This window comes from Idiomarina abyssalis (assembly GCF_900116625.1).
Classification (GTDB): domain Bacteria; phylum Pseudomonadota; class Gammaproteobacteria; order Enterobacterales; family Alteromonadaceae; genus Idiomarina; species Idiomarina abyssalis.
In genome coordinates this window covers 1-56,410 of sequence record NZ_FPBE01000006.1, presented here as the reverse complement: position 1 = coordinate 56,410, position 56,410 = coordinate 1, and the positions used below count along the sequence as shown (strand labels likewise).

The 56,410-nt window shown below is 47.0% G+C and carries 63 protein-coding genes (1 of these 63 cut by a window edge); 15 read left to right on the top strand and 48 right to left on the bottom strand.

What is annotated here, in order from left to right; translation table 11 throughout:
- Both BM359_RS10710 and acs read right to left on the bottom strand, forming a co-directional pair.
- A protein-coding gene (locus BM359_RS10710; protein ID WP_054489278.1) for a response regulator transcription factor crosses the window boundary here: on the bottom strand, positions 1–343 show its 5' portion. Its footprint begins 290 nt before the window's first position; the window shows 343 of its 633 coding nt (coding positions 1–343); the start codon lies at positions 341–343; its stop codon lies beyond the left edge, outside the window.
- Positions 344–364: 21 nt separating this feature from the next.
- Entirely contained in the window at positions 365–2,305 is a 1,941-nt protein-coding gene (gene acs, locus BM359_RS10705; RefSeq protein ID WP_054489280.1) for an acetate--CoA ligase, read from the bottom strand.
- Between the two features lie 182 nt (positions 2,306–2,487).
- Between acs and BM359_RS10700 the strand changes: the two genes are divergently transcribed.
- Positions 2,488–3,660: a DcaP family trimeric outer membrane transporter gene (locus tag BM359_RS10700; protein WP_054489282.1), complete on the top strand. Its 1,173-nt coding sequence runs from the start codon at positions 2,488–2,490 to the stop codon at positions 3,658–3,660.
- A gap of 46 nt (positions 3,661–3,706) precedes the next feature.
- Here the strand turns inward: BM359_RS10700 and BM359_RS10695 are convergent, their stop codons facing one another.
- The 3 genes from BM359_RS10695 to xseA all read right to left on the bottom strand — a co-directional run bounded on the left by BM359_RS10695 (position 3,707) and on the right by xseA (position 6,813).
- Positions 3,707–4,054, bottom strand: coding sequence for a DUF4870 family protein (locus BM359_RS10695; protein WP_054489284.1), 348 nt, complete (start codon positions 4,052–4,054; stop codon positions 3,707–3,709).
- 65 nt (positions 4,055–4,119) lie between these two features.
- Positions 4,120–5,427: an alkaline phosphatase gene (locus BM359_RS10690; protein ID WP_054489286.1), complete on the bottom strand. Its 1,308-nt coding sequence runs from the start codon at positions 5,425–5,427 to the stop codon at positions 4,120–4,122.
- 75 nt (positions 5,428–5,502) lie between these two features.
- Positions 5,503–6,813 (bottom strand): exodeoxyribonuclease VII large subunit, encoded by a 1,311-nt coding sequence (gene xseA / locus BM359_RS10685; RefSeq protein ID WP_054489288.1) that lies wholly within the window; start codon positions 6,811–6,813, stop codon positions 5,503–5,505.
- Positions 6,814–6,967: 154 nt separating this feature from the next.
- Between xseA and BM359_RS10680 the strand changes: the two genes are divergently transcribed.
- Positions 6,968–7,876 (top strand): alpha/beta fold hydrolase, encoded by a 909-nt coding sequence (locus BM359_RS10680; protein WP_054489289.1) that lies wholly within the window; start codon positions 6,968–6,970, stop codon positions 7,874–7,876.
- Positions 7,873–9,141 carry an O-acetylhomoserine aminocarboxypropyltransferase/cysteine synthase family protein gene (locus tag BM359_RS10675; protein WP_054489291.1) on the top strand — a complete coding sequence of 423 codons (1,269 nt, stop codon included), beginning with the start codon at positions 7,873–7,875 and terminating at the stop codon, positions 9,139–9,141. Before BM359_RS10680 ends, BM359_RS10675 begins: the two co-directional genes overlap by 4 nt.
- Positions 9,142–9,188: 47 nt before the next feature.
- Here BM359_RS10675 and BM359_RS10670 read toward each other — a convergent pair whose 3' ends face one another.
- The 13 genes from BM359_RS10670 to gspC form a co-directional block, all read right to left on the bottom strand.
- Positions 9,189–10,007, bottom strand: a complete 819-nt coding sequence (locus BM359_RS10670) for a mechanosensitive ion channel domain-containing protein (RefSeq protein WP_054489294.1) — start codon at positions 10,005–10,007, stop codon at positions 9,189–9,191.
- A gap of 77 nt (positions 10,008–10,084) precedes the next feature.
- On the bottom strand, positions 10,085–10,831 hold the full coding sequence (locus BM359_RS10665) for a type II secretion system protein N (RefSeq protein WP_054489296.1): 747 nt from the start codon (positions 10,829–10,831) through the stop codon (positions 10,085–10,087).
- On the bottom strand, positions 10,828–11,346 hold the full coding sequence (gene gspM / locus BM359_RS10660; protein ID WP_054489298.1) for a type II secretion system protein GspM: 519 nt from the start codon (positions 11,344–11,346) through the stop codon (positions 10,828–10,830). The genes BM359_RS10665 and gspM overlap by 4 nt, the downstream gene beginning before the upstream one ends.
- Complete coding sequence (gene gspL / locus BM359_RS10655) at positions 11,343–12,563, bottom strand: type II secretion system protein GspL (protein ID WP_054489300.1); 1,221 nt, start codon at positions 12,561–12,563, stop codon at positions 11,343–11,345. The genes gspM and gspL overlap by 4 nt, the downstream gene beginning before the upstream one ends.
- Positions 12,564–12,566: 3 nt before the next feature.
- Positions 12,567–13,553: a type II secretion system minor pseudopilin GspK gene (gspK, locus tag BM359_RS10650; protein ID WP_054489302.1), complete on the bottom strand. Its 987-nt coding sequence runs from the start codon at positions 13,551–13,553 to the stop codon at positions 12,567–12,569.
- Positions 13,543–14,226 (bottom strand): type II secretion system minor pseudopilin GspJ, encoded by a 684-nt coding sequence (gene gspJ, locus BM359_RS10645; protein WP_054489304.1) that lies wholly within the window; start codon positions 14,224–14,226, stop codon positions 13,543–13,545. The genes gspK and gspJ overlap by 11 nt, the downstream gene beginning before the upstream one ends.
- Positions 14,216–14,608 (bottom strand): type II secretion system minor pseudopilin GspI, encoded by a 393-nt coding sequence (gspI, locus tag BM359_RS10640; RefSeq protein WP_054489306.1) that lies wholly within the window; start codon positions 14,606–14,608, stop codon positions 14,216–14,218. Before gspI ends, gspJ begins: the two co-directional genes overlap by 11 nt.
- A 2-nt stretch (positions 14,609–14,610) precedes the next feature.
- The gene (gspH, locus tag BM359_RS10635) at positions 14,611–15,177 is read right to left on the bottom strand and encodes a type II secretion system minor pseudopilin GspH (protein ID WP_224798248.1); all 567 of its coding nucleotides are present in this window, start codon (positions 15,175–15,177) and stop codon (positions 14,611–14,613) included.
- Complete coding sequence (gene gspG, locus BM359_RS10630; RefSeq protein WP_054489310.1) at positions 15,152–15,589, bottom strand: type II secretion system major pseudopilin GspG; 438 nt, start codon at positions 15,587–15,589, stop codon at positions 15,152–15,154. Before gspG ends, gspH begins: the two co-directional genes overlap by 26 nt.
- Positions 15,590–15,591: 2 nt before the next feature.
- Complete coding sequence (gspF, locus tag BM359_RS10625; RefSeq protein WP_054489312.1) at positions 15,592–16,818, bottom strand: type II secretion system inner membrane protein GspF; 1,227 nt, start codon at positions 16,816–16,818, stop codon at positions 15,592–15,594.
- A gap of 3 nt (positions 16,819–16,821) precedes the next feature.
- The gene (gene gspE / locus BM359_RS10620) at positions 16,822–18,306 is read right to left on the bottom strand and encodes a type II secretion system ATPase GspE (RefSeq protein ID WP_054489314.1); all 1,485 of its coding nucleotides are present in this window, start codon (positions 18,304–18,306) and stop codon (positions 16,822–16,824) included.
- A complete protein-coding gene (gspD, locus tag BM359_RS10615) occupies positions 18,299–20,389 on the bottom strand; it encodes a type II secretion system secretin GspD (RefSeq protein WP_054489315.1) in 2,091 nt (696 codons plus the stop codon). Before gspD ends, gspE begins: the two co-directional genes overlap by 8 nt.
- 1 nt (position 20,390) lies before the next feature.
- Positions 20,391–21,281: a type II secretion system protein GspC gene (gene gspC, locus BM359_RS10610; RefSeq protein ID WP_054489317.1), complete on the bottom strand. Its 891-nt coding sequence runs from the start codon at positions 21,279–21,281 to the stop codon at positions 20,391–20,393.
- Between the two features lie 150 nt (positions 21,282–21,431).
- Here gspC and hslR point away from each other — a divergent pair, with 150 nt between their 5' ends.
- Together hslR and hslO are read left to right on the top strand one after the other, a co-directional pair.
- Positions 21,432–21,833 carry a ribosome-associated heat shock protein Hsp15 gene (hslR, locus tag BM359_RS10605; protein WP_054489319.1) on the top strand — a complete coding sequence of 134 codons (402 nt, stop codon included), beginning with the start codon at positions 21,432–21,434 and terminating at the stop codon, positions 21,831–21,833.
- A gap of 29 nt (positions 21,834–21,862) precedes the next feature.
- Positions 21,863–22,687, top strand: a complete 825-nt coding sequence (hslO, locus tag BM359_RS10600) for an Hsp33 family molecular chaperone HslO (RefSeq protein WP_054489321.1) — start codon at positions 21,863–21,865, stop codon at positions 22,685–22,687.
- A gap of 45 nt (positions 22,688–22,732) precedes the next feature.
- Here the strand turns inward: hslO and der are convergent, their stop codons facing one another.
- From der to ndk, 9 genes are all read right to left on the bottom strand, one after another.
- Entirely contained in the window at positions 22,733–24,172 is a 1,440-nt protein-coding gene (gene der, locus BM359_RS10595) for a ribosome biogenesis GTPase Der (protein WP_054489323.1), read from the bottom strand.
- A 6-nt stretch (positions 24,173–24,178) separates the two neighbouring features.
- The gene (gene bamB / locus BM359_RS10590; protein ID WP_054489325.1) at positions 24,179–25,417 is read right to left on the bottom strand and encodes an outer membrane protein assembly factor BamB; all 1,239 of its coding nucleotides are present in this window, start codon (positions 25,415–25,417) and stop codon (positions 24,179–24,181) included.
- Positions 25,417–26,025, bottom strand: a complete 609-nt coding sequence (locus BM359_RS10585) for a YfgM family protein (protein ID WP_054489327.1) — start codon at positions 26,023–26,025, stop codon at positions 25,417–25,419. Before BM359_RS10585 ends, bamB begins: the two co-directional genes overlap by 1 nt.
- Positions 26,026–26,029: 4 nt before the next feature.
- Entirely contained in the window at positions 26,030–27,307 is a 1,278-nt protein-coding gene (gene hisS / locus BM359_RS10580; RefSeq protein ID WP_074930867.1) for a histidine--tRNA ligase, read from the bottom strand.
- Positions 27,308–27,379: 72 nt separating this feature from the next.
- Positions 27,380–28,498 (bottom strand): flavodoxin-dependent (E)-4-hydroxy-3-methylbut-2-enyl-diphosphate synthase, encoded by a 1,119-nt coding sequence (ispG, locus tag BM359_RS10575; protein ID WP_054489331.1) that lies wholly within the window; start codon positions 28,496–28,498, stop codon positions 27,380–27,382.
- Between the two features lie 19 nt (positions 28,499–28,517).
- A complete protein-coding gene (locus BM359_RS10570; RefSeq protein WP_054489333.1) occupies positions 28,518–29,627 on the bottom strand; it encodes a RodZ domain-containing protein in 1,110 nt (369 codons plus the stop codon).
- 20 nt (positions 29,628–29,647) lie between these two features.
- Positions 29,648–30,103: a tetratricopeptide repeat protein gene (locus BM359_RS10565; protein ID WP_054489336.1), complete on the bottom strand. Its 456-nt coding sequence runs from the start codon at positions 30,101–30,103 to the stop codon at positions 29,648–29,650.
- 33 nt (positions 30,104–30,136) lie between these two features.
- Entirely contained in the window at positions 30,137–31,273 is a 1,137-nt protein-coding gene (gene rlmN, locus BM359_RS10560) for a dual-specificity RNA methyltransferase RlmN (protein WP_054489338.1), read from the bottom strand.
- A gap of 119 nt (positions 31,274–31,392) precedes the next feature.
- Positions 31,393–31,824: a nucleoside-diphosphate kinase gene (ndk, locus tag BM359_RS10555; RefSeq protein WP_011235266.1), complete on the bottom strand. Its 432-nt coding sequence runs from the start codon at positions 31,822–31,824 to the stop codon at positions 31,393–31,395.
- A gap of 165 nt (positions 31,825–31,989) precedes the next feature.
- Here ndk and msrA point away from each other — a divergent pair, with 165 nt between their 5' ends.
- Positions 31,990–32,535 (top strand): peptide-methionine (S)-S-oxide reductase MsrA, encoded by a 546-nt coding sequence (msrA, locus tag BM359_RS10550; RefSeq protein WP_054489340.1) that lies wholly within the window; start codon positions 31,990–31,992, stop codon positions 32,533–32,535.
- Here the strand turns inward: msrA and BM359_RS10545 are convergent.
- The 3 genes from BM359_RS10545 to trmJ all read right to left on the bottom strand — a co-directional run bounded on the left by BM359_RS10545 (position 32,532) and on the right by trmJ (position 34,989).
- Positions 32,532–33,689 (bottom strand): IscS subfamily cysteine desulfurase, encoded by a 1,158-nt coding sequence (locus BM359_RS10545; RefSeq protein WP_054489342.1) that lies wholly within the window; start codon positions 33,687–33,689, stop codon positions 32,532–32,534. The genes msrA and BM359_RS10545 overlap by 4 nt on opposite strands.
- Before the next feature lie 30 nt (positions 33,690–33,719).
- Complete coding sequence (iscR, locus tag BM359_RS10540; protein ID WP_054489344.1) at positions 33,720–34,199, bottom strand: Fe-S cluster assembly transcriptional regulator IscR; 480 nt, start codon at positions 34,197–34,199, stop codon at positions 33,720–33,722.
- Positions 34,200–34,266: 67 nt separating this feature from the next.
- The gene (gene trmJ, locus BM359_RS10535; RefSeq protein ID WP_054489346.1) at positions 34,267–34,989 is read right to left on the bottom strand and encodes a tRNA (cytosine(32)/uridine(32)-2'-O)-methyltransferase TrmJ; all 723 of its coding nucleotides are present in this window, start codon (positions 34,987–34,989) and stop codon (positions 34,267–34,269) included.
- A 108-nt stretch (positions 34,990–35,097) separates the two neighbouring features.
- Between trmJ and suhB the strand changes: the two genes are divergently transcribed.
- Entirely contained in the window at positions 35,098–35,874 is a 777-nt protein-coding gene (suhB, locus tag BM359_RS10530) for an inositol-1-monophosphatase (protein WP_054489349.1), read from the top strand.
- 60 nt (positions 35,875–35,934) lie between these two features.
- On the opposite strand, the gene BM359_RS10525 is transcribed toward suhB, so the two are convergent.
- From BM359_RS10525 to BM359_RS10505, 5 genes are all read right to left on the bottom strand, one after another.
- Positions 35,935–36,105, bottom strand: a complete 171-nt coding sequence (locus BM359_RS10525; protein ID WP_074930865.1) for a DUF3545 family protein — start codon at positions 36,103–36,105, stop codon at positions 35,935–35,937.
- Positions 36,106–36,290: 185 nt separating this feature from the next.
- Positions 36,291–36,998, bottom strand: coding sequence for a nuclease-related domain-containing protein (locus BM359_RS10520; protein ID WP_054489351.1), 708 nt, complete (start codon positions 36,996–36,998; stop codon positions 36,291–36,293).
- 76 nt (positions 36,999–37,074) lie between these two features.
- Positions 37,075–37,374, bottom strand: a complete 300-nt coding sequence (locus tag BM359_RS10515; protein WP_054489353.1) for a Rho termination factor N-terminal domain-containing protein — start codon at positions 37,372–37,374, stop codon at positions 37,075–37,077.
- Positions 37,375–37,389: 15 nt separating this feature from the next.
- Positions 37,390–37,587, bottom strand: coding sequence for a hypothetical protein (locus BM359_RS10510; protein ID WP_054489355.1), 198 nt, complete (start codon positions 37,585–37,587; stop codon positions 37,390–37,392).
- Positions 37,588–37,679: 92 nt separating this feature from the next.
- A complete protein-coding gene (locus tag BM359_RS10505) occupies positions 37,680–39,020 on the bottom strand; it encodes a diguanylate cyclase (protein ID WP_159430343.1) in 1,341 nt (446 codons plus the stop codon).
- A 240-nt stretch (positions 39,021–39,260) separates the two neighbouring features.
- Here BM359_RS10505 and BM359_RS10500 point away from each other — a divergent pair, with 240 nt between their 5' ends.
- Positions 39,261–39,512: a TIGR03643 family protein gene (locus tag BM359_RS10500; protein ID WP_054489357.1), complete on the top strand. Its 252-nt coding sequence runs from the start codon at positions 39,261–39,263 to the stop codon at positions 39,510–39,512.
- Between the two features lie 11 nt (positions 39,513–39,523).
- On the opposite strand, the gene BM359_RS10495 is transcribed toward BM359_RS10500, so the two are convergent.
- Positions 39,524–40,048 (bottom strand): cytochrome b, encoded by a 525-nt coding sequence (locus tag BM359_RS10495; protein ID WP_054489359.1) that lies wholly within the window; start codon positions 40,046–40,048, stop codon positions 39,524–39,526.
- Positions 40,041–41,021, bottom strand: a complete 981-nt coding sequence (locus BM359_RS10490) for a catalase family peroxidase (protein ID WP_054489361.1) — start codon at positions 41,019–41,021, stop codon at positions 40,041–40,043. Before BM359_RS10490 ends, BM359_RS10495 begins: the two co-directional genes overlap by 8 nt.
- A gap of 74 nt (positions 41,022–41,095) precedes the next feature.
- Here BM359_RS10490 and BM359_RS10485 point away from each other — a divergent pair, with 74 nt between their 5' ends.
- On the top strand, positions 41,096–41,584 hold the full coding sequence (locus BM359_RS10485; protein ID WP_054489363.1) for a MarR family winged helix-turn-helix transcriptional regulator: 489 nt from the start codon (positions 41,096–41,098) through the stop codon (positions 41,582–41,584).
- 3 nt (positions 41,585–41,587) lie between these two features.
- On the opposite strand, the gene BM359_RS10480 is transcribed toward BM359_RS10485, so the two are convergent.
- The 6 genes from BM359_RS10480 to BM359_RS10455 form a co-directional block, all read right to left on the bottom strand.
- Positions 41,588–41,986 carry a thiol-disulfide oxidoreductase DCC family protein gene (locus tag BM359_RS10480; RefSeq protein WP_054489365.1) on the bottom strand — a complete coding sequence of 133 codons (399 nt, stop codon included), beginning with the start codon at positions 41,984–41,986 and terminating at the stop codon, positions 41,588–41,590.
- 57 nt (positions 41,987–42,043) lie between these two features.
- A complete protein-coding gene (locus tag BM359_RS10475) occupies positions 42,044–43,306 on the bottom strand; it encodes a type II toxin-antitoxin system HipA family toxin (RefSeq protein ID WP_054489402.1) in 1,263 nt (420 codons plus the stop codon).
- 8 nt (positions 43,307–43,314) lie between these two features.
- Entirely contained in the window at positions 43,315–43,602 is a 288-nt protein-coding gene (locus BM359_RS10470; RefSeq protein WP_054489367.1) for a helix-turn-helix domain-containing protein, read from the bottom strand.
- Positions 43,603–43,732: 130 nt separating this feature from the next.
- Positions 43,733–44,968: a sensor histidine kinase gene (locus BM359_RS10465; RefSeq protein WP_054489369.1), complete on the bottom strand. Its 1,236-nt coding sequence runs from the start codon at positions 44,966–44,968 to the stop codon at positions 43,733–43,735.
- On the bottom strand, positions 44,965–45,669 hold the full coding sequence (locus BM359_RS10460) for a response regulator transcription factor (protein ID WP_174507664.1): 705 nt from the start codon (positions 45,667–45,669) through the stop codon (positions 44,965–44,967). Before BM359_RS10460 ends, BM359_RS10465 begins: the two co-directional genes overlap by 4 nt.
- Positions 45,670–45,681: 12 nt before the next feature.
- Complete coding sequence (locus BM359_RS10455; protein WP_054489370.1) at positions 45,682–48,066, bottom strand: TonB-dependent receptor; 2,385 nt, start codon at positions 48,064–48,066, stop codon at positions 45,682–45,684.
- A 148-nt stretch (positions 48,067–48,214) separates the two neighbouring features.
- On the opposite strand from BM359_RS10455, the gene BM359_RS10450 reads away from it, so the two are divergent.
- The 4 genes from BM359_RS10450 (at position 48,215) to BM359_RS10435 (ending at position 50,412) form a co-directional block, all read left to right on the top strand.
- Positions 48,215–48,934: a DNA ligase gene (locus BM359_RS10450; protein ID WP_082332151.1), complete on the top strand. Its 720-nt coding sequence runs from the start codon at positions 48,215–48,217 to the stop codon at positions 48,932–48,934.
- 103 nt (positions 48,935–49,037) lie between these two features.
- The gene (locus tag BM359_RS10445; protein WP_054489372.1) at positions 49,038–49,334 is read left to right on the top strand and encodes a HigA family addiction module antitoxin; all 297 of its coding nucleotides are present in this window, start codon (positions 49,038–49,040) and stop codon (positions 49,332–49,334) included.
- 35 nt (positions 49,335–49,369) lie between these two features.
- The gene (locus tag BM359_RS10440; RefSeq protein WP_074930863.1) at positions 49,370–49,720 is read left to right on the top strand and encodes a VOC family protein; all 351 of its coding nucleotides are present in this window, start codon (positions 49,370–49,372) and stop codon (positions 49,718–49,720) included.
- 167 nt (positions 49,721–49,887) lie between these two features.
- Positions 49,888–50,412, top strand: a complete 525-nt coding sequence (locus BM359_RS10435) for a CC0125/CC1285 family lipoprotein (protein WP_054489376.1) — start codon at positions 49,888–49,890, stop codon at positions 50,410–50,412.
- A gap of 12 nt (positions 50,413–50,424) precedes the next feature.
- On the opposite strand, the gene BM359_RS10430 is transcribed toward BM359_RS10435, so the two are convergent.
- The 5 genes from BM359_RS10430 to BM359_RS10410 all read right to left on the bottom strand — a co-directional run bounded on the left by BM359_RS10430 (position 50,425) and on the right by BM359_RS10410 (position 54,382).
- On the bottom strand, positions 50,425–51,750 hold the full coding sequence (locus BM359_RS10430) for a type II toxin-antitoxin system HipA family toxin (RefSeq protein WP_054489379.1): 1,326 nt from the start codon (positions 51,748–51,750) through the stop codon (positions 50,425–50,427).
- Positions 51,747–52,067 carry a helix-turn-helix domain-containing protein gene (locus BM359_RS10425; RefSeq protein ID WP_054489382.1) on the bottom strand — a complete coding sequence of 107 codons (321 nt, stop codon included), beginning with the start codon at positions 52,065–52,067 and terminating at the stop codon, positions 51,747–51,749. Before BM359_RS10425 ends, BM359_RS10430 begins: the two co-directional genes overlap by 4 nt.
- 306 nt (positions 52,068–52,373) lie before the next feature.
- The gene (locus BM359_RS10420; protein WP_054489384.1) at positions 52,374–52,751 is read right to left on the bottom strand and encodes a hypothetical protein; all 378 of its coding nucleotides are present in this window, start codon (positions 52,749–52,751) and stop codon (positions 52,374–52,376) included.
- 107 nt (positions 52,752–52,858) lie between these two features.
- A complete protein-coding gene (locus tag BM359_RS10415; RefSeq protein WP_054489386.1) occupies positions 52,859–53,371 on the bottom strand; it encodes a GNAT family N-acetyltransferase in 513 nt (170 codons plus the stop codon).
- 450 nt (positions 53,372–53,821) lie between these two features.
- Positions 53,822–54,382, bottom strand: coding sequence for a hypothetical protein (locus BM359_RS10410; RefSeq protein ID WP_143441144.1), 561 nt, complete (start codon positions 54,380–54,382; stop codon positions 53,822–53,824).
- A 563-nt stretch (positions 54,383–54,945) separates the two neighbouring features.
- Between BM359_RS10410 and BM359_RS10405 the strand changes: the two genes are divergently transcribed.
- Together BM359_RS10405 and BM359_RS10395 are read left to right on the top strand one after the other, a co-directional pair.
- Positions 54,946–55,212, top strand: a complete 267-nt coding sequence (locus tag BM359_RS10405; protein ID WP_054489389.1) for a hypothetical protein — start codon at positions 54,946–54,948, stop codon at positions 55,210–55,212.
- 32 nt (positions 55,213–55,244) lie between these two features.
- Positions 55,245–56,392 (top strand): IS3 family transposase gene (locus BM359_RS10395; RefSeq protein ID WP_143441137.1). Its coding sequence is split into 2 segments (ribosomal slippage): positions 55,245–55,482 and positions 55,482–56,392, totalling 1,149 coding nucleotides; the frame shifts between segments, so codons are not numbered across the junction.
- Positions 56,393–56,410: the final 18 nt, after the last annotated feature.

Genomic DNA, 56,410 nt, shown 5'->3' with positions numbered 1-56,410 from the left:
CCTCTGCTATTTCGGCAGAGGGTAACGACTTTGGAATAAAGCCCAAAGCGCCAAAACCAATGCACTTAGCAACAATTGACGAGTCTTCACTACCAGAAATAATAGCGACGGGTAAAAGCGGGTAATCTTCTCTTACACGAATAAGGCCATATAAATCGCCACTTCCGGGCATATGTAAATCCAGCAGAAGTAAATCAACGTCATCGTCTTTATTTAACGCAGCCAAAGTTGAATCTAAGTCTTCGGCTTCGCGTAAGGTAAGTTCAGAAAAGTGATTCGCGAGAGCGCCTTGCAGCGCCTCGCGAAACAATGGGTGGTCATCTGCGATTAAAAATTTCGCCATGAGATTCCAAATTAAGTGACATTATTTATTCATTCGATTTTCTATCAATGAATCTACCACACTTGGATCAGCAAGCGTAGAGGTGTCACCGAGGTTTTCATACTCATTCGCAGCAATCTTACGCAAAATGCGGCGCATGATCTTACCCGAACGTGTTTTAGGCAAACCAGTGGTCCAGTGAATCAAATCAGGCGTTGCAATTGGGCTTAATTCAGAGCGAACCCAGTTACGAACTTCTTTGGTCAATTCATCGGTTACCTCAACACCTTCAACGGGCGTTACGTACACATAAATACCCTGACCTTTTAAGTCATGCGGATAGCCAACAACGGCCGCTTCCGCCACAGACTTATGTGCTACCAGCGCACTTTCAATTTCAGCGGTACCCAGGCGGTGTCCTGACACATTCAGAACGTCATCCATGCGGCCGGTTATCCAGTAGTAACCATCGGCATCACGGCGTGCGCCGTCGCCACTGAAGTACATATTCTTAAAGGTCGAGAAATAAGTTTGCTCGAAACGCTCGTGGTCACCCCACAGTGTCCGCATTTGACCCGGCCAGGAATCTTTAATCACCAGACCACCTTCCGCTTCGCCTTCCTGAAGGTTGCCTTCGCTGTCGACTAATGCCGGCTGAATACCGAAGAAAGGACGAGTGGCAGAACCCGGCTTCAAATCCGTGGCTCCCGGCAGTGGAGTAATCAAAATACCACCGTTCTCCGTTTGCCACCAGGTATCCATAATTGGGCATTTACCGTTACCAATAGCGCGGTGATACCACTCCCAGGCTTCCGGGTTAATCGGTTCACCAACACTGCCCAAAATACGTAAGCTTTCGCGGGTCGAGGTTTTCGCTGCCTCGTCACCTTTTGCCATTAACGCACGAATAGCTGTTGGTGCCGTATAAAGAATGTTCACTTTATGTTTATCGACAATTTCGCCAATACGACCAACACCCGGATAGGTAGGAACGCCTTCGAACATCAGGGTTGTCGCACCGTTCGCTAACGGTCCGTAAACAATGTACGAGTGACCAGTGATCCAGCCAACGTCCGCGGCACACCAGTAAACTTCGTCTTCCTGATAGTCAAAAACGTACTCGTGGGTCATGGATGCGTACACCATATAACCACCGGTAGTATGCACCACGCCCTTAGGCTTGCCGGTTGAACCCGAGGTATAAAGAATGAATAGCGGGTCTTCGGCGTTCATCACTTCTGCCTGACATTCGTCACTGACGTTACCAACCAGTTCATGCCACCAAACGTCACGACCCTCAGTCCAGTCGACATCACCTTCAGTTACACGGCACACAATGCTGTGCTCTAACGAAGGGCAGGCGCCGCCCGACAAAGCTTTATCCACATTGGCTTTCAGGCCAATAGTGCTGCCGCCACGACGACCTTCATCCGCGGTAATAATGGCTTTTGCCTGACAGTCGTTAATACGGTCAGCAATGGCGTTTGGTGAGAACCCACCGAAGATAACCGAGTGAACCGCACCAATGCGCGCACAAGCCAACATGGCATAAGCCGCTTCCGGCACCATTGGCATGTAAATAGCAACGCGGTCACCTTTGCTTATACCTAGTTTTTTCAGGCCATTAGCAAAACGGGATACCTCTTTATGTAGCTCGCGGTAGGTGATGTGTTTGTCTACACTAGGGTCGTCGCCTTCCCAGATAATCGCGGTTTTATCGGCTTTATCAGCAAGGTGACGGTCGACACAGTTGTAACAGGCGTTTAGAGTGCCGTCTTCGTACCACTTAACACTGACTTTACCCGGTTCGAAACTGGTATTTTTAACTTTGGTGTAAGGTGTGAACCAAGTAATTCGCTGTCCGTGTTCACTCCAGAAACCTTCAGGATCGTCTACTGACTGTTGGTAAAGTTTCTTATAACCGTCATTATCGATTTTGGCTTTAGCTTTGATATGTTCAGGAACTGAATACAGTTGCGACATTACCTCTTCCTCCTTATTCGCAAGATGGTATCTGTTGTACGTTTTAAAGGGCTTAAACACTATTAGACCATAGTCTAGATTGATAAAAATTGACCAGTTAACGAGAATTAACAGCGTTTATCTTTGGCATAACAATAAAATGCACGATCAAAACGAACACTTGGCTGACAGGGGAGAACACCATGGCTAAAGCAAGTATCGCAAAGAAATTCACCGTATCAGCAGCAAGCGCTGCCGTACTCGGTGTTATGAGCTTAGGCGCTCAGGCAAACGAAACTGACATCGATTTTGGTGGTTTTGTTAAACTGGACATGATGGTATCGGACTACACCGATGGTCAGGCACCTTCAAGCGGCAGTATCGCTCGGCAACAGTATATTCCAAGCCTCACCCCTGTGGGTGGTGAAGGCGACGACATGGTCACCGATTTTCACGCACGTCAGTCGCGTTTTTTCCTTACCACCGACACTGAGTTAGATAATGGCGAAACTCTGACCGGCCATATCGAAATGGATTTTATGTTGACGCCTGACGGTGACCAACGTATTTCAAACTCTTATAATCCGCGTCTACGTCACGCATTTTTAAAATATGGGAAATGGACTTTTGGTCAAACCTGGTCTAACTTTCAGGACCTAAACATTCTGGCTGAATCCGTCGACTTTATCGGTATTACTGACGGCATTATTTTCGTGCGCCAGGCACAAATCCGCTATACCTCGGGGGGCTTTAGTGCCTCAATTGAAAACCCTGAAACAACCGTAACTCCGGTTGGTGGCGGTCGTATTATTTCCAGTGACGGTTTTGCACCGGACGTAACCTTTAAATATACCGGTAAAACTGACAACTTAACCTGGCAGGCTTCTGCACTTTTACGCCAATTAACTTACGATGTCAGTCAAACTGGCGATGATGAAACCACCTTTGGTTACGGTGTCAGCTTTGGCGCTAAATACACCTTCGGCATGGATGATATCCGCGCATCAGTTACCACAGGTTCAGGTTTAGGTCGTTATTTAGGTCTAAACACCTGGAACGGTGCCTATATTGACAGCAATGGTGAGTTAGAAGCCATTGACTCAACCGGTGTATCCTTTGCTTATCGCCACTTCTGGTCAGAGAAACTGCGTTCAAACGTGGTGTACTCTCGCGGCTGGGCAGATAACGATGGTGAAGTACTGGCTTTGGCAGGCGATATGACAGAATACACTCAACGCCTTGCGTTTAACTTAATGTATTCACCGGCATCTAACCTGACTTTCGGTGCAGAGATTTCAAAAGCAAATCGTGAAACGGAAGCTAGTGTAGACGGTGACTTAAACCGCCTTCAACTTATGGCGATGTATAAATTCTAAAGACCGCGTAGCCTGACATTTATGTCAGGCTACACATCTTTCTTTATTAAATGTCAGCAATAACAGGTTTGTTTTCTGACAGCGCCAGCCAACCACGGATTACACGGTAAATAACCCATATGGTAACCGCCAGTAGCACTAAATAACCGATCACAACAAACAACAGTATAATACCAATGATTGTTCCAATAACGCCTACCCAGAAGGTTTTAATTAACCAGTTAAAGTGACTTTCCACCCAAGTGCCACGGGCTTCACTGCGCTTTAAGTAGGCTAAAATAACAGCGGCAATCGACGCAAAAGGAATAATGAGACTCAGGGCATATAAAATATACCCAACAAGTGCCATTTTCTTTAGTTGTTCCTGATGTTCTGAGTTCACTTCCATTGTCATAAGGTTTCCTCTTATTGTTGTTTTATCCCAAACTGCATCATCAACAACTAACGATTTAACTACTTTTAACGAACAATCTCAATCAGTGCTTTACCAATATCGGTGTTATCCATATAGCCACCGAAGTTTTCACTGTAAGGGCCGGCGGCAAATACAGGAACATCAACACCCGTATGCCCGCTGGTGGTCCAGCCGGTACCGGTAATATCGCCCGTTATATAAACCAACGCCTGATGTAAGCTGTCTTCCCGCGCTTCGCCCTCTTCTTCAGCGGCAATAGCGAGTTCATCAATATAGTCCTGAGTGAGCTCAAAGTTCACTTTGTCCGCAACGTAGTCCGGCCAATTGTCGGAGTCCATGCTAAGCATTTCTTCACTCATATGCGCAATTGAGCTTTCAATTTGCATAACGCGATCAGAATACCAGGCATACTCACCATCACGTCCAATAGTCAGTCCGCCGGTTGAGTGGTCGGCCGTCATAACAATCAAAGTATTCGGGTTATTCTCGCGGTACTCACGAACAACTTGCAGAGCCCGGTTCAGGCCGTCCATTTCGTGCACAGCGCAGGCAATATCATTAGCATGACCACACCAGTCAATTTCACTGCCTTCAATCATTAGCGCAAAAGGCTGCTGCTTTTTATCCAACAAACGTAAAGCAGTGCGTGTCATATTTGCCAGAGCATCAACATCACCATCAATGGCATAAGGCAAACCTTTCTCAGCAAAAAGTCCCATTACGGGTGCCGTATCGACTGACTCCAACTGCTCCATGTCGGTTACAATTTGCATACCATGTTCCGGTAAAATATCCAGCCAGTTCTTATCATCACGGTCAAAGTAGCTTTGTCCACCACCTAACATGACATCAAAAGAAGCTTCACCCTCAACCACCTGAGTCGCAATTTTATCCGCTATTTGGTTGTACTCGTAGCGCGATGGGTGGTGAGTAAAGAAGGATGCCGGCGTGGCATGGTTCACTTGCGAAGTCGATACCGAGCCCGTTGACCAACCGCTCTCACGTGCCAGTTCCATCATCGTCTGCAAAGGATACTTGTTAGCGTCAACACCAATAGCACCGTTGTAACTTTTAACCCCTGTTGCAAGGGCCGTTGCACCGGCTGCCGAATCGGTCACCCAGGTATCATCATCTGGATAGGTTGTTGCCGCGCCTTTCAGCATGGCGTCAAACTCGGTTTTAGCAATGGTTTTACTGTCTAAATCGGACATGGCATAACGGTAGGCTGTAATAAATTCAAACCCCATACCGTCGCCAATAATATAGATAATATTTGGCTTCTGTTCTTCTGCATGCACCATAGAGGATGCGAAAGCCAGTCCAATACCAGCCACTAATGCTTTGAGTTTCATACCACGACTCCTTTTTGAATAACTTGCGCAGTATAACAAAGCCAGGATGTCAGGAATATGACAATAAACTCAGGATCATTGCCGTTTAGCGGTAATGCTTCCGTCGGCCAGCCTAACCTCTATGGTACTGCCAACGCTCACCTGCTTCTCGCTGCGAACAACGTCACCGCTCTCGGTGCGGACAATTGCGTAGCCGCGTTCCAGTGTGTTTAGCGGACTAACCAGGTTTAATGACTGCATTAACTGCTGCTGCCGGGCTCTGTTCTCTTTTAACAACCGTTGCATGACTAATGGCAGGCGCTGTTGCTGATGATTCAACTTGTCGTGTAAACGCTGTAGCTCTTTTTGCGGGTGAACCGCCTGTAATCGGCCTTGCAGGTAAGAAACCCGCTGTTGCTGACGTGCTAAACGATTCTGCAGTGCACGGCTGGCTCGAGCCTGCAATTCATCAGCCAATTGTGATTGTTGTTGCAGCTGACGTTGCGGGTGCTGCTGCTGAAGACGAGTCTGCAGAAACTGCCAGCGCTGCTTTAAACGCTGTAACAGTCTTTGTTGGGCCAGAGCTAAGCGTTTTTGCAGAGCCTGAGCTTTTTGTTGCTGTTGCTGCTGGTCGCGGGTTACCAGCTCGGCAGCCGCCGACGGCGTCGGAGCTCTGACATCCGCAACAAAGTCAGAGATGGTGAAGTCAATTTCATGACCGACCGCGCTAATGGTTGGCATGGGTGCCGTGGCCAAAAGACGCGCAAAACTCTCATCGTTGAAGCACCATAAATCTTCCAGTGAACCGCCACCACGGCTGACTAAAAGCACATCCACTTCATTACGTTCAAAAGCGGTTTTCAGCATGGCCTGCAACTGTGGTACCGCCGCTTCACCCTGAACGGCACTAGGATAAATAATGACTTCCACGCTAGGGTCGCGACGCTTCATGACAGCTAATATGTCTTTTATTGCAGCACCCGTTGGCGACGTCAGCACACCAACTTTATGAATGTGCTCGGGCAGTACCCGCTTGCGTTCAGTCGCAAACAACCCTTCGCTCGAGAGTTTCTCCTTTAACTGCTCATAGCGTTGCTGTAATAACCCCTGCCCGGCATCTTCCACCTGTTCAATAATCAGTTGATAGTCGCCGCGCGGCTCATAAACCGTGACCTTAGCCCGCACCAGAACCTGCATACCATTTTGCGGTCGAACTTTAGCGCGTTGATTGGCATTGCGGAACATAGCGCAACGAACCTGAGCACGCTCATCTTTCAAAGTGAAGTACCAATGTCCGGAGCCCGGTGCCGCAAAATTTGAGATTTCTCCAACCAGACTAATTTGCCCGAACCCCTGCTCTAACAGTTGCCGGATCTCAATGTTTAACTGGCTGACCGAATACACCATGAACGTCACTCTTTTCTTTAAAGTTAATAGCGAAATCATACCACACTCAACGGATATCAAAATAAGCCCAATTGCATTTAGACGTCTAAATGTCTTGACGGCTTTATATCCATTTATTACAGTCAGGAAATGGTTCATCAACGCGAGGTTAGCTATGGTTCAGCCAGTTGCCCGCAGTTTTTACAAAGAGACCTCCTTCGGACGCATCAAAGGCTACCGTTATGGCGATGCCGACGCGCCTGCAATTGTTGTACAAGGGGGCATCAGCGCCAGCGGTAGACTATGGAAGCCAGATAAAAGCGGTTGGTGGCAGTCACTTCACCCGGTATTTTCTGATCTCGATGATGTACAAGTCATTAGCTTTGATTACTTTGGCGGGTTGGGAGGTTCTGACTGCCCTGCTATTCCTTTAACGGTTCAACAGCACAGTGAGGCCATACGTCAGGCACTACGAGATGAAACCAGTGATCTGCAAGCCTGGGTTGGCGGATCCTTTGGTGGTGTTTTGGGGCTTCAGTTTGCTGCTGACCACCCAACGGAATTAACTCATCTGACAGCTATTGGAGCCGCTCATAAGCCTTCTGTTCATTCCGCCCTGTTGCGCTATTTTCAACAAGCATTGATTCAGCGCTGCGGTGATGATCAGTCCGGAATTATTCTCGCCCGGGCGCTGGCCATGCTGAGTTACCGTACCGCTGAAGAGTTCGAGCAACGGTTTAACCACGCCGACGATGCGTTTGAGTATCTTCTGTATCAGGGAGAAAAGCTGTTAAAACAAAACGGTAATAACTGTCGCAGCCTGTTCACACACCTGACACCAATACTGAATGACTACAGCATTGATCCAACCAGGGTTCAGGCAAAGGTGCAACTTATCGACTTTCATAATGATGCTATCGCGCCTCCAAGTCTGGTCACGGAGCTGGAGCAATTACTCCCTAATCACACAGGTCGAGTCACCATTGAAACACCTTTTGGTCACGATGGTTTTATTAAAAATGTCGAACAATACCAATCGGCTTTAACGCATTTTTTAACTGAATCTCAACTGGAGTCCGCATGAAAGACGAAACACTAGCCATACATCATGGCTATGAAACCGACCCAACAACCAAGTCGGTAGCAACGCCCATTTATCAAACGGTGTCATACGAGTTTGATAACGCTCAGCACGGCGCCGATCTGTTTGATTTAGCGGTTGAAGGAAATATCTACTCGCGCATTATGAACCCGACCAACGATGTTCTGGAGAAACGCGTGGCAGAACTGGAACACGGTGTTGCAGCACTTGCCGTGGGGTCCGGCATGGCCGCGATTGAATATGCTCTCATTACTTTGGCCAGTCAGGGCGACAATATTGTCACTACACCACAGCTTTACGGCGGAACTTATACGCTATTCCGCCATATGCTGCCATCATTTGGTATTGAGGTGCGTTTCGCCGACTCCGACAAGCCTGAAGATATAGCGAAGCTTATTGATAGTAAAACCAAAGCGGTTTACTGCGAAAGTATCGGCAATCCTGCCGGTAACATCGCCGACTTAGAAGGGTATGCTCAGGTTGCACATAAACATGGGGTGCCTTTGGTCGTTGATAATACAGTCGCAACCCCCATACTCTGCAAGCCTGTTGATTTCGGTGCAGATATTGTTGTTCACTCGCTGACGAAATACATCGGTGGCCACGGCAATTCGGTTGGCGGTCTAATTGTTGACAGTGGTCGTTTCGACTGGGCTCAGGAAAAACAGCGTTTCCCTCAGTTTAGCTCACCCGAGCCCGCCTATCATGGCGTGGTTTATACTGATGCTTTTGGCCCCGCCGCATTTATAGCACGAGTGCGAACCGTTGCGCTGCGCAATACCGGAGCCTGTTTATCACCGTTTAACGCCTTCCTGCTATTGCAGGGGCTGGAGACTCTGGCCTTACGTATTGAACGTCATTGTGAAAACGCATTAAAAGTGGCTGAATATTTAAAAGCACATCCTCAGGTAGAGTGGGTTAACTTTGCAGCTTTACCAGAACACCGGAATCAAGAACTGGCAAAGAAATACATTAAGAATGCAGTACCGGCTTCGCTACTAACCTTTGGTGTTAAGGGTGGCTACGATGCCGGTGTGACTTTTTATGACAAGCTGAAACTGTTTAAGCGTCTGGTCAATATCGGTGATGCCAAGTCACTGGCCTGCCACCCTGCATCAACAACGCACCGGCAACTATCAACGGAAGAGCAAGCCTCGGTTGGCGTAAAACCTGAAGCCATACGCTTATGTGTGGGTATTGAAAATGTGGAAGATATTATTGCTGATATCTCACAAGCTTTGAGTTAATTAAGTACAAAAAAAGGCCACTTTCAGTGGCCTTTTTAAACAAAACGTTAGTCTTCTTTTTTCAGGTGAACGTCCATTTGGGGAAAGGGAATGCCAATACCCTCTTCATCCAGACGGTCTTTAATACGTTCCAGAAGATCCCAGCGGGTCGGCCAGTAATCTTCATTTTTTGTCCACGGACGCACGTTAAAGTCGACCGAAGAGTCACCAAGGTTGGTTACCGTAACCACAGGTTCAGGATCTTTCAGTACACGCTCGTCACTGGTAATAACATCCATCAGTGCTTTTTTCGTTTGCTGTAAGTTAGCACTGTAACTAACGCCAATCACTAAATCGATACGGCGCAACTCTTCGCGGTTGTAGTTGACGATGGGGCCGCCAATAATTTCAGAGTTAGGAACAAAAACCACCTTACGGTCCGGCGTTTTCATTATCGTCTGAAAAATATTAATTTGTTCAACCGTTCCTGAAACACCACCAGCGTCTACATATTCGCCGGCACGAATAGGACGGAACATAATAAGTAAAACGCCCGATGCAATGTTTGACAAAGACCCCTGCAGAGCAAGGCCAATGGCCAAACCTGCCGCACCTAAAATAGCAATAAAGGAAGTGGTTTCAACACCAACGTGTGACAACGCCATCATAATAGCGGCAATGAATATTACCGTTTTCAGAATCGCACCCACAAAACTGATGACTGCACCGTCTACTTCGCGCTTACGCATGTTCTTGGTCATTACACCGGTAACAGTATTCGCAACCATTTTACCGATAATGAGTATCGCAATAGCGATAACAAACTTAATCGAGAAACCGATCAGCATATCCTGGTTATCATTAATCCACTGAACGATGTTATCCATACAAATTCCTTATTAGGCAGAGGCTTAAACGAGTTATTAATTACAGTAATTGTAAACGGACTGACCTGCAAGTCAGATCACAACCGGAAGGAGTAACGTCCCTGAGAGTCAGGTTTCCCCATATACTCCATCATTCTAGCTAAACCTTCAGGTGTTCTTGGTGTCGGTTTAACCGTTCCCTGAGCATTAAAACTTTGACTATTAATACTGCCGTTAAAGTTCAGCCCCAGACTATTATTTCCGTCCATAGCAAGCGTAACGGCATTATTATCACTACAGCCGAGTTCAACCGGAAAATCCCCCAGAGACTGCCATTGGTTATTGACCAATACGCGTATTTGTTCTCCTCGTGCCTGCCCCTGCAGCTCGTCACACCAACGCACAGGCCCGGGAGCAGTGACCACAAAGCTGTCCAGCGACAAGCGCCAGTTACCACCCGTTTTTAGCGGTAAGCGAGTACCAACCAGCTGTAATAGCGCGTTGACATCACCACTGGCTGTTACATTCTTCGCGCCAACCTTTGTTGAGCCGGCCAGCAATTGACCGTTCAACGCAAAAGGGTTGTTGTTCTGAGGAAGGTTAACATCCACCACAAGCTCGCCCAGCAACACAGACGAGACCTGCCAGTCCCACGCCAGATTACTCAGCACTATGTCATCAACAGCCACCTGTCCGGCAGTCCCCTGCCATAAGCTACCACTCACCTGAGATATCCGGATGTTATCCGGTAGCGGAAACCAGTAAACCACTCGTGCCGGTAGCATAACCAGCATGGCAACCAGATACACGACAACTAACCAGGGTATCCAGCGCTTTAGATTCATGAAGCCTCTCTTACTAACAATTTACGGAGCCTAACTTGTCCGGGTGCATTCAATTTTGCAATATCGACCGACGTCAATACTAACTGCTGGCGCTGCTCTAATTCAGCCAAAAAACTTACCAGGTCAGAGAAAGACACTTCATCCACGGTCAATAAATAGTCCTGACCCTGAGGTTGCAAACGCGCTATTTGGATATCTTGCGCTGCAGCAGCACGGTTAATGCGTTGACTCACTGAACCAGACGCGCTTTCTCGTTGTCCGGTTTTACCCTCTAACTTTTTATAACGTGCGATAGCTTGCTGTACCCACTGGTACTGCTGCTGTTGAGCCTCTAACTTGCGCTCGGCATTAGCCACTGCCTGAGCACTGGGTTGCCACACAGCGAAATACAGTAAAGCAATAAAAAGCACACCGCCTAATACAGACAGCAACGTCTTCTCACGTTGATTAAACTGGCGCCAGCGTTGGGCGCCCAAATCCAGATAAGGCTTTAAGTAGCATTTGAGTCCGTTCATGACTGTGCCCCTCCACTTTCAACTTGCACCGTCAATGCGCCTGATACCGTTTCTCCGCGGTTACTCATTGAGCCGGCTTCAATATTCAGGCCTTCTGCCTTTGCGGCTTGCTGGAAAGATTCAAACTGGGAAAAACTTTTAGCCGTTGCCTGCAACCGCAATTCGTTATTCTGAAACCGCAACAGCTCAAGCTGCAAGTCAGGTTGAGACTTAAATGCCGGTTCTAATTGCTGCAGAACAGCAAGCACTGATACCTGGTCTGAATTACCGAGACCCAGTCCGTCTAACTGTCGTTGCAATTGAACTTTCAAATTCACAATTCGGGTATTACCTGGAAATGCATCCCGATAAAGTTGCTCAGCCTGAGCTTTCAACGTTTCGCTTTGTGAATTTAGCTGCCAGTAACGCACACCATTTAACACAATAGCCAAGACAAAAAGTACACTTGCGGCTGTGGCAAAAGCCTGCCAGGGGAGCTCTACTGAACGTTTCGCTCTGTGTGAACGATAGTTTCCCTGCCTTAGGTTAAGCTTATTACCCGTTTCAAGACTTTGCACCGCAATAGTAAAAGGTACTTCGATATCGGCAGCAGTTAAAGGTGCCGGAGACTGAGGCCAGTTTAACTCACCGTAGTGAACAATTTCGGTTGGGTTTTCCTGCTCTGAAGCAAGGGCCGGTGCTAACTCTGCAAACTGTCCTTTTTCAACGGTAAAACCTTCCCAGGTTCCCGTTCTGACAATAACGCTGTCACCAAGCTCTATCGCCTGCCAAACATCTTCCTGATACGGAAGCAGGAAACAATCAGGCACCCAGTAAGGAGCGTCAATACCGGCCTCTAAAAACAGTTTTAGCCATTCATCCATTCGCTCTTTTGCGACTACGGCGACAGGTAATTCCGTTCCTTTTACGTCCGGCCAGGAGAAATGCAGCTGCTCTATGTCACTTGCCAGCTCTTCTTCCAGTGCATAAGGGATAATGCGTTGCAGGTGTCTCTTAGTACCCGCAGGCAGTGTTACCTTTGTCATAAAGACGTCCTGCCCCGGCAAGGCAACAACAACCTCGCAACGGCCTGCTTTGTCTTTGAGCTGAGAAAGCTCATCGACTGAATTCAGGCTACCGCTGGCAATTAACTCCTGCTGATTTTTATGCCAAACCAGCCAGGGTATGGGTTCATTCGTACCGTAAGCTGGCAAACGCAGAATCAGTGTTTCTTGCATAAACTAATCTCCCATCGCCCGGTACAATGTCTGTACTCGACCTTGGTTTAAATGTAATACCGAGCGCGCTCTCATCTCTATTTCACCCCACTGGATCATCGCAACCAGCTGGAAATACTCGCTTTTTACCGTCAGCTCTGAAAGGTCACTTTCCAGTTCAGAACGAACATTTTCAAGCTCAGCTAATTCGGTTAACTCTTCATCCGACTCGTAGCCCTGCTCCGGCCTATTGGCCAAAAGCGACATAGCATCAGCAATTGACAACTTACCTTCTGTCACGCCCGTCAGTACCGCTGCCTGCTCTTGTTCCAGTGTATTTATATTTATTTTTAATTCAGATTCATTAGGAATAACACAAACAACGGGCTTCAGTTTATTAACAATTTTAGCACTGTAACCGCGTACCATTCTTAGCTCACTCAAGTCCAGCAAGTGACTATTTGCTGCAAGATAGGGCTTGGGTAAGCTTTCGTAGTCTGGATCTTCTGCACCATTGCTTCCCGATAACTCGCTATCTTCATCTATCCAGTCTACCAGACTGTCGGTCAAAATTTCGGCCTGATAATTATCAATATCTAATGCCTGTAACAAGGCTTTATATTGCCGTTTGCGCTTTTCCAGTGTGCCTGGATCTTCCGCGTCAGCACTCAAACTGTTTAGATTAAAGCAGCTGTACAAGTCATTTACTCGTGCGGCGATTTGGCCGCCCTCGACAGGGAAAGGCCCATTGCGACCCGCCCAGTTTTGTTCACTATGGGCGACACCATCATTCTCATCGAGCTCTGTTTTAAGCACTTCTTTTAAAACATCTTCGGCGCTTAGCCACATCCAGTAGCCCTGCTCAGCTTGTTGCAGATTTCCCATACGGGTTATTTGCAACTGTAGTTTGCCACCTAAGTTGACGGCAATAACCGATACTAAAGCAATGACCAGCAGGACGGTTATCAGTGCCGCTCCCTTTTGCGACGACCGGGTTAAGTTAGTTGGCACCTCGATCCCCCTCAGAGTCATCAACTGCTAACTGACCAACACCAGCAATCAGAAACACCCGCCTAATGGTGCCAAAGTTTTCACTGCCAATGATAACTTCAACCGCCTGAGGTAAGTCACCTGCACTCTCCCAGCTATCGCTCCAGCCCTTTTCTGTGTCTCGACTCGAGCGACTCCCCGCTTCACTGCGATAAAACCGAAAAGAGAGTTCATTCACATCTTCTAATAACGTCTGAATTGACGGCTCTGATGAGCGATCATTAACAAATGTCTCGGTAACGCGCTGTAAGTCACCCTCCCATAGGCGGTAAACCACCGGCTGCAATTCGCTGCGCGGCAGAATATAGCCGGGGTTATCAAAACCGCTTCTGACAAACGCCAGCACGCCGCCGTCTGATTCAAAGTATCTTGGGTCGTTACTTAAATACTGATGCGTAATTTCCATAGCCGATGGCCGCGTCGGTTTAGCGACCATTTGGCGAATATCCTGCTGCATCAGCAACTGACTAAACTGCAAACGCTCTAGCTGATCACGCTGTTTCTGCGATTGCTCTTCTGTGCTGACCATTTGGTTCAGCACTTGAAAACTCGCAATACCGATGATGGCGAATATCACCATGGTGACCAACACCTCAACTAAGGTGAACCCTCTGTTTGCAGAGTTAGCGACCATTGCGAGACTCCACCGCTGAATCCGGTTTACGCACGTAACGGGTTAGCCGAAAGTGTTCACGGCCGTTTTCGCTCTTCATCACTTTTATCGTTACCGCAACCACATTTGGCGTTACGGTTTCGGTCACTTGTTGTTGCCAGTACCAGGTAATGTCAGCTTGTTCTTGCTGGCCTTTTCGTCCGTTTTCCAGCGGCCAGTTGTTTTCAATAGAAAGCTCAGCCAGACGGTTAGAGGCCACATACTGTGCGAAGGTTTTATCCTGCAGGGCACTTAACCCGGTCAAATGTCCACTGGCCGCTTGTAACGCCGCCAAAGCGGCCAGACTAAAAACCGATAAAGCGACCATCACTTCAATTAATGTAAACCCTCGCATTAGCCGCATAACTACTCCGGAGCCTCTTCGGAGATACTGATTAACCAACTGTTTTGTGCAATCAACCAGCGTTCCGCTTCAGGCTCGTTTAAATGCTCGATATGAACACTAAACAATGTCATCTCGCCGCTTGGAAGAATCAGAATATCGGGAACCAGACTGTCATCGTCACTTTCATCCGCGAATAGGCCACTCTCTAAGGACTCACTTTGCTCAACTATGGCTATACCCCGACTGGTAAACTCCCAGCGCATTGGCCATTCGGTCTTCTGGGCCCGCAAACCACGAGGACTCTTCTCTTTCCATTGTTCGTCCTGCCAGAATAAAAAACGATATCCGTCCTCATGAAACTTGAGACCGACAGGTTGCTGCCTGACCATGGCATATTCGCGTGCGTAGTTAAGCTGCTGACGTAACGCAACAGCAGCGTTATGAGGAGAATCTCCGCCACGCTCACCGCCTGGCAGGGTAAACACAACAGCGCTGGCGATAAGGCCCAGGATGGCCATCACCAGCATGACTTCAATTAAGGTAAAACCAAATTGACGACGCTTATTGATCACGGTCGTTGTTGCCAATCATCCAGCTGCCGAAGTCATCATCAGTGCCCGGCTGCCCATCAGGACCCGGCGAGAAAATATCAACATCGTCATACTGGCCCGGGTTCAATAACAGATAGTCATTACCATAAGGGTCTTGTGGTAACCGGCGGATATAACCACCACGACGATAACTGCGCGGCTGAGGATCTAAGTTCGGTTCGTTAACTAAAGCTTCAAGGCCTTGCTCAGTCGTTGGGAACATGCCGTTGTCGAGGTGATACTGTGCCAATGCATTTTCTAAAGCAACAATGTCAGCGATAACTTTTTGTTCATTCGCTTTTTCCTGATTGCCCAGAACATTGGGTAGCACCATAGTCGCCAGAATACCGATAATGGCAATAACGACCATTACTTCGACTAATGAAAAACCTGATTGATTACGTCTCATAGCTAAAGCCCTACACTATTATTTAATTGTAAAATGGGTTGAATGATAGACAGCACAATAAAGAATACGATACCGGCCATAGTCACAATGAGCACCGGCTCGAATACCTTTAAACTGACCGATACCAAATTCTCAAACTCTTTATCCTGGTTATCTGCCGAGCGTTTCAGCATCTGCTCCAGTTCACCTGACTTCTCCCCAGCCGCTATCATATGCAGCATCATAGGTGGAAATAACCCGGTTTCCTGCAGCGCACCTCGCATTGAAGAGCCCTCGCGCACACGGTCAGCAGCTTCATCGACAGCCTGCCGTATGGCTAAATTGCCTATCACTGACGATGTAATGCGCAAGCCGTCAAGCAGCGGAACAGCAGAAGAAGTCAAAATACTGAGTGTTCTGGCAAAACGCGCCGTACTCACCCCTCTTATGACCTTACCCAGCATAGGAAGTTTTAACAGTCGACGATGATATTTCAGGCGGTTTTTTTCGTTTCGCAGCCACTGATTGAAAGCCACCAAAACTAAGGCGATAGCTATTAACAACCACAGCCCCCAGTTCTGCAAGAACTCACTTATGGCTATCATCGCCAGTGTTGTAGGGGGCAATTCCTGTCCCATAGTAGAGAAGTTATCCACTATCTGCGGCACAATAGACACCAACAGAAAGACAACAATACCAACTGCAACCAAAGTCAGCATGAGCGGATAAATAAGCGCCTGAGTCAACTGACTTTTCATGTGCTGCCGCTGCTCGGTATAGTTCGCCAGCTCATCCAGTACGGTGTCTAAATGCCCGGACTTTTCCCCGGCAGCCACCATGGCCGTATATAAGGAGTCAAATACCCCGGGAAACTCAGACATGGCTTCGGCCAGCCCGTAACCTTCAACGACTTTACTTCTTACTGACATTAGCAGCTTTTTAAGTCGTGGCTTCTCGGTTTGATCCGCAACAGCCAGCAGTGCCTGTTCAATAGGAAGTGCAGAACCCACCAGCGTAGACAACTGACGGGTTATAAGCGCTAAATCCTGAGCTTTAACTTTACGTTGAGGCAAGCCGAAACGCGGCGTTAAGGTTTTCTTTCTGTCCTGATCAGCTGCGGGGGCTATGCTCAATGGCATTAAGCCCTGCTCACGCAGCAACTGGCGCACCTGACGCTCAGTGTCAGCTTCTAAAACCCCTTTTTTCTTTCTGCCGTTAGCTTCAACAGCCTGGTATTCAAATGCTGCCACCCTTTACTCCTCGCGGGTAACCCGCAGCACTTCTTCCAGCGTTGTTTTGCCTTTCAGTACTTTAGCCAGACCATCCTGACGAATACCCGGAGTCGACTGTCTAATGTACTTTTCAATAGACTGCTCACCGTGCCCGTTATGCACTAACTCACGCACATGATCATCGACAACCAGTAATTCATGAATACCGGTCCGCCCACGGTAACCCGTATGATTACAACGTTCGCAGCTACCGGCCCGATAAATTACGCTGGTATCTGAGGCACTGAGCCCCAGCATATTTTTTTCTTCGTCGTCTGGCTCATGCGGCTGTTTGCACTCAGTACAAAGTGTTCGCACCAAACGCTGGGACAACACAGCCAGCAAGCTGGAGGACAGCAGAAACGGTTCAACGCCCATGTCTTCCAGACGGGTAATAGCACCTGCAGCGGTGTTGGTGTGTAAAGTAGAAAGTACCAGGTGGCCCGTTAAGGACGCCTGAACAGCAATTTGTGCCGTTTCAACGTCTCGTATTTCCCCGACCATTACAACATCAGGGTCCTGACGCAAAATAGCACGAAGTCCGCGAGCGAAAGTCATATCAACACGAGGGTTAACCTGAGTCTGACCAATGCCATCAATAGCGTATTCTATCGGATCTTCTACGGTCAGAATGTTACGGTCTTTTGAGTTGATCTCACTAAGGCCTGCATACAAGGTCGTACTTTTACCCGACCCCGTAGGGCCAGTCACCAAAATAATACCGTGCGGTTTATAAATCAGTTCCTGGAAAATTTTCCGGTTCTCGTCAGTCATTCCCAGTTCAGTTAAATTGAGCCGCGCGTTGTTTTTATCCAATAAACGCAGTACCACCCGTTCGCCATGGTTCGACGGCATGGTCGAAACACGAACATCTACCGCCCTGCCTGCAATTAATAATGAGATACGGCCATCCTGAGGCACCCGCTTTTCAGCGATATCCAGCTGCGCCATAACCTTTATTCGTGACACCAGCAGCGACGACAACTTGCGGTTTGGACGCAGCACTTCACGCAATACACCATCAATACGGAAACGAATTAATAAGGCTTTCTCGAAGGTTTCGATATGAATATCAGAAGCCCCTTCCTTTATCGCCTCACTCAGCATAGCGTTAATGAGCTTAATAATAGGCGCGTCGTCTTCACTTTCCAGCAAGTCTTCCGTTTGCGGTAACTCATCAGCCAGTGAAAATAGGTCCGACTCGTTGCCAATATCTTCCATCAGTTGTTTGGCTTCGGATGAGTCACGTTGATAAGCACGAGTTAACAGACTTTCAAAGTCACTGGCGGCGTGCTCTTTTATAGTTACCGGCTGCCCCATAGCACGCCGGACTTCCTTCAATGCGGCTGCAGAAATACCGGCGCGACAATGCAGAATCATGGGCTCGCCATGCTCCACGACCACGCCAAAACGCTTGGCGAAGCCAAAAGGCAGGCGGGTTGTTGCAATGGCACTAGCTTCAGTCATTTGTCGACTCATTGTTTTTGTCGTCGCTGCTTTCCTTACCCTTCTTCTCCAGATACTCATCAAATCCAGGAGGTAATGTCAGTTTGTTGTCCCAGTCATTAAGTAAAGGCGTTTCCTCAGTTGGCATCAATGAAATGCCGCGTGAGCGTTCATCCAGTTGCAAAGCCCTGATGTAGTTGTACTTGGCCGAGCTCAAATCTCGCATACGGTTGCCGTCACGCACAATTGTCGGGCGAATAAACACCATCAAATTTCGCTTTTGCTTAGAAGTTGATGTTGAACTGAATAACTTACCCAAAATAGGAATATCACCCAATAGAGGAACTTTGGATACCGACTCCTGCACGTCTTCATCAATCAGACCGCCAAGTACGATGGTTTCGCCATCGTCAGCCATCACTGTCGTTTTCAGTTCACGTTTATTAATAATAACGTCAACCGCTGTAGCACCGCTCAAGCTGGAAACTTCCTGCTCAATGGTCATTTGCACAGCATCCCCTTCGTTAATCTGAGGGGTAACTTTTAATTTGATACCTATCTCGGTCCGATCAACTGTCTGGAATGGGTTGTCATTGTTATCGCCAGTAGTTGAGCCGCTAATAGTCGGTACTTCCTGACCAACCAGAAAACTTGCTTCCTCGTTGTCCACTGTGACAATGCTGGGCGTTGCCAGAATATTGGAACGAGTATCCTGAGTGACGGCCTGTACGACAGCAGCCCAATCATTCTGAATTGTACCGAACATCATCCCGTTTACCGATCCGAGTAAATTCGCCAACAACGAAATATCGCCTGGCTCGTCGGGTTCTGTCGTCGTAACTTCGACACCGCCGTCCGTTATACGAGTGGTGGTGGTTCCTGGTCTTTCACGAGCCTGATAAGCCCCTGCCGCCAAACTGCCAATGGGAACCTGGTTACCATTGTTGTACTGCACCATGCCGCCATCTTCGCTAATCCATTGCACGCCAAAATCAACGCTATCGCCTTCCATAATTTCGACAATAATGGCTTCAACCTGAACTTGGGCGCGGCGAATATCTAACTCCCGAATCACCTTTTCCAGTGACGCCAGCATGTCTTTTTGCGCTGTAATAACAACCGAGTTAGTCGGTTCGTGCGGGCTGATACTAACCGTTTCATTACCGCTGCTACGGCGACGCTGACTGTTATTTCCGGTGCTTGTTTGCTGCTCTACTTCCGCCTGAATAGAGCTACTAACGTTCTTTAATACTTCAACAACCTCGGGAGCTTTGGCATATTTCAAATAGAAAACCCGTGTGTTTCCTTCGGTTTTTAAGTCCTGGTCCAGTTGTTTAATCAGTTTCACTACGCGAGAGCGGGCACGAGGCTCACCACTCACAATGACACTGTTACTGCGCTCATCGGCAACAATTTTCGGGATCAATAAAGCTGGCACACCCTCATTATTTTTTTCATAAAGCGACTGAGCAATGCGCACTATTTCACTGGCAGAAGCGTATTCCAGGCTGACCATGTCAACATCCTGATCGCCGGCCTGATCCACTCGCTCAATAATCTCGACTAAACGTTGCACCGTTTCTGAACGGCCGGTCATCATAATCACGTTAGAAGGGTCATAGCTGACGACCATGCCGCCCCCGCTTTGATCATTCAACTGGCGAAGCAAAGGAGCCAACTCACGCACTGATACGTTCTCTACCGGCACAACACGAGTTACCATAGTGTCGCCCGAGCCGCGGGTATCTCTGTCCAACACAGGCAGAGACGAGGTTTTTGCGTCTTTGTCACGAATCACTTTCAACACGCCAGATTCCATCTCGACAACGGCAAAACCATAAACTTCAAGCACATTCAGGAAAAACTGATAGTACTGCTCTTCATTCATGACATCGTAGCTGCGGACATCAATTTTGCCTCTGACGTTTGGATCGATAATGATGGTCTTCTCGAGGTTACGTCCAACCACCTGAATGAATTCGTTGATGTCGGTATTTTTGAAACTAGCGGCATACTCTTCGCTGCTTAATGGCGAGCTCATAAGGGTTAAAGTTATCCCTAAGGCTCCCAGCCATGCTTTTAAGCCACTCTTTGCCACGTTCATATTAATTATCCTGTTTTACCGGTAGCTCAAACGACAGCTCCATGCGTTCACCGTCGCGCTCAATTTCGATACTGACTTGCTTTTGCTCTGAGAGTTCCTGACTGGCCAGCATTGCTTGCTCCATATCGGTCAGGTCATAGCCATTAATGGCTACTGCTAAGTCACCGTTTTGAAAACCTGCGTCTCGAAACAATTCAGGGTTTTTACCCGAATTTAATTTATACCCTTTGAGTTCACCATTCGCCTGCACCGGTGAAATACTCACGTAATCCAGTAGAGAAGATGGGTTATTGGCAACCTGAGCCAACTGCTCCTCAACACTCGCATCGTCTGGCAAGTTGCTTTCATCAGCATTAGAACCTTCGTCATCTTCCGGGACCAAAGCCCCGTCACCATTTCCTGAACCATCAATAACCAGCGACAGTGCCGGTCTATCTTCGCCAATGTCTTCCATTTCAAGAGTTTCTAAACGTCCGTTATTATCAAGAATGACACGGTCAGCATGAATTTCTTCAACAGTGACAGATGAGCTACCAAGGTTCTCACCAATAACATAGGTTTGTTGCTTAGTTCCTTGCTGGATAATAGCGGCTGAACGCTCTGGATTAGAGCTGGCAGAAACCCCAATTAAGCGCACGTTTAATGATGTTTTTGGCGCGTTACGGGTATTCGTTGAACGGTCATTTCGCTCAGCGGCACCGAATAAGTTTAATGATTTTAAGCTACTTAAGTCAGTACTCCGGTTATCCGCAACGTCAACCGTCACTTTAGGCAGAACCGCAGTCCCCTCCGGTTCTGCCGGATTAATTAAAGACCAGGTAAAACGCGCCAGTAGTACTGCGACCAAAAACCACGCGAATGCCGTGAGCGCCTGCATTAATCTGCGCCACATTTGAGGATCTGTAAATATTTGTTTGAGTCGGACAGTCACTTTATTCTTATTCTTGTTACACTGACAAAAGACGATTCATGCATTCTAGCGCAGGCAACATGAGTCAACAATCGATTAACACAAAGTTTATAACGAATTCGTTGCGTTTTTATGACAAGAAATCGAAAAGAGAACTCTATTCGCCTTGATAAATGGCTATGGGCAGCCCGGTTTTATAAGACCAGAGCACTTGCCCGGCAAATGGTTCAGTCAGGCAAAGTACATTATGAGGGACAGCGTAGCAAACCTTCAAAAATTGTACAGGTGGGTGCTTTTATTACTTTGCGCCAGGGCTTTGATACCAAAGAAGTCGAAGTAATGGCTTTGAGTGAGCAGCGCCGGGGCGCAAGTGAAGCTCAGCTGCTCTATCAGGAAACCGCAGAAAGCGTTGAAAAGCGCGAACAAAATGCTGAAGCAAGAAAGCTTAATGCGTTGTATAATCCGCACCCGGAAGGACGGCCGGATAAGAAGCAGCGCCGTCAACTTATCAGAATGAAAGATAGCGGCGAGTAAGCCCCTGTCGTCGATAAATAGGAGTGCCCATGGAATACCCAACTGATCAATTGTCACGTTACACCTTTGAAGAGCACGATGTGCGCGGTGAACTCGTTCAGTTGACCAGCAGTTACCAAACCTTAATTCGTGGTCACGATTACCCGGCACCGGTTCAGGAGTTACTGGGGCAGATGATGGCGGCAGTATCCTTACTGACGGCAACATTAAAATTTAACGGCCACATAGCCGTTCAGCTTCAGGGTGACGGGCCGCTTAATTTTATCGCAGTTAATGGTAACCATAATCAGGAGCTCCGGGGCATTGCACGGTTAAGAAGCGAGCTTGAAGCTACAGATCTGCGCTCAATGATAGGCAAAGGTCAGCTTGTTATCACTTTAACGCCGGATACCGGTGAGCGCTATCAGGGTGTCGTAAGTGCTGACGCCGACTCAATTTCCACCATGCTGGAAAACTACTTTGAACAATCAGAACAGCTGCACACTCGAGTCTGGCTACACGCCGACGGCGAGCATGCTGCCGGCATGTTACTGCAACGCTTACCCGCTACCGGAAAAGACTTAAGCGGCTTCGAGCACCTGGCAACTCTGACCGACACTATTACGGCAAAAGAAATTTATACCTTGCCTGCTGAAGAGTTGTTGCATCGCCTTTATCACGAAGAAAAAGTCCATCTGTACCCGTCACAAGGCGTCAGCTTTGTTTGTGGTTGTTCGCGTGAACGAACATTAGAGGCTTTGGCGTCAGTAAGCCCTGAAGAAATTCAGGAAATTTTGGCGCAAGAGGGTGAAATTGTCATGACTTGCGATTATTGCCTGACGGAATATCGCTTTGCGCCTTCAGACTTTAATTAATCAATAAAAAAGCCTGCAGTTTTTGCAGGCTTCTTTCTATCAAAACTACTTTTTCTTTTTCAGGAACTTCATCAAACGCCGGCGCTTTCGCTGCTGCGATAACGTCAGTTGGTTTTTCTTTCCTTCATACGGGTTAACCGGCTCGCGGAATTCCACTTTTATCGGCGTTCCCATGACGCCCAGCGCTTTACGGAAGTAATTAATGAGATAACGCTGGTAAGCGCCAGGTAAATCTTTAACCTGATTACCATGAATAATAATACGTGGTGGGTTATAGCCCCCGGCATGCGCGTACTTTAACTTCACCCGGCGGCCGCTAACCAATGGCGGCTGATGTTCTTCCTGCGCCATTTCCATAATTTTAGTCAGCTTAGAGGTGCTAATTCGCTGAGTTGCACTTTTGTAGGCTTCTTCCACTGACTCGAACAAATGCCCTACACCAGTACCGTGCAAAGCAGAGATAAAATGTAACCGTGCAAAATCGACAAAACCTAAGCGACGATCAAGCTCGCGCTTTATCTCTTCTTTGTGGTCGTTTTGCAGACCATCCCATTTGTTCACTGCAATAACAATTGAACGGCCGGCATTTAATGCAAAGCCAATAAGGTTAAGGTCCTGGTCACTGATAGTCTCACGCGCATCAACAACAATCAGGACAACGTTTGCATCCTCAATCGCCTGCAATGTCTTGACCACAGAGAACTTCTCAATAGCCTCGCCAATACGACCTCTGCGACGCACCCCGGCCGTATCTATCAGGACATATTCGCGTTCGTTGCGTTGCATGGGGATATAAACCGAATCACGCGTGGTGCCCGGCATGTCGTAAACAACAACCCGTTCCTCACCCAGTATTCGGTTAATTAAAGTTGATTTACCAACATTAGGACGGCCGACAATAGCCAGCTTTAACGGCAGCTTTTCGTAATCGATTTCGTCATGCTCAAGCTCTTCAGACTCAACGTCCCTGGGCACAATAACATCAGGATAGTCTTCCGCTATTGGTCTAAAGCAGGTTTCTAATAACTGCTCAACCCCTCGCCCATGAGCTGCAGCGATACCATAGAGTTCACCCAAAGACAGCGAATAAAAGTCGCCCATCGCAGAGTGCGCATCGATGCCGTCAATTTTATTACAGACTAAATAAACTTTTTTATTTTGCTTACGCAAATGTTCCGCAATAGCCTGATCGCCAACGGTCACACCGTCGCGGGCATCGACCATAAAGAGAACGACATCGGCTTCATCAACAGCAAGCAGGGACTGCTTTGCCATTTCTTCATCAATGCCCTCTTCATCGCCATGAATACCACCGGTATCAATAACAATAAACTGAAAACCGTCGTAATTTGCCTGACCGTATTTCCTGTCCCGGGTTAACCCGGGAAAGTCCGCTACCAGTGCGTCGCGTGTCCGCGTTAAACGATTAAAAAGCGTGGATTTTCCCACATTTGGGCGCCCAACCAGCGCGACAACAGGTAACATCTCTTATTAATTTCCTGATTGAATATCGAGCGCGATGATATCACCGTCCCGAGTCTGTACATACATAATGTTGTTATCAACAACCGGGGCTACATAAACACCATCGCCACCGACTTCATAACGGCCTACAATATTGCCGCTGTCGCTATCTAACCAATGCAAGTAACCTTCAAAGTCACCGACAACAACGTGATCACGATGCCATGCAGGCGCACTTAACTCACGTCCGAACAGCTGTGAATTACCCCAGCGTTCTACACCACCGCTTTGGTCTAGTGCATAAACGTGGCTTTTCACATCAGTTAAAAATATCCGGCCATTGGTTACCAGCATATTTTCAAAGGCTTTGTAGTCGCGTTTCCAGCGTACTTCGCCATCTCTTAACTCCAGTGCAACCAGCTCACCGTTAAACGCAATCATGTACAACGTAGTACCCTGAACCGCTGGCTTCGCATCAACATCCGCCAGACGCTCGAGCTCATTGCTTCCGCTTGGCTTACCAATGGTTTGAGTCCATGCCTGCTGTCCATTATTGGCAATAAGTACCATGCCTGTACCATTGCTGTCTCCAACAACAATACCGCCACTAATAATGGCTGGTGCAGAGGCACCACGAATGGTCAGCATCGGAGCCTGATATTCGTATTCCCATTGCTGCTCGCCAGTTTCCGCATCCAGGCTCAGAACTTTTCCGCCACCAGTATGCACAACGACGCGTCCTTCACCGACAGCGGGGTCTGAAATAACTTCGTTATTGACTTCGGCATGCCAGACAATTTCACCATTTTCAGCATTTAGTGCAACGACATCACCGTTCTCTGTTCCCAGAAAAATACGGTCATAACTCGCCACTAAACCACCTGAAATACGTGCAGGGAATGGGCTTGAGAAAATACCGCTAAACCAACCTTCATCGGTTGCCTGGTCAAACTGAATACTCTCACGTAAATCAATTCGCCATAAGCGCTCACCTGTGGACTTATCAAAAGCGCTGACTAATCCATTGCGATCAGCGGCAAAAACTTTGCCGTACTCAACCACAGGGTTCAGCCGGGAGAAGTGTTCGCCGATACCACTACCAACAGAGGCGTCCCATAAAACCTCCGGCTGTATTTCCGAAGAAATGGGCTGTAACTCAGCAAATTTCGGTTCTTCGTCATCGTCACCAAAAATAGAGCAACCGGTGACAAGAAGAGTGGCAGAGAATAATAAGCTGCCTTTAATAAAGCGTTGAATCAATTGCATTATGACTTAGCCAGACTGTTGAGTTTCATTTGCAGAGCCGGAGTCAGTGACTCGCCTGCCTGCAATGCGCGTTCATAGGCTGCCCGGGCTTCTTCGGTATTGCCCTGTTCAGCAAGTATGTCACCTTCTAACTCCGCCGCAAAACCAGCGTAAGCTTCAGGTAAAGGCTTTTTAACTAGGCTTAAAGCCGTGTCCAGTTGTTCCTGAGCAATTAACACCCGAGCCAAACGAATGCTGGCCAAAGCTGACATGTTTTCGTCATCAGCGTTATCTACAACGGATTGTAAAACGGTGACTGCCGTTGCCAGATCAGCGCGTTCAGCTGCATGCTGTGCCAATTGAAACGCGACAAGCTGTGCGTATACGTTTTCTGGGTTTTCGCTGACAAAGTTCTGAGCTTCGAGTACGGCGTTCTCGCTGCCTTCAGATAAGCCCGAGGTTAATTGTTCATAGTTTGCTGACGCACGCTCCTGCGTTTCCAGTGTATGCTGATCGTAGTAACGCCAACCGTAAAACAAACCAAAGCCAATGACTACACCGGCAACAATACCTTTACCGTGTTCTTTCCAGAACTCTTTTAAACGTTCTACTTGTTGTTCTTCATCCACCTGACTACCCTCTCGTCATTGGTTGCAGATACTCAATTAGTGCCTGCCAGCCCAGAGTTTGTTGTTCTTCAGCAGTACGCAACGGTTTTACCGTTACTTGCTGCTGAGCGATTTCATCAGCACCGATAATCAGAGCAACCTCAGCACCTGACTTATCAGCTTTTTTCATTTGCTTTTTCATGGAACCGCCGCCACAGTGGCTTACCAGCCGCAGTTCCGGTAACTCATTTCTCAGCTGTTCGGCAATTCGCGGGGCGTTTAGTTCCGCTTCTTCGCCTAACGGCATTAAGTAAGCATCAACGACTCGTCTTGGGGTCAGCTTTTCTTGCTCCTGCAGTAGCAGCACAAGACGTTCCATACCCATTGCGAAGCCAACCGCAGGCGTTGCTTTACCGCCTAACTGTTCAACCAGACCATCATAACGACCGCCTGCACAAACAGTACCCTGAGCACCTAAGGCTGTGGTTACCCATTCAAACACGGTACGGTTATAATAATCCAGACCACGCACCAAACGTTCGTTCAGGGTATAGGAAATACCAGCCGCTTCCAGACGAGCCGTTAATTGCTCGAAGTGTTCTTTCGATTCTGCGTCCCAGTATTCCGACAGGCTAGGCGCACCTTCAAGAATCTTTTGAGTGTTTTCATCTTTACTATCCAGAATACGCAGCGGGTTGCTTTCCAGCCGGCGTTTACTGTCTTCATCCAACTCGCTAATGTAGTCAGATAAATAATTTTTCAACGCATCCCGATAATTCGCCCGTGCTTCATTAGACCCTAAAGAGTTCAGTTGCAGTTCAACCTGATCGGCAATACCAAACTCACGCCATAGCCTGGCAGAAAGCAGAATGACTTCAGCGTCGGCATCAGCGCTTTCTAAACCAAAGGTTTCAATACCAAACTGGTGAAATTGACGGTAACGGCCTTTTTGCGGGCGTTCGTAACGGAACATGGGCCCCATGTACCACAAACGCTGAATTTGGTTATACAGCAAACCGTGTTGGTTCCCTGCACGAACACAGCTGGCCGTTCCCTCAGGGCGTAAAGTGACACTTTCACCGTTACGGTCGTCGAAAGTGTACATTTCCTTCTCGACAATATCCGTTACTTCGCCAATTGAACGTTTAAAAAGTTGCGTACTTTCCAGCACAGGCATACGGATTTCGCTATAGCCGTAGCTTGCAGCAACACGGCGTATTACTGCTTCAACCTGCTGCCAGGCCGGACTCTGCTCTGGCAACAAATCATTCATGCCACGAATTGCTTGTATTGTATTCGCCACGGAACCTTCTCGTCTGGTTATCGATACAGAAAATAAGCGGGTATTATAAGGACTTTGTCGATGCGGGTAAAATCAACCGTTAATTTCTTTTACGTCAATTTTATTAGCTTCAATAAACTTCACTTGCTCGCGAATTTGCGCTTCCAGCTCATCCACTAAATTATGGTTATCTAAACGTTGTTTCTGGCGTGCACCACCAATATACAAACCACTTTTATTTTTAGCGCCGGCAAGACCAACATGAGATATCAAGGCTTCGCCCGGACCATTAACAACACAGCCTATTACCGAAACATCCATAGGCGTGGTTATATCCTCCAGACGCTGTTCCAGCTCATTAACCGTGCTAATTACATCAAACTCCTGACGCGAACAGCTTGGGCAGGCAATAAAGTTGATACCACGAGCCCGAATGCGCAATGACTTCAGAATGTCGAATCCCACTTTAATTTCTTCGACTGGGTCGGCCGCTAGCGAAACCCGAAGCGTGTCACCAATGCCTTCGGCGAGCAGCATACCTAAGCCTACTGACGATTTAACGGCGCCGCTGCGTTTACCACCCGCTTCGGTAATACCTAAGTGCAGTGGCTGGTCTATCTTCTTCGCAAGCAGACGGTAGGAGTCAACGGCTAAAAACACATCGGATGCTTTAACGCTCACTTTAAAGTCGTGAAAGTCGAGTTTGTCGAGAATATCGACATGCCGCATGGCAGACTCAACTAAGGCTTCAGCCGTAGGCTCACCATACTTTTCCTGTAAGTCTTTTTCCAACGACCCGCCATTAACACCGATGCGAATTGGAATGTTGCGCTCACGCGCAGCATCAACAACGGCTTTGATTCTGTCTTCACGACCAATGTTGCCCGGGTTAATGCGTAAACAGTCAGCGCCGTATTCAGCAACTTTTAGTGCTATGCGATAATCGAAGTGAATGTCAGTAACCAGAGGGACAGGGCTGCGTAATTTGATTTGTTTGAAAGCTTCCGCCGCTTCCATTGTCGGTACCGAAACCCGAACAATATCAGCTCCGGCCTGAGCCAACGCATCAATTTGAGCAACGGTAGCATCAACATCGGTTGTTTCAGTATTTGTCATAGACTGCACAGCAATCGGTGCGCCATCGCCAATAGGTACATTACCTACATACAAACGGCGTGAAGGACGGCGTTTAATTGGATTTTCGTGCATCATAACCTTAAATTGACCTCTACTACTCTGTCGGCACGGTAAAGCGCGCAACACGACCCGTACGGAACTGGCTCATATCAACGGCATTACCGTTAAAGCTTACGTTAACTGCTTCTGGTTTACATAGTGTAACCGAAAATGGGGCCTCGCCCGGTACCGGCATGCGATAGCCCGCTGCTTTCACACCAACGGCCTGAGTTTCACCGGTAGCGTCATCAATTTTCACCCAACATTCTTCATTAAAGTCTAAAACCAAACTGGCTGAACTTGCTTCAGGCTGCTCAGATTGCTCTGCCGGCACTTGAGCGGCTTCCACCGGCTCAGCATCAGCTTCTGTTGGCTGAGCTTCAGGCGTGGCTTCTTCAGTATTCTCAAGAGACTCCGGATCATTATTTGTCTCTTCGGTAACCGGCTCAGCATCTGCGAGAGTGCCGTCCGCCGACTCGCTACTCAATTCTTCGTCTTCCGTAGCCGGTTCCTGAACAGACTCAACAGCGACGTTAGTGTCTTCAGTCTCAACATCGGACTCTAATACAGCGTCTTCTTCGTCAGGCCGAATTTGTGGCTCGGTCGGCTGATTCGAAATTTCGATACCGCCAACACTGTCGGCTTCATCATCGGCATCCGTCGGAGCAACTTCTGAACTTTCCTGAGTGCCGTTAGCTTTTTCATTAAAACCAAGGTCAGGCTCCTGCCACCACCAAATAACTAAGGCAATAACAACAATAATGACCACGTATGTAATCAGCATTAAGCGGTTATCGTTTTCCTGATGCTTCTTACGTCGTGAAAAGCTCTGCATCTGGCTACTTTGAACTTCTTGAAAGCCTTTTGCTTTGTAGGCCTGAAATAACTCAGTGTCGTCCAGATCCAGTAACTTGGCGTAAGCTCGTAAATAACCTTTAATAAAAGTTGGCGTCGAAAAAGTTGAGTAGTCATCGACTTCCAGCAACTCAATGATCTGCTTTCTCAAACGCAGTTGGTCTGCAACCTCGCGTTGGCTTAGGCCTTTTGCTTCACGAGCTTCTTTTAGTATTTGTCCAGGACCCTTGCTCGGCGTTTGTTCTGTTTCTTTTACCGCTTCAGGTTCTGTTTTTTCGTTATCTTGTGTTGGTTCGTTTTCAGCAGTCATGATTGTAAGGGGTTTCCCTGTTATGGTTGAGCTGCGTCGTGACTTCCTCGTGCCAGGCATTCGGCTCTGTTTTTCCTGGCCCGGTCGTGATGTGAATACTTACTATCCAACCTCACTTTATCAAAATACGTCAGTGCTGTTTTCCAGTCACCAGCCACACACAGTGCAACCGCATAGTTATTGTACAATGCACCGCTCATAGGTTGCCATGATAATGCCTGTTGGTAAAGTGACAAAGCTGAATCAACGTCATTTGTCGATAAATACCATTGCCCTAAGGCAAGGTTGGCATCCAGAGACTGAGGGTTATTCTTTAATGCGGTTTGCAAATGTGGATGCGCAAGTTTTAACTTCCCTTGCGCTAAGTAAGCAAGTCCCAGCTGCAACCGTACATCTTTACCCTCAGAAACCGACTGTTCAGGGTTAGCGGTACAACCATATAGCACTACGGCTATCAATAATAAAGCGGCTCGCATTATCACACTCCTTGTGCCTGCGATTCTGTTAATTTACGCGGTCTTTACAGCTATTGCTTCTCCACCACGCTGTTTCTGCTGACGCTTCAGTATGCGTTTTGTACGATCAATGACATCGCCGACCAATTGTCCGCAAGCTGCGTCAATATCGTCACCCCGGGTTTTTCTTACCATTACAGTAAACCCATACTCCATCAGTACCTTAGCAAAACGGTCAATACGCGAGTTGCTGGAACGGCCGTAGTCCGAGCCCGGGAAAGGGTTAAACGGAATAAGATTAATTTTACTTGGGGTATCTTTTAATGTTTTCGCCAGCGCATGCGCTTGATCGGTTGAATCATTCACATGGTCCAGCATGACATACTCTACCGTTACTTTACGCTGAGCTTTTGACTGCTCAACATAACGACGGCTCGATGCCAGAAATTCTTCAATATTGTACTTCTTATTAACAGGTACAATTTCGTTACGGAGTTCATCGTCTGGTGCATGCAGCGAAATTGCCAGCATGACATCAATGCGTTCACGTAACTTTTCCAATGCGGGAACAACACCGGAAGTACTTAAAGTGACACGACGCTTTGATAAACCAAAGCCCAGGTCATCTAACATTAACTCCATTGCCGGAACAACATTGTTTAAGTTAAGCAGTGGTTCACCCATGCCCATCATGACAACGTTCGTTACGGGTTTAATTCCGGTTTTTCCATAAGCCCCTAACAGCTGGTTCACCCGCCACACCTGGCCGATAATTTCTGCCACACTGAGGTTACGGTTAAAGCCCTGAGCCCCTGTAGAACAGAAAGTGCACTCTAATGCACAACCAACCTGAGAGGACACGCACAAAGTAGCGCGGTCACCTTCGGGTATCCATACCGTTTCCACGTCCTGACCGTCGAACAAAGTCATCGCAAACTTGATGGTGCCATCTGACGACTGCTGTTGTTCACGAATTTCAGGTGCGCGAATCTCGGCTACTTGCTTGAGCTTTTCACGCAAAGCTTTATTGAGATTCGTCATCTCATCAAAGTCATCGACACAAAAGTGATACAGCCATTTCATAACCTGTTCAGCACGAAACGGTTTCTCACCCATTTCACGAAAGAATTCTTTAATTCCCTCACGATTCAGGTCGAGTAAGTTCACTTTTTTATCTATTGCGTTGGTCATAAAGCTCCAATGTTCTGATATCGCCTGACATTCTGCTGTAGCCTGACATTCATGTCAGGTGAGATCCTGACGTAAACGTCAGGCTACCTAAGAGCATCAGGCTACATTCAAAGACAGTCTTAACGAGTGCGCTGGCAAACTTCTTCGTCGCTGAAGAAGTAAGAGATTTCGCGCGCAGCAGATTCAGTTGCATCTGAACCGTGTACCGCATTTTCGTCTATAGTCTCAGCATAGTCGGCACGGATAGTTCCTGCCAGTGCTTCTGCAGGATTCGTAGCACCCATAATGTCACGGTTTTTACGCACAGCGTCTTCACCTTCAAGAACCTGAACAACGATAGGACCTGAAGTCATGAATTCAACCAAAGCGCCAAAGAAAGGACGTTCTTTGTGTTCAGCGTAGAAACCTTCCGCCTGTTCTTTGCTTAAGTGCATCATTTTAGCACCGACAATGCGAAGGCCCGCAGATTCAAAACGGTTGTAGATAGCGCCGATTAAGTTTTTTGCAACTGCATCAGGCTTGATAATTGATAGAGTGCGCTCTAAAGCCATGGTTATAAACTCCAATAAAATAAAGGGATAAATTAGTCGCGCGGATTATACGTGAGATCAGCACAGAAATCGAATACCCAGTGATTGTTTTTTCACTTATTCTCAGCTAGGATGCTAAAACAAATTAGCCATATAGACGTCTATTTGACGATAAGGAGTTCTGACATGGCGAACAATGAATACCAACAAGCTACTCTGGGCGGCGGCTGCTTCTGGTGTGTTGAGTCTGCCTTCCTTCAGGTAAAAGGCATTCAGTCGGTTAAATCCGGCTACACGGGTGGTCATACGCCAAACCCCACTTACGAACAAGTTTGCACGGGAAACACGGGCCACGCAGAAGTCGCTCAACTCCAGTACGATCCGGAGCAGATCTCTTACCGTCAAATCTTAGAAATCTTTTTCACCCTGCACGATCCTACTCAGGTGAATCGCCAGGGTAACGATGTTGGCACGCAATATCGCACATCGATTTTCTATCATAATGACGAGCAAAAACGAGAAGCCGAGAAAATTATTGCAGAGCTAGAGGCTGACGACGCATTTGCAGCACCTATAGTAACGGAAGTCACCGAGTTAGGGACCTTTTATCCGGCGGAGGATTACCACGAAAACTACTACGCCAGAAACCCGGAAAACCCGTATTGTCAGGCAGTCATTTCACCTAAGCTGGCTAAGTTCCGCAAAACCTTTGCCGGCCTGCTGAAAGACTAAGCAGCCCCTCGCAAGGTACCGATAGTGCGGTGGATAAGCTCTACTGCACTGTCGATATCGTCTTCGGACGTGTAACGGCCAATACTAAAGCGCAATGAGCTCATTGCCAGCTCATGTTCAACGCCTAATGCCCTCAGCACATACGAAGGTTCAACACTGGCCGACGTGCAGGCCGAGCCCGACGAAAGCGCAAGATCTTTTAACGCCATTAGCAGCAGTTCACCATCAACTCCGGCAAAGCTGATATTGGTAATATGCGGAACCCGTTGCTGGTCAGAGCCATTCAGGGTTACACCTTCTAGCTGACTAACACCCTTCCATAACCGCTGCTGCAGGTTTTTAACCCGCACAGGCTCCAGCTCCAACTCATTACGCGCAATTTCAGCCGCAACACCCATGCCGACAATCTGGTGTGTTGGTAAGGTACCTGAACGCATACCCCGTTCGTGACCGCCGCCATGCATTTGCGCAAGTAGCCGAACTCTGGGCGTACGACGCACATAGAGCGCCCCAATACCTTTAGGGCCATACATTTTGTGAGCAGAAAGTGACATTAAATCGACAGGCAACTCAGCCATATCCATAGAAACTTTACCGGAAGCCTGGGCAGCATCAACGTGGAATAAGGTGCCATTTTCACGACAAAGTTGCCCAATAGCAGCAATGTCCTGAATAACGCCAACTTCATTATTAACCAGCATAACGCTTACCAGGACAGTATCTTCACGCAGAGCTGAGCGGAACAAATCCATATCCAGCAGTCCGTCGCTGCCAACGTCCAGGTAAGTAACTTCAAAACCTTCTTTTTCTAACTGAGCGCAAGTGTCTAATACCGCTTTGTGCTCAGTTTTCAGCGTAATAATATGCTTGCCTTTATCTGAGTAATACTGAGCCGCACCTTTTATTGCCAGGTTATCCGACTCAGTAGCGCCGGAGGTAAACACAATTTCGCGCGCGTCGGCATTGATTAAATCAGCAACCTGATGCCGGGCAACATCAACGGCTTCCTCAGCCTGCCAGCCGTATTTATGTGAACGTGACGCGGGGTTTCCGAAGAGACCATCCTGAGTTAAACAGCCCATCATCTTCTCTGCTACAACAGGATCTACAGGGGTGGTTGCAGCATAATCAAAATAAAGGGGTAGCTTGGGCACTTCGTTGCTCCTGACAAACTAAAGACAATATTAAAGATGTGAGTTTAACTTAATCTCTTCTTCACTTTTATTATGAAGTGAATTTTGCCGACTCAGAACATCGCCAACATCGCGCTTTTTCATCAGTTCAGCCAAGGTAATGCCGTCCAGGAAGTCCGCTATGCGGTCACTTAAGCCTTCCCACAACGAATGCGTCAAACAGCGCTCACCGCCCTGGCAGTTAGCTTTACCCTGGCAACGAGTCGCATCAATAGATTCATCAACGGCATGAATGACCGCACCAACAGAAATATCGGTTGCCGGGCAACCCAGACGATAACCACCGCCCGGACCACGCACACTGTCCACCAGTCCGTGCTTACGCAAACGCGCAAACAGTTGCTCTAAATACGACAGAGATATTCCCTGACGCTCAGAAATGTCCGCTAACGGCACAGGACCATTTGCCGTAAAAAGCGCAACGTCCAGCATAGCTGTAACTGCGTATCGACCTTTTGACGTCAGGCGCATGGTGGTTTCCTCTGGTGTTTAAATCAGCATAATATGTTATGAAATTTTACATTCCTGACTATTTTAGTCAAGTATTGCCTGTCGATTTATCCACCGAGGCTAAAATACCCCGCAAAATATTAATTTCGTTCTCTTCCGGCCGGGCACGGGTGAATAAGCGGCGTAATTTCGTCATTACCTGCCCCGGGTGCTGACGCACAATGAAACCCGTTTGGCTCAACGTCTTCTCAAGGTGCTCGTAAAACCGTTCTAAATCTTCGGCTCTTGGATACTCCGGTAATTCTCCAGAGCTGCGTTGTTGTGATTCCAGCCACTGCATGCGCAGTTCATAGCACACGGTTTGTACCGCCATAGCCAGGTTCAGAGAACTGTAATCCGGGTTTGTTGGTATATGCAGGTGGAACTGACTTTGCTGCAGCTCTTCATTGGTTAGGCCACTGTTTTCACGACCAAATACTAAAGCTACCTCGTGCTGTCCTACTTCTTCCAGCACTTTTTCAGCACACTCGCGAGGCCCTAAAAGCGGCCAGTCCAGCGTACGGTTACGAGCACTGGTCGCAATAACCAGACCGCAATCGGCAATCGCTTCTTGCAAGGTGTCCACAATAGTCGCCGATGCCAAAATATCAGTTGCACCAGCCGCCAAAGCGGATGCGTGACTGTCCGGCTCCTGCACAGGGTCTACTAACGTTAATTTAGACAGTCCCATGGTTTTCATGGCACGGGCAACAGAGCCTATGTTCCCGGTGTGAGAAGTGTTCACCAGAACAATACGAATGTTATCAAGCATGGCGTTTCCCTTGGATTTTTCTCGACTTATGGAAAAGTTTGGCATGATACCGTAACACTGGTATGATCCGCGACCGAAAATTGTTCTTTTACAGCACAGGTAATTGGTATGCATCCGATGTTAAATATTGCGGTGCGCGCAGCGCGTGCGGCCGGCAAAATTTTAGTTAAAAATTTCGATCAGGGCAGCCCTGTTGAAGCCGAATCAAAAGGCTTAAATGACTGGGTTACTGAAATGGATAAAGCCGCAGAGCAGGCTATTATCAACACTATCAAAAAGTCCTACCCGGACCATGGCATCATTGCAGAAGAAAGCGGTACCCAGGCTGGTAAAGAAAATGACTTCCAGTGGGTTATCGATCCGCTAGACGGCACCACCAATTACATGCGCGGTATTCCCCACTTTTGTATTTCTATTGCTTTGCTTCACAAAGGCTCTGTTCAGCAGGCCGTTGTGTATGACCCTATGCGCGAAGAACTCTTCACCGCATCTCGCGGGGCAGGCGCTCAGCTGAATGGCCGTCGTTTACGTATTTCACCGAAAGTGGAATTAAAAGGCGCAATTATTGCTACCGGGTTCCCATTCAAAATGAAAAACCGCTTACCAGAATACCTGGACATGTTCAGCAAACTGTTTGAACACTGTGCTGACGTACGTCGCGCAGGCGCAGCCGCTTTAGATTTAGCTTACGTAGCTGCTGCACGCCATGATGCATTTTGGGAAATGGGTTTAAAACCCTGGGACATGCTGGCCGGCGAATTATTAATTCGCGAAGCAGGTGGCATAGTCAGTGACTTTCAAGGTGGTCACAACTACATTCAGTCAGGCAACATAGCAGCCGGTGCACCAAAAGCATTAAAACAAATGCTGGCACAAATTCGCTAAGCTGTTTTTCAGTCGCTAAAAAGCAAAACGCCGTCTGAGCTAACCCAGACGGCGTTCTTTTTATAATTCGATTTCTTCCAAATCGAGCTCTAGCGAGTAATCCATTTCAGAGAGTTCTTCCCGCAACCGGTACTTCTCTTTTAGTTGTTCTATTTCACGCCATTTACGTTTTGCGGCGCGACCCTTTCCAGACTTGTCATTTACCTTTTGCAGTTCTTCGGAATTATCCATGGTATGACCCTCTGCTTTTTTGATACAACTTTTTTAATTATGGTATTAGCGCTGCAGTTAATCTGTTCGTTAACAAAAAAAACCACAACTCATAAGTACCACACACCGGGACACATTAAAAGAACTTTGTTACGGTTTTGTTAACAGGTTGTGGCAAAGGTATGAAGAATCATTGGTTAGTATTACTAAACCGTCATTTGCTTAAGTTCTACTAGCTGCTGCACGACTTTCTCTACATTTGAGGGTGCCCGCTTGGGCTGATAATTCAATATATATTCAACCAGTCCTTTACGTTCAAGAACCGGCACGCTGGGTGGTGAAGACAGTTTAACCCGTGCACTGCGGTGTGAGAAAAACACAACGCCGTCTATCCAGGTAGATGCGCGGTTTTTCTTCAGGTGCTCAGCTAAAACATGAACCTGTTTTTTTAACTGTTTTATTGGATTGCGGACTTTGGCTGTATAACGGCCACCTTTACGCCCTACTTTATGAGCTGTCCAGTAAGCCGCCTGATCGTCTCCTGTTACTTTGGAATTGTTGTTTTTCACTTCTACTACAAACACACCGTTAGGGCCCACAACAATTAAATCCAGCTCAGTAAACCCGCGTTTTGCTCGCGAGTTAGGGACATCAACCTGGTTAAACAGGACATAGCTATCGGGGAGCTTCTCTAAAAGCTTCAGTGTTTTCAATTCGCCTCTGGCGCCTGAACGTTTAGTGGATGCCGCCCCAACAATACTGAAGAGGTAAATTAATCCGACAATCCACCAGAGATTTGGTAATTTGTACATTAAAAAACCCGCAATAGGGGCGCCAATAATAGCGACCCAAATACGGGCTTTATTCACTTCCTGAGAGAGACGATTCTTGGTTATGTACTGCGTGTCGGCCATGACAAACTGACTGCTCTTTATTTCTAATGATGGTCATATTAAACCACCAAAACAGTCATTCGTCAGCCTTACTCCCTTACTGCTTTTGCCTTATAGCCTCAATCAGCTCGTCTTTTGTCATTTCGCTGCGGTTATCAATATCAAGCTGCTGCGCCCGGTTATAAAGCTCATCTTTGGTGCGCTCTTCCAGCCGGGTATTGGGGTTACCGGTACCCTGAGTGGTGGTGTTATCAGTAACCCCTTCCTCGCGCCGCTGCTTATTCACAGTGCGACTGGCTATTTCCTCTGCTTCGTCTTCACTCTTTCCGTCATCCAGCTGAGACTGCTTAATATGCTGATACATTCGCTCGTCTTTATCACGCCAAACGTCAGGCATAACAGCCTCCTACTCTTATTGGGAGTCCTTGCCACGTTGCTCAGGGGCAATCTGCTTATCTTTTTGCGAGTGCGTATCATGCGTTGAACCCGGCCGACGGTGATCTTCGCGGCTCTGGTTTTCTTTGTCCTGCTGAGACTGCAGTTTACGCTTTTCTTCTTCGGTCAGATCCTGCTCGTGTTTTTTAACTTTCGGATTCATTGGCCCTGTCATAAAGCCTCCTTAATCATTAAAAATGTCAGTGCGTTTTCTTTCCTTTTCATCGTTAAGTGTAGAAGAAAAAACAGTAAAATAAAGGCATACACTTAGCCCTTACTCTTATCCTCGTACATTCTCTGGTCAGCAAGCTTCAAAAGATCTTTAGGTGTGCCCGCGCCCTCTGTATTACTCGCGAACCCAATACTCAACGACGGTTTCAATATGCTTCCTGACACTTCGACGCTCTCACTTTCAACGTTCTTTTTTATATTTTCAATGATAGATGTAATGGCTTCTTCGGTCTCAACTCTATTCACAACTACTAAAAACTCGTCACCTCCCATTCGGGCCACGATATCCGAAGCTCGGACCGACTTCTCAAGACCATTAGCGACGAGTTGTAACATGCTATCACCCACATCATGACCATATTTGTCATTCACTTCCTTAAACCGGTTGAGATCAATAACCAACACATAAAAATGTTTTTTGGGCTTTCTCTTACTCATTAAGTTTTCGAGATAACTGAGTGAAAACCGTCGATTAAAAAGCTGAGTTAAAGCATCTCGATTCGCCATACTGCGCTCTATTTGGTAAGAACGCCAAAGCATAAAGGTTCCAAAGAAAATCAACGTATACAAAAATAACAGGCTCAGCCGTCCAATATCGATTAGAAGAGATTGTGTTTGAGTGATTGTCGCATCAAATTTCGCAGCTACCGCCCATTCACCATTAGGGACTATTAAGGTTCCTTGGTAATCCGACTGCTCAAAAGTTAGTTTGTCCCCTTCAAATACTTCCCCTTTTTCCCCAAGTCCATTAACTCCGCGTAAAGCGACTTTGGCATTCTCAATATATAAAAGCCCTGCCGAGTTCATCAGTCTGTCGTAATCAATAACCACACTTATTGAGCCCCAGTAATTCTCACTACGTGGGTAATCATAAAAAATAGGAAGCCGGGCTATAACAGCTCGCCCCCCCTGAACCAGTTCTAAAGGCCCTGCAAGAAAGACATCTTTTAAGTCACGAGCAGCTTTCACCGTTTTATATTGAGAGGGTACGGTTCTAAAATCTAAACCAACAGCCCTTTCATTTCCTTTTAGAGGTAGAATTTTCTCGACCACATCATTTGGTGCTATACCAACGTTACGAACATTTTGCGATCTCTCAATCAGACGAGAACCAATGTTTTGAAAATTCTTAGACGCATCTTCAGGGTCGATACTGAATACGGTTGCCAGACTATCGGATAAAAAAACATCCCTGAAAAGAGACGCCTCTAAAGAGGACTTAGCAAGCAGAAGCTCTGTTAGTGCTTCATCTTTAGCGGATTGCTTAATTCGTTCCTCCACTAAAGCTCCGATCCAGGCCGCGACCATTAATAAAGGAATTAACCCCACAATATAGAGGATTATCGCTATCAGTGAACTTCGTTTTTTTATAGCCAAAGGTTCCCCTAGTCTGAGGTTAAACTGCTGGGGGTCACCCGCACAGGTTCTACGTGGTACGAATTGGATTATCAAATAGACCCAACTCGCGTTTAAATATGTCATTAGTTATACGATTGCGCCAGACAAAGGGTTCATTCAACGATGCTAAATAGTTTTAGCGCTTTATCGATACCACAAAAAAACGATCCGATTAAGATTGGCCAACGTAATTTGATAAAACCTTTTACATAGTCACCTATGAACCTGACCGAACCTGAGAAATCCCGAATTATTGAAATGGCATGGGAAGACCGCACGCCGTTTGAGGCTATTGAAGAACAATTTGGCCTGCAGGAAAAGCAGGTTGTGAAGTTTATGCGTTCGCAACTTAAGCCCGGCAGCTTTCGCTTGTGGCGGGAACGTGTGTCGGGGCGCAATACTAAACATCGTAAACTGCGCCCCGCGGGAGTGTCACGCGGCTACTGCCCAACACAATATAAACAGCGTTAGGCAATAACGCACTAAAGCATACTTCTTAGAACCTTGTCCTTACGAATAAAGTGATGATGCAAGGCCGCAGCAACGTGTAAAGCAACCAATGCCATAAGTGCCATTGCCAGCCAGCCGTGCAGTTCTCTAAATACGGCATAATTCTCAATGTCGACAGTAAGCACCGCCGGTAAACGGAACCAGCCAAATACGTCTATGGGCCGCCCGGCAAAGTACTGCATTAAATACCCGGAAATAGGCATGGCGAACAACAGCAAATAAAGCAGCCAATGAGAAGCCTTAGCGACAAACTTCTGTAAACTCGATAGGTCACCAGGTAATGCCGGAATTTCATGGAACAAACGATTAACCAGGCGCGCAATAACCAATACGGCAGCAACAACACCGAAAGCTTTATGTACGGTTAAAATGCTTAACTGCCAGGGCTCTAATGAGCGAACCATTAATAACCCCGCCGCCAACATCGAAATAACCAACGCCGCCATAGCCCAGTGGAACAAGCGCATTGATACCGAAAACTTATGTGGGTTACTCATTGCCCTGCCCCTCTAGCTCACCCATTAACGCTTCTTTTGCTCTGCGCCGATAAGACTCGGCATAAGCCGCAGACCGAGCCCGCAGTATCGGGTCACGGGTTGCTTCAATGCCTGTTGGTAACACCAGCGGGTCGTAATTGATACCATGACATTCGCCCTGTAATTGCGGCGTTACCGCGGTAATAACAACTTGCCCCGCCGTAATTTGCTCGCGACTGTCCGGCCACGCCTTTGCTGGATTGTTCTCGTCGTCTTCCTCGTTTGCCAAAGTAAACATCCAGTCAAAAACAATGTCTTCTTTCACTACCCGGTTAGTAATTTCTTGATGCAGAGCATCCACACCCTCTAAGTTATCAGCAGGAACAAAAACCTTGGGTTGCATGGCCCAGCGTACGGCTTGCTCATTGCCTTCAGAGTTAATTAAGTAAAACGCATTAATGCTGTTATAAGTTTCGGCAGCAAAGCTTCCAGTGGGTTGATATTGCGCCTTCCAGCTTAAAAAGTCGCTGCTCTCAGGGTGCTCAGCAAAGAACGCCTGTATTGCTTTAGGGCCTGCCTGAATGGCCTGAATTTGCTGGTAAAAAGTATGAGGGTCTTTAACTGCCATAACCGGCGGCGTATTCATTGCAATACGCCATTGCTCGGTCGAGCTCATAGCAAAGCTTAATGCCAGGCTACGCACTGGTGCTTTTAAATCAGGTGCGGTTGGGTTATTGCCCGCCACCGAAAAGCGCCCGATAAAAGGCGTTACCCCCTGTTCAAATAGTGCGGCCTCAGAATAAGTAGCTAACTGCCCGTTAGAGCGAAACTCCCCCGTAACACAAATGCCTTTAGCGTGAGCTCTCCGAAAACCTTCGTGAGCCGCTTCGCCCTGCTGTAAATTCACAAATTGCTGCGCTGTTACTTTAGGCGGCTCTTGCGCCGCTGCGCTCACCATAGGAGCCAGCAGTAAAACCCAATACCGATTTTTCATATTGAAAGTACTCTTACTATCATTTATCTTGAATTCAAGATATACGATAATAGAGCATATTGAGTTCACTAGCGATGCAAAATTTAGAACGAATAAAACAACAATGGGCCAAAGAGCTCCCTGAGCTCGATACCTCAACCATGGAACTTGTCGGCAGGCTCCAGGTAATCCATAAACATATGACGTCTGCTATGAGTAATACTTTTCGCCAGTTCGGACTCACCGATGCAGGGTTTGATGTGCTGGCGACTTTGCGCCGTTCAGGAAAACCTTACCGGTTGAGCCCTAACCAACTACTGGAACAAATGCTGGTTACTTCGGGCAGTATGACCAGCCGCCTGACATTGCTTCAGAAAAAAGGGTTCGTGACACGTGAGCAGGATAAAAATGACGGTCGCGTTAACTGGGTAAAACTCACCGATAAAGGGCTAGTTCTTAGCAACCAAGTCATTCATCAACATGTCCAGACCCAGGAAAGGCTACTAAGCGTTCTGTCAGAAAGTGAGCGTTTACAACTCACTGAGCAGCTTAGCCGTTACTTAAAACGACAAGGCTTAGAATAAGTATTAGTCAATAGAACACTGCGCGCAGCGCTCTTTACCGGTTAATAGCTTTGAAATGCGGTTGCGGTTACGTGCAAAAAATAAATAGGTTTTGTCAGCAAACCAACGAATAACAGGCCAGCGCAGAGGGGCGATCATCCAGCCTTTACCGACTAACGACCAGGCCTCATAGGTGACATCCAGACCATAGATCATTTCACCGGAGCTGGTCTGCCCATGTAAATACTGGTTGGCCTTAGCAACGTCAACTTGAGGGTAGCGTTGGTTAAAATCCGGCTCATTAATATTCTCGAACTTTATTTGTCGTTTCTCGTCAAGCTTCCTTAAATGCCGCATTTCTTTAACGCACAATGGGCATCCGCCATCGAAAAAAATAATGAGTTCCGAGCTCTGTTGAGGCATTGCGACCACCACTTTATTGAGTTTCACTTTCTTATACGCTTCTTTTGCGTATTTGATTCATGATGTAATGCGAAAATCGGTTTGCAAATTCTGCCAATGTCTTTTCAACACGTCTTTTTGAGAATCAACCATGGGCAATTCCGACAGCTTATCAGGCCAGTTTTCTCTCGCTAAAATCAATGTTTCATTTAAGTGCACTTTAACCGCTTGCCATGGCACACCTATTCTATTTGCCCAGGCTTCAAATGAAGCCATATCGACATTATACCAGTTCTTGTTCCTGGCCATGTTAAGAGCAAATTCGAGTTCGCCAGCTACATAAGGCAAAGTAGATACAATGTCATACGCCGGAGAAAGCTTTGGTCGTAGCCCCTCAGAATAAATTAGAGACCAGTTTTTTAGATGTGCATCACCGTTAGCCAATAAAATATTAACCAATAGCCTTCTCGCCATTTGCTGAACATCTTTTAACCCCTGAGCGCCATATTGAAATAGCGCATCCGCAATTTGCTCATAATTGAACTTTTTATATTTGTCATGGGAATACACCTGAAAAACCTGTGCAAAATCTTCGGTATGTACACGCTTTCCGTCATCCCGGTCAAAACGCTTTATTGCGTAAGCATGTGTCTCATTAGGGAGCTGAATATCAGGCAAATTATCTAACTGATTCAGTTCAACCAGCTTAATTTCCGGTATCTCAATACCCGCAATTTGCGCTAGCCGCATCGCAGTATATTCGTTATAAGACACATGTTTGTGCACTGTTGAGGGTGTTTTGATTATCCAGCTATCAGCGTTGGCATCCCTACCAACGTTAAATCGACCGTCTTGTCCTTTCACTGAAGAGAACTTCATTTGTACGCCAGCCAGAGAAAACTTATCCTGACTGTGTTCGACATCAATCTGTACCGGCTCAACCTGTTCTCGATGATCAAGAGCCCAGCCCGGTACCTGACCCGCTTGTATTGGCTCAGCTAGCAAAGCGCCAGGCAAGTTTCGCCCCATATGAGCCATTAAGGGAAATTCATTGTCAGTGTGCACTTTTAATGAACGACTCATCCATTCTCTTAAAGCACCCTCAGGTAATAAGTTCGATAAAACAGGGGTCAGTCGCTGCGCGCTAACTAAGGGCTGAGTTAGATATCTCGCATCTGCCAGCTGTGTTAACGTCAACGTTTCACGTTGAGTTACCGGAAGCGCAATATAACTAGGCGAAAATACAAAGATATTTTTACCGCCCGAATAGTGCGTCAACACTCCAACTTCTTGGCCATTAAGAGACATTCTGAGTCCTTCAACATTTTCGACTCTTTTCATGGCTGTCATCATCCGTCCTTTAAATGCTTATGTTTGTTTGCCCAAAAGTCATCCGTCGACGAGGAGGATTCTACCGGTTGATGATTCTCTATTTGCTTTGGATCGGTAATGGACAACTCAAGCCCCAAGCCAGCTAAAATACGCAGCAATGTGGAAAATTTTAAATCTTGTCCTGATTCCACTCGTTGGTATTGCTGTTGAGACATGCCAATAAGCATTCGCATGTCTTTTTGCGATAAGTTCTGTTTTTTGCGCTCCGCAGCGAGGCGCTCTGCAATGTCTTTTAGCGTAGTCATAAAACAACCCAAATGATGTATACACACTCAATATACATCACAAATGTTGTAATTCAATATAAAAACAACTTTTTTATTGTCAAAACGCTTGCGAGTAAGATTTGTTAGTTAACCCTTTAACCGGCAACTGTCACCAGGAAAGACGCGCGGCAACACATGTTTCTTCAATAACTAATGAAAACGCCCAACCATTGCGCTCACACAATCGTTGAACAATTCCTAAACCCAGGCCATACCCATGTGACGAAGGGGTTTCGGTGGAAGCGTAGAGCTCATCGGTGTTGCGACTCTTCTGGTTGGCAATTAAAAGCTCGTGTTCTTTAATAGTGACGGTAACCGCTGCGCGGCCTTCAAAGGCATGCTCAAACGCGTTCCGCACGAGGTTATTAACGGCTATAGAGAAGGCTTGCGGATGTCCAAAAACGCTCGGATTCGCAAGCTCATCGATATCCACCCCGATGTTTTTCCCGTTCAGTAGATGGCGCTGCTGCTCTATTGCCTGGCTTACCACCGGCGCGACTAAGAACTGCTGGTCATAGCGTTCGTCATCGGTTTCGCGAGCAAGGCATAAAAACATATCAACGGTGGTTTTCATTTCGCGTGTGGCACGCCGTACCCGGTCTAACACCTTCACATCAGCCGCTGACAAATCACTTTGCTCCAACAGTTCAAGCGCGCCCGAAATAACCGTTATTGGCGTTCGTAACTCATGGCTGGCAGAACCGGTGAAGTCTCGCTCTCTGACCACAAACGCGCTGATTCGCTCAAGCGTCTTCTCGATAGTCTCGGCCAGCATACCCACCTCGTCATCGCCGAAGCGGCTTGACTCTATGCGCTTATGGTCGCCAGCCGATAAATTTTCCAGGTCGATGCCCGCGACAACTTTGGCAAGTTCCGCAACCGGAGCAACAGCTCTGCGAATAACCATAACGCCCAGTCCAAAACCGAGCACACCCAGCGTACCCACAACACCTGATATAATTAGCAGCCACCACCAATCCTCTGACGACTCAGCCTCAATTCCGGCAACGTCGTACACCACAAATGCACGCCCCAGTTCATTGTCGGAAGGTATTACCGCGACATGAAACTCGTCGGCCGTGAATTCATAGGTTCCCTCCTCAGGGTGAGATCGGGCCCAGTCCCGAAGCGGTTCCGGCAAACTGTCGATGTCATCATAGCCACGAGGGTTCATCGTCACAGCAGGATAACTGTCGGCGGCAACCTGAAGTTGCTGCGTCATTGCACGGTCTTCACTTAACTTAATTGCAGCGAAGAAGGCGAACCCCCAAACCACACTGAGTACGGCGACGCAGACCGCAAATGCAATAGCGACACGCTTGCGCAAACTATGACGGTAGGTCACTCCGGTTCCTCTGCAATGCGATAGCCGATACGGTGTACCGTGTGAATAAGCGGTCGCTCAAACGGCCTATCGATAAGCTGACGCAGCTTGTACATGTGTGAGCGAAGCGCATCATTATCAGGACGCTCGTCTGCCCACAGCAGTGTTTCAAGCTCATCGCGCGTTACAACAGACGGTGACTGCTCCATTAATTTTTGCAGCAGCCTCATACCCGCAGGCGTAATATCAATATGCTCTCCCGCCCGATGCACTTGCAGCGTGGATCGGTTCATCGTTAAGTCTGCCACGGTTAATAAATTCGTAGTTTTTCTCTGGTTACGTTTACAGAGTGCCTGCAGACGCGCGTGCAGCTCTTGTAACTCGAATGGCTTGCTTAAATAGTCGTCGGCTCCCGCCTTAAACCCATCGAGCTTATCGTCCAGCGTATCCCGTGCTGTTAACATCAAAATGGGCGTTTCTAATTCGGCTTCGTTACGCAACTTCTGACACACACTTAGCCCATCCATCCTTGGAAGCATCAAATCCAAAACAATAACGTCGAAGGCGTTCGACAGCGCCAGCTCCACCGCACTTGGACCATCATAAGCAAAATCTAAGACATAATTATGCTTTTCCAGGTACCCGGCAATGTTGCCGCAAATATCGCGGTTGTCTTCGACAATTAATGCTCTAATCGGCGTCGGCGCAAGCACCTGTCCCATTTTTGGTTCCCCTTACCAGGCATAATCGAATCGCAAGCCAATCAGCGGCTCCGCTTCACTATCATCATCCACTTGCACGCCCCGGCGATAATCAAACTCGGTGTCGTCACTCGAAGACGCCGCCGTTACGTTGATAACATCCAGAAAAGCCGTCACATCGACAGGACCAATTGCACGTCGGTAGTCTACGCGAAGATTAAATATGCCCGAGCCACTTTTACGACCAATGTTACGTTCTGTAATTTCCTTAGAGTAGCGCAAAGGTTGCCCCGGCCCCAGCACGTCAGCGTGGATAATAAAGTTATCATCGGGCCGGCCGGACAAATACTTGTATCGTCCAGCCACTTTCCAGCGATCGTTTATTTCCCAGGTCAGGCCTAGCGTAGCAACATGCTCACGGCTGAACTCAGCCGCCACGTCACCGCGACCGTCTTTACGGTCAACAACGGCGTCGTTATACGAGTAAGTCGCGGTCGTGTACAAACCTTCGGTAATCATACCGTTAGCGACAATATCGACACCATAGGATGATCCTTCGCCGTTGTTTGCAAAGGTTCCGTTTGCGCGGTCAAGATCAACCACCAGATTATCGAGGCTTTGATAATAAGCTTCTGTTAACACAGACCAACGATCACCGGGGAAGAACTGAACACCGACACTACTGTGTATGATTTCCTCGTTCTCAAGGTTGTTCGACTCATTTGCGGCAAGCTCTAAAAAGCGTGGCGACTGATGAAAAAGTCCCGCCGTCGCAAAGTATCTTACGGTTGCACTGGGCCGCCAATTAACACTGAAACGGGGCGATACCAGGCTTTCATCGGCAAAACCATCGCGCTCTAACCGCAGCCCGGCGCTGACATCCCAATCGCCCTGCTCAAAAACCTGCTCGACATAACCGGCATAGTTCGTTTCTTTGCGCTTTAATGACGAGTTGATGTTCTCTGGCGTTAGCACAATATACTTTTGATCCGGGCTCGGTCTAAAATCATCACTATCATAAACATACCGGATCCAGTCACCGTCTAAAACGGTATCGTAATCCAGCTCAAGCTGAGTTAACCGAACACCGGCACTTAATACACCCCACGAGTTCATTGTCTCGAAGTCACTGCGCCAGCCAATTTCCGTTTCACCCTCACCGATGGTGATAATGTTTTCACGCACCGGGAAACTGGACGCTGGAGCCCCCTCTGGAACACGTTCAGGAAACGCCTCGCCCTCAGAGCTCACTTTGTCGCTTTTACGGTAATAAAGTTTGTTATTCCAAACTGAATCTTCCCCAATCCATGAGCGCAATGTCAGGCCATATAAATCGCTATCTTGCTCGGAGTCTTGCAGCGCCGTATCTTCAAAATTTGGTGACTCGGCAACGTGCGTCACACCGCGCGTGTAGTCCTCATGAGTGTCTATCAGCAGAACTTCTAAAGTGTGTTTATCATTAATAGGGGTGACAGATTTGATGATGACGTCTCTTAGCACCGGTTCACCAATGTCTAACTCTTCAATGGTTTCAAATAGGGAACCGAAGTCCAGTCGGCGGGCAGAAACCAGCAAAGTTGCATCGTCTGTGATACCACTGGGGCCGTCATAGCCGACTTCATAGCCCGCAAGGTCATAACGAAAACTTGCGGAAGGGCTTGGGTTGCCATCTGCGACTTCCAGTTTAAGTAACGATGCAGCTCGGCCCCCATAGGCGGCACTCCAGCCACCTGGCGAAAACTCGGCACCACTTATCACGTTAGGTGCAAAAATCGAGAAGCGGCCACCACCGCCAACATCCTCTTCTTCGCCAAGAGTCGCATCAAAATGAATGGCTTTATCAAAAGGAAATTCATCAACAAAAAGTAAATTGTCTCTGGGTCCGCGACCGCGTACGCTAAAACTTGCGAACTCACTGGCCGATGCCAGACCCGGTAAACCGTCCAGCGACAGTAACGGGTCGGCACCACCGCCCACCGCACTGCGCAAGGCTTCTCTGTCCAAATAGGTGCTGCTGGCTGAAGCATAGGTTTCGGCTCGTTGCCCTTGAACCAAGACTCGCTCTATTGCCTGTTCAATAAGTTCGAATTCAATTTTGACATTTTTACGCGTGATCACACGGATACTTGGTTCATAAGCTGAAGCGAACCCATCTTTGGATACGTTGACGGAATAAAGACCGGGGTCGAGCTCATCAACAACAACGCGACCTTGAGAGTCAGTTTCTACCGACTGGCTGGAGTTGGTTTCGCGTTCTGTGAGCGTAATCTGCACAGTTGATAGTGGCCGGTCAGTCTTTTGATCTTTGATGATAAAAGTCAGCGCACCGGGGTCCTCTGCTGCGTATGTAAAAAGTGGAAAGCTCATTAAAAGCCCCCACAGCACTAACAGCCATACCTGTTTCAAATGCCTGCTCATTTTCTTATTCCTCCAGCTATCCGCCCTAATGAGTTAATTCGGAGCTTATAGACTAGCAAAGGGAATGTGACTAAAAAGTCGCCGGCCTGAACCTAGGCTTTACTTACCTGATAGTACGTCATCACCACGCAGCCAACTTTAGGAAGTAGTGCTAACATCTTCACCAAACGCTAGCGCAGGGTCGCTGTATTCCATAGAAGATAAGAGGCAAGGCAACCAAATATCAGCTCCTGAGTGGTTTACTGCACCACTACCTGACGTCTGGCTTGATGGTGAGCTATGGACAAAGCGTCAGAACTTTGAGGACTTGAGCTCTATTGTCAGAACGCAAATACCAGAAGAAGAACGTTGGCGCGAAGTCCAGTATATGGTGTTTGATATGCCTGACGCTCAGCTGCCTTTCGAAGAACGATACAAAAACTATTCGAACTTAATTGGGCAAATAAACACTGAACATATTAAAGCGGTTAAGCAGCAACGGTTTCATTCCAACCATGAGTTAAGCAAACACTTGCAAGCTATGGTTGAAAAGGGCGCAGAAGGCCTGATGCTACACTTGGCAACGGCACCTCATCAGTTTGGCAGGAGCGACGCTTTATTGAAGTTAAAACCCTATTTCGACGATGAGGCCGAGGTTATCGCCCATTTACCGGGCAAAGGCAAATATACCGGTATGCTCGGCGCTTTACGCGTGCGAAATCAACAAGGCATTGAATTTTCTATTGGTACTGGGTTTACAGATGCAGAACGCGCTAACCCGCCACCTGTCAGGAGTATCATTACCTACAAGTACCACGGCTACACCAATAATGGCGTGCCACGCTTTGCCAGTTTTTTGCGAATTAGGGAAAACGTAGAGGATGAATAGAACCCAGTACAGAACGCATATGCCGAAAATAGAAATAAATTACAAATTGACACCGTTGCGCAACACGCTACACTGATATTTTCATGATCAAAACTTATCACTGATGTCTACTATGCATAACCCTGTCCATCCTGGTGAATTTATTCTAGTAACCTATATGCAGCCTTTTGGCTTGAGTTGTCGGTATTTAGCGACAAAACTTAATGTTTCCCCTTCCACTTTAAACAGAGTTTTGAAGTGCCAAAGTGGCATAAGCCCTGAAATGGCGTTACGTTTATCGAAAGCTTTGGGCAGAAGCCCAGAGAGTTGGCTAGCGATGCAGGATGCATACGACTTATGGCATGCTGGAAAAAACTTAAGTTTAGATAAGGTTCAGAAGCTTGATCTTACCGTTGCATAGCAAAATCGTTTTTCAAAAAGCCCTAAGCGAGGCATATGATGAGCTCAACCAAAATTAATTACATTGAACTACCGGCGCGGAGCCTTGATGCAACCAAGCGCTTTTTTCAGCAGGCCTTTGGCTGGGAGTTTGTCGACTATGGTCCAGAATACTCTGCTATTCAAAATGCCGGGCTCGATGGCGGCTTTTACCAATCTGATTTGGTGGCGCAAACCTCAACCGGCAGTGCCTTGGTGGTGTTATACAGCAAAGACCTCGAACAAAGTTTAAAAAGCGTTGAAGACGCAGGCGGTAAAATCATTAAGCCGATATTTGATTTTCTCGGTGGTCGCCGCTTTCTTTTTACTTGCCCTAGCGGGAATGAGTACGCAGTATGGTCAGAATAATAAGACTCCGGCACATAAATCATTTCATAGTAACTCATCTGCCCACTGGTTAGCCTTAGCAGCGTCAACCGCCGTAAAAATTTCGAAAATACCAATCTATTTATCAAAAGTTTACCTAGTCTATAAATAGGTTTTTGACCTAACTCACTCAATGAGGAGGCAATATTATGAAATATTGGGCACTTGCTTTACTTTCATCAATAGCATTAGTTGCATGCTCAAGTTCGCCTGAGTACCGTCAGGCAGAAGATAACGGTTTCGGCTATAAGGAAAGCCAGCTAAGCGATACCCAATACCGGGTTCACTTTAAGGCGAAAGGTTCCGATACTGAAAAAGCAATGGACTTTGCTATGCTTCGCGCAGCTGAATTGACCTTACAAAATGACTACGACTGGTTTACTGTTTCCAGCCGTGAAACTCTGGTCGACAAAGAGCAGACACAGAATACATCTCAAGTAGGTTTTACTCGTCGTTACGAGCAAGTTCGCGAATGTGGCATATTGTCGTGCCGCACCACTACCAGGCCATCAACATCTTATGAAACGGGTGTCTTTGTAGGAGGTAATCGCGACAGCGAAGTCGAAGCCATAATGAGCATTAAGTTCGGTAAAGGTGAGCAACCGGACTCAGAATCAACTTTCGATGCCAGCGAAGTGCATGAAAACCTTAAACCAAAAGCAGAAGGCTCCTAGTAAACAACCTTATTAGGCAAAATCTTTCAACTTGAGGTGCCTGTCTATTGAGTCGGCAAGCGCTTTAGGCACCTCATGTTCAGTGGCTAACTCCCGCCACTGAGACACCGCGTTTATCACATCATCAATAATGGCATCAATTTCTTTGCGCTCTACCTTTGGTAACTGAACGTCTGCCAGCGCATAAAAATCGGCGCGGGTATGTCCGCTGCGCTTGCCATTTAACGACATCCAGTGCTGCTCTACCCAGGGGTTTCCGGGTTTATAGCTAAAGGCAACGTCGTAAGCCGGGCTCAACCGCCATTGCTTGTCCTCCAGCATAAAACCAAAGTTTTTGGAGTGATCATCGTGGTTGGTTGCTACGTGGTTAAACACCGTACGGCGGAACAAGTCTATAGCGTCCGTCCGTGGCAACCTCAGCTGTCGGGCAACCTGAAACAGCTCTTCATAAGAAAACGCGCCAATGTCGTGATAGTTCACGTGCTTAATAGCGGTAAGCGTTTGAATGTGCTTTTTCTCATTGCCTATTCTGTCAAAGCGTTTGGTCACAAAATGGCGTCTGTTGCCTTCATCCAGCAGGTGGCATGGCATCATATCAATGCCGGCTTGCGTGGCCATTAAGTAATACACATACTCCATGGCACCGTAACCGAGCGGATCGCCAAAAGTTTGCTGAGACGGGTCGCGCTCTTTTACTCCGTCAAACTTCAGCAGATAATGCTCAAACCCTTCGGGCACAAGTCCCTGCCCGGAGCGAACCTGGCTGAAGTCTTTATTAAATGCCAGTACCGCTTTTGGTCTCGCCCCACCTGCACTGGTGCCAACCGCTAATAAGGCCTGCATCATTTCTTTGTCTGCCGCGTCGTCAAAGTGGGTGCGCTGACGAAAGCCCTTTCGTGCATCGAGCACTTCCTGCGCTAACCTCATTAAGCTCTCGAGCTCTATGTCTTTGTTTTTGGCGTTGGTTTGATTCTTCCGTGCGGGGTGATACTCAAGAGCGCCCATGCCCCGCTCGCCGGTATACTGAAGCCGCTCAAGCGGGCTCAAAGGCTCGGTTCGATCGGGCTGTTGCGCAACCCATTGGTTCAGTACTGCATTACCGAAGTCATCGGGCAAAGAGTCTGCCAGCATGCCCGGCAGGCCTCTGAAGGTATCCCAATTTAACCCCGGAAAGGAATAAATTCTTCCCTTCTCGGCAGGCATGGTTAAAGGCGCCAGCGGAATGTTTTTTTCGACAAATTCAGATAAGTATTCGAACCGCGCCGCCGTGTCGCCTTTGTTATAACTTAAGGCACCGACAGGCTCGCCTTTATAGCGAACTTCAATGGTATTAATCACCAGTCCAGCTCCTTGTCATCGGCAGGTTTAACACGCGTTTTACCGCTCGCTCGCTTCTTCTGTTTGGTGCTGCTTTTAAGCAGTTGCACAGGAGAAACTCCCTCGTCCGGGAACGCGGCCAGTAAATTGTCGATATGACCCAAAGCCTGAAGAATAGCGACATAGGTCGGTAAGGTGCTTTTACCACCCTCGGCGGACTTAACGGCATTCAGTGAGACATTAGCTAAGGTAGCTAAGTCCTCCTGAGTTAAATCCTGGTTCAACCGATACTGCCTGACTCGCTGACCAATGAGTGCTGAAACACGATCAGAATTCATATAAAGAACCTTAAATAGACTTTAAACTGATGATTAGATTGTAGCAGACTATTTAAGGGACGTAATTATATTTATATAAAAGCCCTTATATGGATTACAAGGTATTTAATTAAAACTAAAAGACTTTAAGAGGGCTATAAAAATTTTTAACAGGGTTGTTAATAACACTTGATTTGAGTATGAATTGATAGTCCGCTTCGTTCCATGAGCGGACGTTAACTCCCCGCTAAACGGCGAACGTTAGCGAGTCCGGTGGAGGCCACATTTTTTTGTGGCCGGAACGTATTTGAGCGGCTTGTTAAGTATTTATAGTTGAGCCTCTAGCTCATCTTGAACTTCATGGAGATGCCTGTTGCACGCGTTGCTTAGATCTAGGTAAAACAATTTCTTTTTAGAGTCATCTTTTTCTTTATCTTCGATATGGTCAAAGTAAATCTTTCTGACTTCTTTTGACCCATAGACTGAAATTTTACTAGTGATATCTGATGGCCAGACACTATTAACGATAGGGTCATGCATTCTCGATAAAATATCTGAATACATCAATTCTAGGCGATCATGTTTAGCTCTTAATAACTCAATCTTCTTCTCGGATCTCCAGCGTCTTTGGCCCAAAACAAGAGTCACAATGGGAACTATGCTAGCTATTGCTGCACCAAGAAGAATATTTAAAAACTGTTCCATTAGATGAATTACTCCTTATGCTTAACGCCTCATTCAGACGCAATAAAATTAGCGAGGCACGAGCAAAAACCAGCTGTTTTTTGTCCTGCTGAAATGACTTGTTAGGTCTAAAGAGGTTGCACACCAATACGGTTGCCAACTCTTTTAAGGGCAATTTTTTTTCCTGACCAAAAATAGTCTTGGTATACCTTGCCTATGTCATTACGTATTTTGTCGCCGGTGGTAATAAAACCAAGTTTCTTATAAAAATTATCTAAATTCTTTATTTCAGGCTCTTCAACTGCAACTTGAATAAAGCCTTTATCAGTTACGTAAGATTGAGCTGCATTTACTAATTTTTTGCCAAAACCTTTCCCGCGCTCTTCTGGAAAAACGTATAACGAAGATAAAATGAATTGATTGTTCTCCATATCAGGAAAAAAACCCATAATGTATTTAGGGTTTTGGTTAAAATCAGGGTTAACAATATGGTGGTTATGACGAGAACGAGGATCATTTAATACATCATTTGTCATATCCGAAATAGTTTCTTTATAACACCTTAAGACCGCATTCTTAATTACATCACTTTCGTTTATCCATTCTGAAAGCTCATTGTTTGGGATATACATATCGTGCATAGGTTACTCCTTAGACCTAACATTTGTATATTGTGCATGCGCATTTAGAAACTCGTCCAATTGATAGTTTTCGGTTCTTAACTTACGGATCAAGCAGGCATTCCTGACTTGAAAGGTCCCGAGTTAGCAAAGGCAATTTGAGAATGCTCAGTTACACTCTACCTAGCGCACAATATCCAACTTTCATTTTTTGTTATGTCATTGACAGTAAACGACTTAAATAAACAACACAACAACACGCGCAACATTGCCGACGTGAATGTGCCGTGCACCGCTAGCGACACCCACACTGACGAATAATGGGACGGCTAGTCTCACTAGTTGGAGTAGGCTGAAAGTCCCAAGGTCCGCTCTTCGCTCAAAGCTGACGTTAAATCAGGCCTTTAGAGATCGAATATAAAGGGATATGGCACTCTTGTAGAATTGAGTATGGTGGATAAGCTATTCAAGTCAGAGTTCACCCGCCTGCTCAATAACTTCCGTCCATGATTTTTTAGAATGCCAATCTTTATATCTTTCCATCAAGGGTAGGTAGTGCTCAGGAATATCTGATTCGGGCGCGTTGCTATAAACATAAGCCATTCCCTCTCTAAACCATTCCGGTTTCATCATGGTCGAAACAGCACCAATTTCGGAAAATTGAAACCAATGAATCAATTCATGCTGGGTAATGTGACTTTGCCAAGACTCGGGAGCTATTACCGTACCAAGAAAAGGATATGAAATGGCCCGCTCACTGCCTCCTCCGAATGACTGATAACACTCTAAAGTAGAGCAATATACAAATACGGGCCTTGAGCGAAGAGGCACTCCAGCAGAAGAGACTGCATCGAAAGCAGATCCGTACAACTCTTCGACCTTTTCCATTTCTTTTGTGTACTCAACACAAATCGAGTTGTTACATTTCATGCCGTTTAAATGCGGAAATAGTAGTCTAACTGGTTTTGCGAACGACCATCCCAGCACCGGAAGCGAGACAAGAATCAACACCAATGACAACTTTTTTATCACTTTAAGCTCCCCTTTATACAACATTCATGTGTTTTTCATGCAGGTGGTGTAAATCGCTTAATAATAGGGTACTGACTCATAGGTCAGCAGAAGAATACCGTTATCAAGACACACTATTGGTAAATCAAAAACCACTCGAAACCCTAACGACTGCGCGATAAGTAGCTGTGGTTATGCGTTAATCGACATTAAACGAACCATGTATACAAGACAATAAAAAACGTAATTTATTGCAGAGGAAAGTATGAAGCCGCCTATTGGAGTCTTTAGGTCTTATGCATGAGAGAGAAACAGATAACTAGATATAATAGTTAAACCAACGAACGGCCGCTTGGAGCGAAGAACGGAGCTTTGGCTCTTCTATGCTACGATCCGCTGCCTACCTAAACTAAAGGCTAATCGCACTGTAATTATTAACATTGGATGGCGTTAAAGGTGTACGACAGAATTACCTCAGAAATATTGCACGTTTTGTTATTGTGTTGTGTATTTAAGTCGTTTAATGTCAGTTACATAATAAAGATTAAGATTAGGTATTGTACGCTGTTAGAGGATAACTGAGCATGTGCGAAAAGGAATTACAAGAAGTAAGAAGTGATTTGCCAACTAATATAGAGCAGCTCGATGTTAGAATGAGAAACATCGAGAAGATAGCCCAAACCATAGAAAATGTAACCGAAAATGGTTTTGCCTCTGCAAATGAATATTTAAAGAACAAAGCCGAACAAGAAAAGCTAGATCTTGAATTGGAAGATAGACAACATAAAAGATCTATATGGGTTTTAGGGTGTGTTGTTGTGGACTTCCCAGACTTTGCTAGACACTTTTAACAGTTACAATGTAACTTAAACTAGAGGTGTTTATGAGCAAAGGCAAACGGTATACCGAAGAATTCAAGATTGAAGCCGTCAAGCAGGTCACCGAGCGCGGTCACTCTGTTTATGACGTCGCTGATCGTCTGGGCATTTCCGTCAAGTCACTTTACGACTGGCGTGCTAAATACGGTCAGGACAATAAAATCAATAAATCCTCCGATGAACAACTGCGCATAGCAAAGCTTGAGGCCGAGCTAAAACGCGTTAAGGAGGAACGGGATATATTAAAAAAGGCCGCAAAGTACTTTGCAGGCGAGTCCGAGTAAAGTACGCCTTTATCCGTGATCATCAAAATCAGTTCTCTGTTTCAGCCATGTGCCGGGTGTTGAAACTGAACCGCAGTGGTTTCTATGCCTGGCTAAAGAAGCCTTTAAGCAATCGAGCCATAGAAGACGCGAGACTTTTAAAACGCATCAAAGCGTTCTTCATTGCCAGTGGCGGCACTTACGGCAGCCCCTGGATCCACAAAGACTTACGTGAAGCTGGTGAAAAATGCAGTGTCCATCGTGTTGCTAAGATCATGCGTCTCAATAAACTCAGAGCTCAAATCGGCTATAAGCGCCGGCATATCAAAGGCGGTAAGCCTGGCCGGGTGGCAGACAATGTCTTAGAACGGCAGTTTAACCCGAAAGCGCCGAATACTTCGTGGGTAAGCGACATTACCTACGTGCGCACTTACGAGGGCTTCCTTTACGTGGCAACGGTTATCGACTTGTTCTCCAGACGCGTTGTCGGCTGGTCAATGGACAAAAATATGGATAAACACCTGGTTATCAAAGCATTACTGATGGCGGTTTATCAGCGACGCCCGAAAGAGAAAGTTCTGGTACACAGCGATCAGGGCAGCCAATATGGCAGCTCTGATTACCTGACATTCATGAAAGAGCACAACCTAATACCATCGATGAGCCGACGTGGGAACTGCCACGACAACGCTGTTGCTGAAAGCTTTTTTGCCACATTTAAAAAGCGGGTCATCCGGAAGAAGATTTACCCGAGCAGGAACGAAGCGAAGACTGAGATATTTAATTTTATCGAGATGTTTTACAATCCCAAAAAGCGTCATTCTCATACAGGCGGGGTATCACCTGCTAACTTTGAAAAGGCGTACTTTGAGAATCTACAGACTGTCTAGTAAAAGCTGGGAAGTCCA

Excerpts from the sequence above, each read along its gene's own strand:
- gspD (WP_054489315.1), bottom strand. The coding sequence starts at position 20,389 with ATGAACGTGGCAAAGAGTGGCTTAAAAGCATGGCTGGGAGCCTTAGGG.
- trmJ (WP_054489346.1), bottom strand. The coding sequence starts at position 34,989 with ATGCTTGATAACATTCGTATTGTTCTGGTGAACACTTCTCACACCGGG.
- xseA (WP_054489288.1), bottom strand. The coding sequence starts at position 6,813 with ATGGTGTATTCGGTCAGCCAGTTAAACATTGAGATCCGGCAACTGTTA.
- der (WP_054489323.1), bottom strand. The coding sequence starts at position 24,172 with ATGTTACCTGTTGTCGCGCTGGTTGGGCGCCCAAATGTGGGAAAATCC.
- bamB (WP_054489325.1), bottom strand. The coding sequence starts at position 25,417 with ATGCAATTGATTCAACGCTTTATTAAAGGCAGCTTATTATTCTCTGCC.
- acs (WP_054489280.1), bottom strand. The coding sequence starts at position 2,305 with ATGTCGCAACTGTATTCAGTTCCTGAACATATCAAAGCTAAAGCCAAA.
- BM359_RS10565 (WP_054489336.1), bottom strand. The coding sequence starts at position 30,103 with ATGCGAGCCGCTTTATTATTGATAGCCGTAGTGCTATATGGTTGTACC.
- BM359_RS10440 (WP_074930863.1), top strand. The coding sequence starts at position 49,370 with ATGATGAGCTCAACCAAAATTAATTACATTGAACTACCGGCGCGGAGC.
- BM359_RS10445 (WP_054489372.1), top strand. The coding sequence starts at position 49,038 with ATGTCTACTATGCATAACCCTGTCCATCCTGGTGAATTTATTCTAGTA.
- gspL (WP_054489300.1), bottom strand. The coding sequence starts at position 12,563 with ATGCAAGAAACACTGATTCTGCGTTTGCCAGCTTACGGTACGAATGAA.
- gspC (WP_054489317.1), bottom strand. The coding sequence starts at position 21,281 with ATGTGGCGCAGATTAATGCAGGCGCTCACGGCATTCGCGTGGTTTTTG.
- gspJ (WP_054489304.1), bottom strand. The coding sequence starts at position 14,226 with ATGGTCGCTAACTCTGCAAACAGAGGGTTCACCTTAGTTGAGGTGTTG.
- BM359_RS10425 (WP_054489382.1), bottom strand. The coding sequence starts at position 52,067 with ATGAATTCTGATCGTGTTTCAGCACTCATTGGTCAGCGAGTCAGGCAG.
- BM359_RS10665 (WP_054489296.1), bottom strand. The coding sequence starts at position 10,831 with ATGAATCTAAAGCGCTGGATACCCTGGTTAGTTGTCGTGTATCTGGTT.
- BM359_RS10675 (WP_054489291.1), top strand. The coding sequence starts at position 7,873 with ATGAAAGACGAAACACTAGCCATACATCATGGCTATGAAACCGACCCA.
- BM359_RS10420 (WP_054489384.1), bottom strand. The coding sequence starts at position 52,751 with ATGGAACAGTTTTTAAATATTCTTCTTGGTGCAGCAATAGCTAGCATA.
- BM359_RS10515 (WP_054489353.1), bottom strand. The coding sequence starts at position 37,374 with ATGCCTGACGTTTGGCGTGATAAAGACGAGCGAATGTATCAGCATATT.
- rlmN (WP_054489338.1), bottom strand. The coding sequence starts at position 31,273 with ATGACCAACGCAATAGATAAAAAAGTGAACTTACTCGACCTGAATCGT.
- BM359_RS10680 (WP_054489289.1), top strand. The coding sequence starts at position 6,968 with ATGGTTCAGCCAGTTGCCCGCAGTTTTTACAAAGAGACCTCCTTCGGA.
- BM359_RS10490 (WP_054489361.1), bottom strand. The coding sequence starts at position 41,021 with ATGAAAAATCGGTATTGGGTTTTACTGCTGGCTCCTATGGTGAGCGCA.
- BM359_RS10700 (WP_054489282.1), top strand. The coding sequence starts at position 2,488 with ATGGCTAAAGCAAGTATCGCAAAGAAATTCACCGTATCAGCAGCAAGC.
- BM359_RS10510 (WP_054489355.1), bottom strand. The coding sequence starts at position 37,587 with ATGACAGGGCCAATGAATCCGAAAGTTAAAAAACACGAGCAGGATCTG.
- gspI (WP_054489306.1), bottom strand. The coding sequence starts at position 14,608 with ATGCGGCTAATGCGAGGGTTTACATTAATTGAAGTGATGGTCGCTTTA.
- BM359_RS10485 (WP_054489363.1), top strand. The coding sequence starts at position 41,096 with ATGCAAAATTTAGAACGAATAAAACAACAATGGGCCAAAGAGCTCCCT.
- ndk (WP_011235266.1), bottom strand. The coding sequence starts at position 31,824 with ATGGCTTTAGAGCGCACTCTATCAATTATCAAGCCTGATGCAGTTGCA.
- BM359_RS10460 (WP_174507664.1), bottom strand. The coding sequence starts at position 45,669 with ATGGGACAGGTGCTTGCGCCGACGCCGATTAGAGCATTAATTGTCGAA.
- BM359_RS10475 (WP_054489402.1), bottom strand. The coding sequence starts at position 43,306 with ATGAAAAGAGTCGAAAATGTTGAAGGACTCAGAATGTCTCTTAATGGC.
- BM359_RS10570 (WP_054489333.1), bottom strand. The coding sequence starts at position 29,627 with ATGACTGCTGAAAACGAACCAACACAAGATAACGAAAAAACAGAACCT.
- hslO (WP_054489321.1), top strand. The coding sequence starts at position 21,863 with ATGGAATACCCAACTGATCAATTGTCACGTTACACCTTTGAAGAGCAC.
- BM359_RS10520 (WP_054489351.1), bottom strand. The coding sequence starts at position 36,998 with ATGGCCGACACGCAGTACATAACCAAGAATCGTCTCTCTCAGGAAGTG.
- hslR (WP_054489319.1), top strand. The coding sequence starts at position 21,432 with ATGACAAGAAATCGAAAAGAGAACTCTATTCGCCTTGATAAATGGCTA.
- BM359_RS10495 (WP_054489359.1), bottom strand. The coding sequence starts at position 40,048 with ATGAGTAACCCACATAAGTTTTCGGTATCAATGCGCTTGTTCCACTGG.
- iscR (WP_054489344.1), bottom strand. The coding sequence starts at position 34,199 with ATGCGCCTGACGTCAAAAGGTCGATACGCAGTTACAGCTATGCTGGAC.
- BM359_RS10470 (WP_054489367.1), bottom strand. The coding sequence starts at position 43,602 with ATGACTACGCTAAAAGACATTGCAGAGCGCCTCGCTGCGGAGCGCAAA.
- BM359_RS10695 (WP_054489284.1), bottom strand. The coding sequence starts at position 4,054 with ATGACAATGGAAGTGAACTCAGAACATCAGGAACAACTAAAGAAAATG.
- BM359_RS10525 (WP_074930865.1), bottom strand. The coding sequence starts at position 36,105 with ATGGATAATTCCGAAGAACTGCAAAAGGTAAATGACAAGTCTGGAAAG.
- ispG (WP_054489331.1), bottom strand. The coding sequence starts at position 28,498 with ATGATGCACGAAAATCCAATTAAACGCCGTCCTTCACGCCGTTTGTAT.
- suhB (WP_054489349.1), top strand. The coding sequence starts at position 35,098 with ATGCATCCGATGTTAAATATTGCGGTGCGCGCAGCGCGTGCGGCCGGC.
- BM359_RS10415 (WP_054489386.1), bottom strand. The coding sequence starts at position 53,371 with ATGCACGATATGTATATCCCAAACAATGAGCTTTCAGAATGGATAAAC.
- BM359_RS10405 (WP_054489389.1), top strand. The coding sequence starts at position 54,946 with ATGTGCGAAAAGGAATTACAAGAAGTAAGAAGTGATTTGCCAACTAAT.
- BM359_RS10500 (WP_054489357.1), top strand. The coding sequence starts at position 39,261 with ATGAACCTGACCGAACCTGAGAAATCCCGAATTATTGAAATGGCATGG.
- BM359_RS10690 (WP_054489286.1), bottom strand. The coding sequence starts at position 5,427 with ATGAAACTCAAAGCATTAGTGGCTGGTATTGGACTGGCTTTCGCATCC.
- BM359_RS10455 (WP_054489370.1), bottom strand. The coding sequence starts at position 48,066 with ATGAGCAGGCATTTGAAACAGGTATGGCTGTTAGTGCTGTGGGGGCTT.
- gspG (WP_054489310.1), bottom strand. The coding sequence starts at position 15,589 with ATGAGACGTAATCAATCAGGTTTTTCATTAGTCGAAGTAATGGTCGTT.
- gspM (WP_054489298.1), bottom strand. The coding sequence starts at position 11,346 with ATGAACGGACTCAAATGCTACTTAAAGCCTTATCTGGATTTGGGCGCC.
- BM359_RS10435 (WP_054489376.1), top strand. The coding sequence starts at position 49,888 with ATGAAATATTGGGCACTTGCTTTACTTTCATCAATAGCATTAGTTGCA.
- BM359_RS10670 (WP_054489294.1), bottom strand. The coding sequence starts at position 10,007 with ATGGATAACATCGTTCAGTGGATTAATGATAACCAGGATATGCTGATC.
- gspE (WP_054489314.1), bottom strand. The coding sequence starts at position 18,306 with ATGACTGAAGCTAGTGCCATTGCAACAACCCGCCTGCCTTTTGGCTTC.
- msrA (WP_054489340.1), top strand. The coding sequence starts at position 31,990 with ATGGCGAACAATGAATACCAACAAGCTACTCTGGGCGGCGGCTGCTTC.
- BM359_RS10480 (WP_054489365.1), bottom strand. The coding sequence starts at position 41,986 with ATGCCTCAACAGAGCTCGGAACTCATTATTTTTTTCGATGGCGGATGC.